The following is a 57,025-nucleotide window of genomic DNA, read 5'->3' on the forward strand; positions in this document are numbered from 1 at the left end:
CCGGCACCGCCGCCTTCGACGCCTCGGAGGGCACCGGTGTACCGCTCGAGATGGCGCCCGGTGTGACCGTCTCCACACAGCAGGACCGGATGATCCTCGATCAGAACGTCGTCACCTTCCGCGCAGGCTGACAACGGTTTTCGGCGTCGACACCGACGCTCTCGGGTCGATCCCGACTGGACAACGAATTCAACGTCCGTACGGTCGGGGTCATGACCATTCAGAACCTGGCCTTCGAATGGACCGAGACGAATCGCGAATGGATCATCGAGAATCCGATCCGCATCGCGGCCTACATCCTGGCCGCACTCGTCGTGCGTTTCGCCATTCACCGCACCATCGACCGGGCGACCCGTCCACGCTCGCGGGACGGTGAGAAGCCGCGTGGAGCGACCCTCATGCGCGGTCTGCGGCCCAAGACGGTGACGACCGAACGCAGCGCCCAGATCGCCGCCCGGCGCGCGCAGCGGGCCGCCACCATCGGTTCGGTGTTGAAGTCGACGGTGTCGATCGTGTTGCTCGTCTGGGTGGTGCTGTCGGTGCTGAGTGTCCTCGGCGTGAACATCGCGCCGTTCATCGCCTCGGCCGGAATCGTCGGTCTGGCGATCGGCTTCGGTGCCCAGAATCTGGTCCGCGACTTCGTCACCGGGGTGTTCATGCTCCTCGAGGACCAGTACGGGGTCGGCGACATCGTCGACCTCGGCGAGGCCATCGGCGAGGTGGAGACCGTGGGTCTGCGCGTCACCACGCTCCGCGACATCGACGGCACCCTCTGGTATGTCCGCAACGGCGAGATCGCCCGCGTCGGCAACATGAGCCAGGAGTTCGCGGTCGCACGCGTCGACACCCCGGTTGCGCCGGGCGCCGACATCGACAAGGCGCAGCGGGTCGCCGCCGAGGCGGCACGTCTGGCTGTCGAGGAGGACGACACCGACATCCTCGGAGCCATCGAGATGCTCGGTGTGCAGGAGGTGTCCCCGGATCAGGTCGTCCTGCGCCTGACGGTCAAGACCAAGCCGAACGGGCAGTGGGCCGTGCAGCGCCGGCTGCGACGCGCCATCCTGCAGGCCTTCGTGGAGAACTCCATCGCCCTGCCGTACTCGCGCGCCTGGGGTTCGTTGCTGGAGACCGCCGGCACCTGACCTCCGATCAGGGTGAACCAACGAGAAAACCCCCGGCCGGAGCCGGGGGTTTTCTCGTTGTTCTGCGGTGTCCGAGGGGGGACTTGAACCCCCACGTCCGTTAATAGGACACTAGCACCTCAAGCTAGCGCGTCTGCCATTCCGCCACTCGGACTTGCTTTGCTGCGTTGCTCCGGTGGGGATTTCTCCCCGCCATCTCGCGGCAGCGGGATAACACTAACCGAGGTTGCCCGTGTATCCCAAATCCCGTAGGAGTGAGGGGTGTCTTCACAGTCTGCGACCACTGAAGTAGTCGATCTCGTCAGCCGGTTGATCCGGTTCGACACCTCCAACACGGGGGAGCCGGAAACCACGAAAGGCGAGGAAGAGTGCGCCAAATGGGTGGCGCAGCAACTCGAGGAAGTGGGATACACCACACAGTACGTCGAATCGGGTCGTCCGGGCCGAGGGAACGTCTTCGCACGGCTCGCGGGACCTCCCGATTCCGACCGTGGTGCGCTCCTGATCCACGCCCATCTCGACGTGGTGCCGGCCGAACCGGCGGACTGGAGCGTCCACCCGTTCTCCGGAGCGGTCAAGGACGGCTACATCTGGGGACGCGGTGCGGTCGACATGAAGGACATGGCCGGCATGGCGCTCGCGCTGGCCCGCCAGTTCAAGCGCGACGGTACGGTCCCGCCGCGGGAGATCGTCTTCGCCTTCCTCGCCGACGAGGAGGCCGGCGGCGCCTGGGGCGCCCACTGGCTCGTCGAGAACCGCCCCGACCTGTTCGAGGGGATCACCGAGGCGGTCGGCGAGGTGGGTGGCTTTTCCCTGACCGTCGACCGACCGGACGGCACCCAGAAGCGCCTGTACCTCGTCGAGACGGCGGAGAAGGGCCTGGGCTGGATGCGACTCACCGCAGAGGCCCGTGCAGGTCACGGCTCATTCCTGCACGCCGACAACGCGGTGACCGAGGTGGCCGAGGCCGTGGCACGGATCGGTCGGCACACCTTCCCGCTCGTGATGACGGAGTCGGTGAGTCAGTTCCTCGCCGAGGTGAGCGTCGAGACCGGACTGGACTTCAGCCCCGACGCACCCGATCTGGAGACGTCGCTGTTCAAGCTCGGCAATCTCGCCCGCATCATCGGCGCGACGCTGCGCGACACCGCCAACCCGACCATGCTCAAGGCCGGATACAAGGCCAACGTCATCCCGCAGAAAGCCGAAGCCGTCATCGACTGCCGCGTGCTGCCCGGACGGCAGAAGGCCTTCGAGAAGGAGATCGACGAGCTCATCGGGCCCAATGTGACCCGTGAGTGGATCACCCACCTCGATTCGTATGAAACGACGTTCGACGGCGACCTCGTCGACGCCATGAACAACGCCATCCTCGCCCACGACGAGCTGGGAAAGACGGTGCCCTACATGCTCTCCGGCGGCACCGACGCCAAGGCGTTCGCCAAGCTGGGGATCCGGTGCTTCGGCTTCGCGCCGCTGCAACTGCCGCCCGACCTCGACTTCGCGGCGCTCTTCCACGGAGTCGACGAGCGGGTGCCGGTCGACGCGGTTCTGTTCGGCACCAAGGTGTTCGAACACTTCCTGCTCCACAGCTGAACGCTCACATAGAGTGTTGGACAGATCGTTCCGATGCGCGAAACGTCAGAAAGGTGAACACATGTCGTCCTTCGACCCGTACTCCCCGCTACCGAGTCTGCCCGGTTTCACGCTGACCTCGGAAAGCCTCACCGACGGCTCGCCGCTGGCCAACGGTCAGGTGAGCGGAATCATGGGCGCGGGTGGAGATGACCTGTCACCGCAGCTGAGCTGGTCCGGATTCCCCGCGGAGACCAAGTCTTTCGCGGTCACCGTCTACGACCCCGACGCACCCACCGCGTCCGGATTCTGGCACTGGGCCGTCGCCGACATCCCTGTGTCGGTCACCAGCCTGCGCGAGGGCGCCGGTGATGAGGACGGCTCGGGCCTGCCCGACGGTGCCGTGACGCTCACCAACGACGCCTCGCTGCGCCGCTACATCGGTGCCGCACCGCCTCCCGGTCACGGCCCGCACCGCTACTTCGTCGTCGTGCACGCCGTCGACACCGAGTCGCTGAACCTGCCCGAGGCGGCCACCCCGGCCTACCTCGGTTTCAACCTGTTCTCCCACGCGATCGCCCGTGCGACCCTGGTCGGCACCTACGAACAGCCCGGCGAGAACGTCTGAGAAGCAGAACAACGACAATGGCGTCCCGACCACTGGAGGTCGGGACGCCTTTGTTGTCAGAGCAATTCGCTAGGGCTGCTGGGCGGCGGCGCAACCCACCGCGTCGGAGATCGACGCGAACCCGCCTGCTCGGACCCGCTCGGCGAGACCGGAGTGCAACTCGTACAGCCACAGCGGTCCGCCGTAGATGAACCCGGTGTAGACCTGGAGCAGATCGGCGCCGGCGCAGATACGTTCCCAGGCCTGGTCGACGGTCTCGATGCCGCCGACACTGACAATCGCGATCTTCCCGCCCACGCGGTTGTAGAGCCGCTTGAGGACGGCGAGCGACCGGTCGGCCAACGGGGCACCGGACAGTCCGCCCGCACCGATTTCGCGCACCTCGGCGTCCGGAGTCCGCAGACCTTCGCGGCCGATGGTGGTGTTGGTCGCGACGATGCCGGCCAGTCCGAGCTCGACGGCGAGGTCGGCGACCGCGTCGATGTCGTCGTCGACGAGATCGGGTGCGATCTTCACCAGGACCGGGACGTGGACCTCCGCCTGCACCGCGGCGAGGATCGGCCGCAGCGAGTCGACAGCCTGCAGGTCACGCAGGCCGGGGGTGTTGGGTGAGCTCACGTTGACCACGACGAAGTCGGCGAGCGGCCCGAGGAGGCCCGCGGAGAGCCGGTAGTCGTCGATGGCCTCGTCGAGCGGAACCACCTTGGTCTTGCCGATGTTGGCGCCGATCGGGGCGGACACCGGACCGTGCCGGACCACTTTGAGATGTTCGGCGGCGACGTACGCACCGGGGTTGTTGAAGCCCATCCGGTTGATGAGGGCACGGTCGGCGGGGAGCCGGAACAGGCGCGGCCGGGGATTGCCGGGCTGTCCCTGGCCGGTGATGGTGCCGATCTCGGCGAAGCCGAAACCGATTTGCCCCCAGGCGTTCACGGCGTCGGCGGTCTTGTCGAAACCGGCCGCCAGGCCGATGGGCACCGGGAAATCCACACCGAACACACGGCTACGCAGGACCGGATCGTGGTGGGCCAGCAGCTTGGCCACCGGGAAGGAGAGGACGGAGAACCGGCTCACCGCGCGCAGCAGCACGAAGACGATGTGGTGGATGCGTTCCGGCGGCAGCAGGAACATCAGCTTGAGCAGCAGGGGATAGCACCGCCGGTTGAGTGCGATCAGCACCCTGGTGGCGGTTCGTGCGGTCAGCATGCCTGGGCGCTCCGGGGATCGTGGTCGCTGGAACGGTTCTCGTCGAGCGCGCGGGCCCCGCGCGGCGGACGTTTGCGCTTGAGCAGGATCTTGCGTGTGCCGTCGGAGTAGAGGCGGACCCGCGACAGCTCCCAGCCGCCGAACTCGGCCTCGAGCGCGAGACGCATCGACGCGGTCACCCGGGTGACGTCCGGCGGCAGCTTCAGCAGGATGTACTCGACGTCCTCCGAGGTGACCTCCCAGCCGGCGGGGTACTGCGCGCCGACGCGGGCGAAGGTCCGTGAATGCCGCGTGTGGGGCCGTCGGTCAGAAGTCATCGATCACCGACCGGGCTCGACCGCTGTGACACCGAGTGGTGTGCCGGGCGGCGGCACGACCTGGAGTTTGCCGTCGCGTGCCGAGAGGACATAGACGGTGCCCGCATCGTCGACGGTGATGGTGTCCGGCTGGACAACAGACGCGAACCGCTGCTTCTCGGTCGGCTCGCCGTCGGCCAGGTCATACGCAACCACCTCGTTGTTCCCGGTTGTCGACACCCAGAGCAGGTTTCGGGTGTCGTCGTAGTCTACGGCGTACGGGCCGTCGGCCACCGGGTAGCGGAATCGCATGACCAGCGGTGACCCGTAGAATCCGAGGATCTCGCCGTCGCGGGTGTTCGCGACCAGGATGCGGCCGAAACGGTCGACCGTCGAGTTGGTGGCGCCGTTGCCGGCACGCAGCGCGGGCCCGGGTTCGCCGGACCCCGGGTCGATCGGGGTCACCGACGACTGTGCACGGTCGAGGACGACGACCTGGCCGTCGAGGCCCTCGGCCGATGCCGGGGCCGCGGTGAGCGAGTCCACACGGACGAACTCGCGTAGGTCGTGCTTCTTCTGGAACTCACCGTTCTCGGACCCGGCGTCGTAGATCAGGACCCGGCCGTCGGCGGTTCCCACGACGATCTCGCCGGACGCGGCGCGCACGACCGCGGTCGGTTCGTCGGTGTCGATTCCGGTGGTACGGGCCCGGCCCTCGGCATCGACGACGACCAGCGAACCCGGTCCGACACCGAGGTAGCCGCCGTCGGTGTCCGCGGCGAGCGCGGTCAGGCCCGGCACCTGGATCGGGGTGGGTGGCGCGGTCATCGTGGCGGCGTCGAAGCGGAGCAGTCGGCTGCCGTCCGGCGAGACTACGGCGACCGTGCGACCCGAGGAGGCGAGTGCCCGGGAGCCGGCGGGTGCGGGGACCGTCAGGCCGGCCGGCTCGGAGGTCGCGGGCGCCTCGACCGCGGTCGCCGGAGCGACGGTCGGGACGTCGGGGGTGCCGGATTCGTCGGACCCGCATGCCGTGATCATCGCCACACCCACGGCGAGGGTCGCCGCCGCGGCGACCGGGCGCCGCAACCGTGCGAGACCTCTCGGGGGCTGGTGACGGGGGCGCGGTCGTCGAGACGAGTGCATGGACCCATCTTGCGTGACCGGTCGCGCGCGATGCTCAGGCGGGTCGACGCGTGTCGCCGAGCCGGGTCGGCGGGCGGGTCGCCGCGTAGCATCGGGCGCCGTGACCGACACCATGACCTGGACCCAGTCGATCGTCCTCGGGGCGCTGCAGGGTCTCACCGAGTTCCTGCCGATCTCGTCGTCCGGGCATCTCCGTATCGCCTCGGAACTGATGTTCGGCGAGGACGCCGGGGCGTCGTTCACCGCGGTCACCCAGCTCGGCACCGAGGCGGCCGTACTGTTGTTCTTCGCCAAGGACATCGTCCGCATCATCGCGGCCTGGTTCCGTGGCCTGTTCCACGCGGAGGAGCGCAGCCTCGACTACCGCATCGGCTGGTATGTGATCCTCGCGACCATCCCGATCGGCATCATCGGCTTCGTCCTCAAGGACCAGATACGCACCACCGGCCGCAACCTGTGGCTGGTGGCGATCATGCTGATCGTCTTCGCCGGTGTCTTCTGGCTGGCCGAACGCTACGGCAAGAAGCAGCGCCCGCTCGAGAAGCTGACGCTGCGCGACGGTCTGGTGATGGGCGGCGCACAGTGCATGGCCTTGATCCCCGGGGTCTCCCGATCGGGTGCGACCGCCAGCGCGGGTCTGTTCCTCGGCCTCGAACGCGAGGCCGCGTTCCGGTTCTCGTTCCTGCTGGCCATCCCCGCGGTGACGGCCTCCGGCCTGTTCAGCCTCCCGGACGCGTTCAATCCGAGCGGCGAGGGCATGGAGGCCACCGGGCCCCAGTTGCTGGTCGCGACGATCGTCGCGTTCATCGTCGGATATGCCGCCATCGCCTGGTTGCTGAAGTTCGTCAGCAATCACTCGATGAACTGGTTCGGCGCTTACCGCGTGGTCCTCGGTGTCTTCCTGATCATCCTGCTGTCCACCGGCGCCATCTCCGCGACCTGACGTTCGCGGCGGTCCTCGTCGTGTGCGGGTCGCCTGCGCACATGCCTATGGTTGTGGCATGACCGTGATCCTTCTCCGGCACGGCCGTTCGACGGCGAACACCTCGGGTGTGCTCGCCGGTCGTAGCCCCGGAGTCCACCTCGACGACCGGGGCCGTGAACAGGCCGACGACCTCGTGAGCCGCCTCGGCGACCACCTCGCCGAGATCAGGGCGATCGTGCGTTCGCCGCTCGACCGCTGTGCGGAGACCGTCGCACCGCTACTCGCCGCACTCGGCACCAACGGCGACCGCCCGCCGGAGGTCGTCGTCGACGACCTCGCCGAGGTCGACTACGGCGGCTGGACCGGACGTTCGATCTCCGAGCTGCTCTCCGAGCCGCTCTGGAAGGTCGTGCAGCAGCAGCCGTCGGCCGCGGTCTTCCCCGACGGCGAGGGTCTCGCCGACGTCCAGGCGCGGGCGGTGCGCGCCATCCGCGAACTCGACCGCGTCTACGGCGGGCCGGACGGTTCCGGGGTGTGGGTCGCGTGTTCGCACGGCGACGTCATCAAGTCGATCGTCGCCGACGCCATGGGCAGCCATCTCGACGCCTTCCAGCGCATCGTCGTCGAACCGGCGTCGATCAGCGTGATCCGCTACGCCTCGTCGCGTCCGTACGTGCACACCGTCAACAACACCCAGAAGCTCTCGATACCGACCCCGCGTCCGCCCACCGGCGACGACCAGCAGTCCTCCGACGACGCCGTCGTGGGCGGGGACACCGGTGCCACTGCGACGATCCCGGCGACATCGGGATAATGAACTCAACAATCAAGGAGGTGTGATGTCCCGAGCGATCCACGTGTTCCGCAGCCCGGACCGGTTCGTCGCCGGCACGATCGGGCAACCCGGTGACCGCACGTTCTACCTCCAGGCCGTCCACGAGACCCGCATCATCAGCGTGATGCTCGAGAAGCAGCAGGTCCAGATCCTCGCGGACCGGATCGGTGCGCTGCTCGACGAGATCCATCGCCGGTTCGGGACGCCGATCCCGCCGGTGACCGATCGGGTCGGCGACCTGAGCCCGCTCGTCATGCCCGTCGACGCCGAGTTCCGGGTCGGCACCATGGGATTGGGCTGGGACGCCGAGTCCGAGGCCGTCGTCGTGGAACTCCTCGCCATCACCGAAGGGGAGTTCGACGAGAGCGTCGTACTCGACGACACCGACGAGGGACCCGACGCGGTGCGTGTGTTCCTGACCACCACGGCCGCACGGGAATTCGCCGCCCGGTCGTCGAAGGTGATCTCGGCCGGCCGCCAGCCGTGCCCGCTGTGCAGCGAACCGCTCGACCCCGAAGGCCACCTGTGCGTTCGCACCAACGGCTACAAGCGTGATGCGCAGCTGAGCAAGTCGATCGACTTCATCGACCCCGAGGTGTTCAACAGCCTTGCGGCGCAAACCGATCCGAGCTTCCTCGTCGACGAGGACGACGACGACCCGGAGGATCCTGACGACGAGGATCCGGGCACGTCCGGACCCTCGCAGGCGTGAGACAGGGGCACGGTCGTTGACGACGGAGGCCGCGAGTCCGCAACCCGAGCCCTCGGACCCGGTGCCGACTGAGGTGTCATCGCTCGACATCCTCCGCGACGGTGAGCTGGCCATCCTCGGCCGGATTCCGTCGGCGAGCAACGCCACCCTGGTGTGCGACGCCGTGCTCGACGAACAGTCGGTCCGCTGCGTGTACAAGCCGATCCGCGGCGAGGTCCCGCTCTGGGACTTCCCGGACGGCACGTTGGCCGGCCGCGAGGTCGCGTCGTACCTGATCTCGGAGGCCCTCGGCTGGGGTGCCATCCCGACGACCATCCACCGGGACGGGCCGGTCGGTCCGGGGATGGTCCAGCGCTGGGTCCAGACGCCGGACAACACCGAACACCCGCCCGTCGAGAACCAGCCGCGGATCGACCTGGTGGACCTGTGCCCGGTCGACACGGTGCCGACCGGCTTCTTCGCCGTCCTGCAGGCCTACGACCCGTACGGCGAACCCGTCGTGCTCGTCCACGCCGACGACCCGAGACTCCAGCGCCTGGCGGTGCTAGACGTCGTCCTGAACAACGCCGACCGGAAGGGCGGCCACGTCCTCGAGGGTCTCGACGGCGGTGTCTACGGCATCGACCACGGCATCTGCCTGCACTCCGAAGACAAGCTCCGGACCGTCCTGTGGGGTTGGGCGGGGGAGAAGGTGCCCGGACACCTGGTCGCCGACGTTGCCGAACTTGCGGAGAAGCTGGAGACCGACGGGTGCACGCTGCGCGACGAGCTGCAGCGTCACATCACCGCCGACGAGGTCGACGCACTCACGGTCCGGGCGGTCGTCATCGCCGAGAGCGAGACCATGCCACTCCCGCCGGGGCACCGGACGATCCCGTGGCCACCGTTCTGACGTCATACTGTGATCCGCGTCGCCGGCCCACGCAGGCTGGGACCGGGCCGTGAACACCTCGCGGTCCGTGGGCAATACAGTGGACGGCATGCAGTCGTGGCCCGATGTGGAACTTCCGGAGGTACCCGGCGAGGGGCCTGCCCTTCGTCTCTATGACACCGCCGACCGTGCGGTGCGTCCGGTGACCCCCGGACGGACCGCCACCATGTACGTCTGCGGGATCACCCCGTACGACGCCACCCACCTCGGCCATGCCGCCACGTATCTGACCTTCGATCAGGTGAACCGCGTCCTGCGGGACCAGGGACACGACGTGCACTACGTGCAGAACGTCACCGACGTCGACGACCCGCTGTTCGAGCGCGCCGACCGCGACGGAGTCGACTGGCGCGACCTCGGCGCGCGGGAGACCCAGCTCTTCCGCGATGACATGACCGCCCTACGCGTGCTGCCGCCGCGCGACTACATCGGTGCCGTCGAGTCGATCGGCGAGGTCATCGAGGTCGTCGAGAAGCTGCTCGCCTCGGGTGCCGCCTACACCGTCGACGATGCGGAGTACCCCGACGTCTACTTCCGGACCGACGCCACCGAGCAGTTCGGCTACGAGTCCGGCTACGACCGGGAGACCATGGCGCGGTTCTTCGCCGAGCGCGGCGGCGACCCCGACCGTGCCGGCAAGCGTGACCCGCTCGACGCCCTTCTGTGGCGTGCGAAGCGGGAGGGCGAGCCTTCGTGGGACTCGCCGTTCGGTCCGGGACGTCCGGGCTGGCACATCGAATGCTCGGCGATCGCACTGAACCGGCTCGGTATCGAGTTCGACATCCAGGGCGGCGGCAACGACCTGATCTTCCCGCACCACGAGTTCTCGGCCGCCCACGGTGAGGCGCTCACCGATTCGCGACGCTTCGCCCGCCACTACGTGCACACCGGCATGGTCGGCCTCGACGGCGAGAAGATGTCGAAGAGCCGCGGCAACCTGGTGTTCGTGTCGGTTCTGCGACGCGAGGGCGTCGACCCGGCCGCGATCCGTCTGGCGCTGCTCGCCGACCACTACCGCGGCGACCGCATGTGGACCCAGTCGGTGCTCGACACCGCCGTCGAACGTCTCGACCGGTGGCGTACCGCGTTCGCCGCACCCACCGGACCCGACGCGGCAGATGTGATCGCGCGTGTCCGCCAGCATCTCGCCGACGATCTCGACACCCCGAAAGCGCTTGCCGCAGTGGACGCCTGGTGCGCCGATGTGCGCAGCGGCATCGGCTCGTCGGCGGCGGCGCCCGCGACACTCGCGGCCGCGGTCGACGCGCTGCTCGGCATCCCGGCGACCCGTCAGGACTGATCCGGTCGCCGGCGTTCTCCGGATGCCGGCAAACGTCGGGCGGGTTGTACGGGGCGAACAGTGAGTGGCCGCTCTGGGTACAGTGCTCTCGTGGCGCGCGTGCAAGAGATCAGACCAGACACCGACTCCGGGGTGTTCACCGTGGTCACCCGGACATCCACCTACCTGCTCGACTTCGGGGAGATGACGCTGTTGCGTGCTCCCGGTGTCGGCGGCACGGACAGCGAGGACTGGACCGTCAGTCGGCTGCGCCGTGATTCGGAGGACATCCCGCTGCTCGGGGTGAAGTCCTGCCGGCTCGGCGAATCGGCTCAGTTCTGGGTGCGGGCCGCTGACGATCCCGACGTCCGGACGTGGCGGATCACCACGCCGGTCGTCTCCATCGAGAAGATCGGCTGACCCGGGCCGTCGCTCACCTGATCCGTCCGCTCAGGGCGTTGATCGAGTCGACGAACAGCGCCGGACGCTGCCGATGGATGTCGTGCCCGGCCGGGATCCGGTCGACGAGTAGGCAGTCCGGCATCAGGACGTGGGCACGACGTGCGTCGTCGTGTGTCATCGCCCCGAGCAGAACGCCGTCCTGCTCGTGCACGGTCGCGTGCAGCAGCGTCGCGGGTGCGCGGACCCTCGTGAGGGTCTCGGTCTGGTCGAAGCCGTCGAACCACGTGTTGTCGTAGAACGTCTCGCCGTAGCGGAGGTCGTAGTCGCCGGTGCCGTCCTGCAGGCAGGCGGTCAGGGCGAGGGCCCGGTTCATCGTCGGCGGCAGCCACCAGAGACGCGGGATGCGGTGCGGATCGCGGTCGAGCCGGCGCTCCACCGGGTCGCGGACCAGACGCGTCCAGCCCTTGTCGCCGAACAGCGTTCGTAGGTGACTGTGGCGCACCCAGTGGCGCGTCCAGGTCATCGACGCGTCGTGGCGGGTGGCCAGGAACTCGTGCATGGGCCGGAAGCCGTCGAGCCATGCGAAGGTGCCCGGTGCGCGGTCGGGTTCGGTGGCGAAGAACGGTGCGTCCTCGATGAGGACGGCGCGGACCAGGTCGGGGGAGTCGGCTGCCAGGCGTGCGGCGAGGAGCCCGCCCGACGAGTGCCCGGCCACCACCGCGGGCGATCCGACGACCGACTCGATGAACCAGGTGAGTGCCGTGGTCTGCCGTAGAGCCGGATAGTGCGCCGGATCCTTGGTGGACCCACCGTGCCCGAAGCAGTCCACCGCGAAGACGTGCCAGTTGTCCGACAGCGCGCCGAGCACGGACGCGTAGTCGGTCCAGGAGACCTGCTGTCCGGGGATGAGGAGGAGCGGCGCGCCGCCCGGTGGGCCCTCGCCGTAGCCGATCACCGCGCCGTCGGGCATGGTGACCGACCGTGAGGTCACCCCGCTCGAGGCGAGGAGGGACGACTCCCGGCGATCATAGGTGAGGTTGCGGGTCACAAACGTGGCGGCGCAGGCCGACACGACGGACATGCTCACCGCACCCACGGCAGCGGCGCGGCTCGCCGCTGCCTTTCGGGGAGCGGTCACGCGCTGAACGGCCCCTGGCCGCGACGCTTCAGATATCGCTCGAACTCGGCGGCCAGGGCGTCGCCGTCGATCTTCGCCATCACCTCGTCCGGATCCATCTCGGCGTCGCCGCGTTCCTCGAGCCCGCGGACGTAGTCGGCGATCTCCTCGTCGTCCTCGGTCATCTCGGTGACCGCGCGTTCCCACTCCTCGGCCTGCTCGGGCAGGGTGCCGAGCGGGACCTCGATGTCGAGGACCTCCTCGACGCGTGTCAGCAGCGCGACGGTGGCCTTCGGGTTGGGCGGGGTCGACACGTAGTGCGGCACCGCGGCCCAGAAGGACACGGCGGGCAGGCCTGCCTGCACGAAGAGGTCCTGCAGCACGCCGGTGATGCCCGTAGGGCCCTCGTAGCGGCTCTCCGCGAGGTTGTACCGGGCCGCCGACTCACTGCTGTAGGCCGTCCCGGTGACCGGCACCGGGCGGGTGTGCGGGGTGTCGGCGAGCAGTGCGCCCAGCATGACGGTGGTCTCGACCTCGAGCTCCTGGGCCAGATCGACGATCTCGGCGCAGAACGCGCGCCACCGCATGTTCGGTTCGATGCCGCGGACCAGCACGATGTCGCGGTCGGCGCCGCGCGGACTGCAGTACGAGATCGACGTCGTCGGCCATTCGATACGCCTGGTCACGCCGTCCACCTGCTTGACCGTGGGACGGTTGACCTGGAAGTCGTAGTATTCATCAGAGTCGATGTCGGCGAGCGGACGAGCGTCCCACTCGAGGGCGAGGTGCTCGACGGCGCTGCTGGCGGCGTCCCCGGCGTCGTTCCATCCCTCGAAGGCCGCGAGCAGAATGGGTCTGCGCAGCTGGGGGAGGTTCGACATCTGCTCAGCGTTCACCGAACCAGCCTACGACCGAACACGCAGAGAGGGCGAACTACGCTGTCAACCATGTCCTTCGAAAACTCCGGCCATCGACCGAGCGACTTCGACACGACGTTCCTGTCGTCGATGTCGCGGCGCGTGCTGATCGGAGACGGGGCGATGGGCACGATGCTCCAGGCCGCGGACCTCACCCTCGACGATTTCCACAACCTCGAGGGCTGCAACGAGATCCTCAACGACACCCGGCCCGACGTCCTCGAAGGCATCCATCGCGCCTACTTCGAGGCCGGGGCCGACGCCGTGGAGACCAACACGTTCGGCTGCAACCTGTCGAACCTCGGCGACTACGACATCGCCGACCGCATCCGCGAGCTGGCCTACAAGGGCACGGCGATCGCACGCGGCGTCGCCGACGAGATGGGTCCGTCCGCCGACGGCACCGGCCGTTACGTCCTCGGCTCGATGGGTCCCGGCACCAAATTGCCGAGCCTCGGCCACACGACGTTCGCCACGATCCGCGACGCCTACCAGGAATGCGTCATCGGCATGCTCGAGGGTGGCGCCGACGCGGTGCTCATCGAGACCTCGCAGGACCTGCTGCAGGTGAAGGCCGCGGTGATCGCGGCGCAGCGCGCCATGGATCGGGTGGGTCGCCGGATCCCGATCATCAGCCACGTCACGGTCGAGACGACCGGCACGATGCTGCTGGGTTCGGAGATCGGTGCCGCGCTGGCGGCGATCGAGCCGCTGGGCGTCGACCTCATCGGTTTGAACTGCGCCACCGGTCCGGCGGAGATGAGCGAGCACCTGCGCTACCTGTCGAAGCATGCGCGCATCCCGGTGTCGGTCATGCCGAACGCCGGCCTGCCCGTCCTCGGGGCGAACGGTGCCGAGTACCCGCTGACGCCGGAGGAACTGGCCGAGTCGATGGCCCAGTTCGTCGGCGAGTTCGGACTGTCCTTCGTCGGCGGCTGCTGCGGCACCACACCGGAGCACATCCGCCAGGTCGCCGAGGCGGTCGCGCAGGTCACCCCCGCGACGCGTACGCCCGAGCACGAGTCGGAGACGTCGTCGCTCTACACCGCGGTTCCCTTCGATCAGGACGCGAGCTTCCTGGTCATCGGTGAGCGCACGAACACCAACGGCTCCAAGGCATTTCGTGAGGCCATGATCGCCGAGGACTACCAGAGGTGCCTCGACATCGCCAAGGACCAGACGCGCGACGGCGCGCACATGCTCGACCTCAACGTCGACTACGTCGGTCGTGACGGCGCGGCGGACATGACCGCTCTCGCGAGCCGCTTCGCGACGTCGTCGACGCTGCCGATCATGCTCGACTCGACCGAGCCGGAGGTGATCCGCGCGGGTCTCGAGGCGCTCGGCGGTCGTTGCGCGGTCAACTCGGTGAACTACGAGGACGGTGACGGTCCGGATTCGCGGTTCAACAAGATCATGCAACTCGTGGTGGAACACGGTGCGGCTGTCGTCGCCCTGACCATCGACGAGGAGGGGCAGGCGCGGACCGCGGACTGGAAGGTCAGCGTCGCCGAGCGCCTCATCGCCGACATCACCGGCAACTGGGGTCTCGCCGAGGAAGACATCATCATCGACGCCCTCACCTTCCCGATCTCCACGGGTCAGGAGGAGGTCCGGCGCGACGGCATCGAGACGATCGAGGCCATCCGCCGGCTGCACGAGACGCATCCCGACGTGCACTTCACGCTGGGCATCTCCAATATCTCGTTCGGCCTGAACCCGGCTGCTCGGCAGGTGCTGAACTCGGTGTTCCTGCACGAGTGCGTGCAGGCCGGCCTCGACACCGCGATCGTGCACGCGTCGAAGATCCTGCCGATGGCGCGCATCCCGGAGGAGCACCGTCAGGTCGCGCTGGATCTGGTCTACGACCGCCGGCGCGAGGGTTACGACCCGCTGCAGAAGCTGATGGAGCTGTTCGAGGGTGTCTCGGCGGCGTCGGCTCGCGAGTCGCGCGCCCAGGAACTGGCCAAGCTGCCACTGTTCGAGCGGCTGGAACGACGCATCGTCGACGGTGAGCGCAACGGCCTGACCGACGATCTCGACGAGGCGATGACCCAGGTCCCGCCGCTGTCGATCATCAACGACACCCTGCTGTCGGGGATGAAGACCGTCGGCGAACTCTTCGGCTCGGGTCAGATGCAGCTGCCGTTCGTGCTGCAGTCCGCCGAGGTCATGAAAGCGGCTGTGGCGCACCTCGAACCGCACATGGAGGCGACCGGTGAGGACGGCAAGGGCCGTATCGTGCTGGCGACCGTCAAGGGCGACGTGCACGACATCGGCAAGAACCTCGTCGACATCATCCTGTCCAACAACGGGTATGAGGTCGTCAACATCGGCATCAAGCAGCCGATCGCGACCATCCTCGACGTCGCCGCCGACAAGAGGGTCGACGTCATCGGCATGTCGGGTCTGCTGGTGAAGTCGACCGTCGTCATGAAGGAGAACCTCGAAGAGATCAACACGCGGGGCCTCGCCGACGAGTACCCGGTCCTGCTCGGTGGTGCGGCGCTGACGCGCTCCTATGTCGAGAACGATCTGTCGGACGTCTACGAGGGCGACGTGCACTATGCGCGTGACGCTTTCGAGGGCCTGCGACTGATGGACGACATCATGGCGCGCAAGCGCGGTGGCGGCCCCGACCCCGACAGCGACGAGGCCAAGGCCGAGGCGGCCAAGACCGCCGAGCGCAAGGCACGCCATGAGCGGTCCAAGCGCATCGCCGCGAAGCGCAAGGCCGCCGAGGAACCCGTCGAGGTGCCGTCGCGTTCGGACGTGGCCGCCGACAACGAGATCCCGACCCCGCCCTTCTGGGGTTCGCGCATCGTCAAGGGCGTGCCGATCGCCGACTATCTGCAGCTGCTCGACGAGCGTGCGCTGTTCCTCGGCCAGTGGGGTCTGCGTGGCGCCCGCGGTGGTGACGGCCCCTCGTACGAGGAGCTCGTCGAGTCCGAGGGCCGGCCGCGTCTGCGCTACTGGATCGATCGGCTCGCGACCGAGAACATCCTGCAGCACGCCGCGGTCGTCTACGGCTACTACCCGGCGGTCAGCGAGGGTGACACCGTTCACGTGCTGACCGAGCCGGATCCCGATGCGCCGGTGCGGTTCAGCTTCTCGTTCCCGCGCCAGCAGCGGTCGAGGTTCCTGTGCATCGCCGACTTCATCCAGTCACGCGAGGCCGCGAAGGCCGCCGGCCGGGTCGATGTCATGCCGTTCCAGCTCGTCACGATGGGGCAGCCGATCGCCGACTTCGCGAACAAGCTGTTCGCCGAGGACGCGTACCGCGACTACCTCGAGGTGCACGGCATCGGTGTGCAGTTGACCGAGGCGCTCGCCGAGTACTGGCATCAGCGCGTGCGCAGCGAGCTGAAGTTCGGTGACCGGTCGATGGACAGCGAGGATCCCGAGCACGCACAGGGCTTCTTCGACCTCGAATATCGTGGTGCGCGTTTCTCGTTCGGTTACGGCGCCTGCCCGGATCTCGAGGACCGCGCGAAGATGATCGAGCTCCTCGAGCCGGAGCGGATCGGTGTCCAGTTGTCGGAGGAACTGCAGCTTCATCCGGAGCAGTCCACGGATGCGTTCGTGCTGCACCATCCGGAAGCCAAGTACTTCAACACCTGAGTCTTCACCACGATCGGAGGGGCGATGGGCGGGTCGGGAGTGATCGAACGGCCGCAGGGACCGGTCCGGATCATCGGGATCGACCGTCCCGACCGCCGCAACGCCGTGGATCGGGCGACCGCCGATGCCCTGGCCGACGCGTTTCGTCGGTTCGACGCCGACGAAACCGCCTCGGTGGCCGTGCTCTACGGCGAGGGCGGGACGTTCTGCGCCGGAGCCGATCTCAAGGCCATCGCCGACGGAACCCCCAACCGGGTGGAGTTCGACGGTGACGGCCCGATGGGCCCGACCCGGATGCGGTTGTCCAAACCGGTGATCGCGGCGATCTCCGGTCACGCGGTCGCCGGTGGCCTCGAACTCGCGCTGTGGGCCGACATGCGCGTCGTCGAGGAGGATGCTGTCTTCGGCGTCTTCTGCCGGCGCTGGGGCGTTCCGCTGATCGACGGTGGGACGGTGCGGCTTCCTCGGTTGATCGGGGAGAGCCGCGCGATCGACCTGATCCTCACCGGGCGCGCGGTGGCCGCGGACGAGGCGCTGCAGATCGGACTCGCGAATCGGGTCGTACCGTGCGGGACATCCCTCGACGCCGCCGTCGAGCTCGCGACCCAGATCGCACAGTTCCCGCAGACGTGCCTTCGCCAGGATCGTCTGTCTGTCCTCGAGCAGCCGGGCATGGACACCGACGCCGCCATGGTCAACGAGCTGCGCCATGGGATGGTGTCACTTGCCTCCGACACCGTCGCAGGAGCCGCGCGATTCGCCGACGGCGCGGGCCGTCATGGTCAGGGCATCACCTCTGCTCCCTGATCCGAAAGAACGCGACATAGCCCTCGCTGCCTGAGGTGCGAGGAGCGCAAGCGACGAGCCACGAAGGCTCACAGACCATTCGGCGTCACCCGCGCGGGTACGCCGCGGCGAGGAGTATCGAGGCGAGGGTGGCTTCGGCGTCGGAGGCGTTGCGGAGGTCGATGATCTGGCGCATCTCGAAGCGCGGTTGATCGCCGGACTCGGGTTTGGGTCCGTGGATTTCGGTGCGCACCTGTTTCAGTTGTTCAGCGAATCGGCGGGGTATGTCGGGTCGCCGGTTGATGCGTTCGGGGTTGGGTGGTGCGCCGGGTTCGGCGTTGAGCCGCCAGGCGCAGCGGCCTTCGTCGGGTCCGTCCCGAACCATGCGGGTGGTGTACTGGCCGGGCTGGTCGCCGACCATGCGGTTGTGTTTGGGACAGGCGGGGGCGAGGTCGGTGATGTCGGTGAGTCCGCCAAGGCCCCAATCCAGTTGGGCGTGGTGTATTTCCACGTGTGCGGCGGCTATGCCGCAGTCGGGGGTGGAGCAGCTTTCGCCGTCGGGTCTGGCGAAGGACACCAGGCGTTGTTCGCGGGTGGCCAACCTTTTGCCGCGGCCGAAGTAGAGCGGGACGGCGGTGGCGTCTTTGAATACCGCCAGCCAGGGTTGGGTGTCAGCGGCGAGTTTGATGAGGTCGGTGATGGGGATGAGGGTGCCGGTGGCGGTGGTGGCGAAACCGGCTTCGCGGACCAGGTCGTCGAGGTCGGCCTTGATGATCAATTGCGTGGGTAGTCCGCGGTGGCTCTTGCCCAGCAGGCCGTCGTCGAGGACAGCTTTGAGGAGGGCGTTGAAGGCGTCGTGATTGAGTTGGGCGGGGGTGCGGGTATCGCGTTCGGCAGCCGCCTCGACTGCTTCCGGATCGGCATCCTCGACTGAGCCACAGGGTGATTCGGGGTCATCCGGATTGTTCATGCCGGGTTTGGCCCACACGGCAAGCAACATGGTGACGCGCGCAAGCAGTTCGGGTGTGAGGTTGGCGGTCATTTTCGCGGTGCCGTCGGCGCGCTGGCGGTTCACGTACAGCTGGCGGCGGCGTTTGCGGTCGGTGTCGTCGGCGAGTGTGCCGTCGGGGTCCACGAGTGCCAGCAAGCGCGCCCCGAGGGCGGCGATGTCGGCGGGGGTGTGGTCGACGGCGATCTCGGCCATCTGTCGTTCGGCGGCGACTTTCACGTCGTGGTCGACGGCGTGGGGGATCTGGTCGAGGACGTCGAGCACGGCGTGCACGTGGGCAGATCCGACACGTCCGTCGGCGAAGGCTTCGGCCAGGGTGGGGTGCTGGGGTGGGAGTGGTTCGCCGGTGAGGCTGGGAAAGGTTGCGGTCGCTGACATCTGGTCGCGGCGCCGCATGGGGTGGGCGACGCGTAGGCGGTGGGTCATGAACTGGATGACGCTGCGGTGGCCGGTTTTGCGGGGCAGGTCGCGTTCGGTGGCTTCGACGATCTGTCGGTCACCGGCGAAACCCAGTCGAGCGATGGCTCGTTCGGTCTCGGCCGCGACATCGACGAGTGCGGCATCTGAGCACTGCGTGAGATCGACGGCCTGCAGTTCGGTCGTGATCCGGTGGAGTTCACCCACCAGTTCCTCGGCACGCGAGATGGGCTCGTCGGCGACGTCCACCTGCGAGGTATCCCTCATGGCGGTCACCCCCGACACCTGGTGCGAAATGTATGTTCGACAATACCCGCGATTGTGTTGTCGTGCAACGAATATCGTCGGTTCTTCCGGTCGCCAAGACTGTCGGTGCGGTGTGGTAACGCGGCTACCGTCCGACCTGTCAATCGGGCGAACTCAGCTCGTCAGCTCCTCGGTCAACTGCGGCACGATCTGCTTCTTCCGCGAGACGATGCCCTTGCCGAAGGCGTGTCCGTCGGCAACCGTGATCCCGAGCGCACGCTCGACGGCGTCGACGGGTTCGCCGACCACCAAAAGATCGGAGTCGCAATCGATCACATCGGTGATCAATAGGAGGAACAGATCGTGACCCGCGGTCTCCTTCTCGGCGGACATCGCCTCGAAGAACTCGTCTCGGCGGGCGAGGACGGCGTCGGCGTCGACGGTGGTCAGCTGGGCCACGCGCACGCTGGCCGATCCCATCGAGAAGGTCTTGGCGTCGAGTCCGATGATCGACGACGCCGGTTGGTCACCGAGGTCCGTTCCGGCGCGGAGTAATCGGTTCCCGTAGTCCACGAGGTCGACGCCGGCGATCGTCGCGAGCTCCTCGGCGGCGATGCGATCGGAGTCGGTGGTCGTGGGGGAGTTCAGCAGGAGGGTGTCGGAGATGATCGCCGACAACATGATCCCGGCGGTGTCGGCGGGGATCTCGACCTCGCTCTCCGCGTACATGCGGGTGAGGATCGAACACGTACATCCGACCGGCTCGACTCGCATGTACAGCGGCGCGGCGGTCTCGAAGTTGGCGATGCGGTGATGGTCGATCACCTTGCGGACGGTGACGTCGGCGATGTCGGCGACGCTCTGCTGGCGTTCGTTGTGGTCGACGAGCATCACGTCGTGGGGGCTCGCGTGCTCGATGACGCGCGGCGCCGCGAGGCCGAAGTGGTCGAGCGCAAAGGCCGTCTCCGGGCCGGGTGAGCCGAGGGCGACGGCTTCCGCGTCAACTCCGAGTGCCTGTTCGAGCCGTGCCAGGCCGATCGCGGACCCGATCGCGTCCGTGTCGGGATTGCGGTGTCCGATGACGAGGATCTTCGACATGCGACTCAGCTTTCGCTCGACGTTGCTGCATCCCAGCGTACGGCGGAGCTCCGACGTTGCATGATTGCCGCAGAGATAGTTGTAAAACTACAATCGTTTTATGTCGACAACGGACGACCACGTACGCTCGCAGACCACCACCGAGGTGTGGTTCGCGATGAACAGCCTCGTGCGGGATCAAGAGAAGCAGTCGCGTGCCCGCATCAGCGAGGTCATCGACATCCCGTTCAGCCGGTTCCGCGCGCTCCGCCGTGTCGCCGTGCGGCCGATGACGCAGCGAGACCTCGCGGAGCGAATGGGTGTGGATGCATCGGCCATGAGCGGCATCGTCAATGATCTCGTCGCCCGCGGGCTCGTGACCCGGGAGGCCGACGCCGACGACGGCCGGTGTAAGCGCGTCACGATCACCGACGCCGGCCGCCGGGTGATGGACGAGGTGACCGCGAACCCCGCGACTGCGCCCGAGATGTTCGCCGCGCTCGACGAGGCGCAGCTCCAGCAGCTCGCGGAATTGCTCGATCTCCTCCGCGCGGCGGCCGAGTCGTGAACGCCGCACGCGCTGCGCTGCGCGCTCGATCGGCCGACGGCACCCTGACGCGGCGGGACCGGCTCGTCATCCTCGCCACCTGCTGCCTGAGCCTGTTCATCGTCGGCCTCGACGTGTCGGCGGTGAATGTCGCGTTGCCGTCGATCAGTTCGGACCTCGGCGCGACGCCGGCGCAGCTGCAGTGGGTCCTCGACGCGTATGCGCTGGTGATCGCGAGCCTGCTGATCTTCGGCGGATCGCTCGGAGATCGCCTGGGCCGCAAGCGGATCTTCCAGGTCGGCCTGGTGACCTTCGGCGTCGCGTCGGTGTTGTGTTCGCTGGCACCGACACCGGAGGTCCTCATCGGGGCACGCATGTTGCAGGCCGTCGGCGGCGCGATGCTCAACCCGGTCGCGCTGTCGATCGTCACCAACGTCTTCGTCGATCCTCGCGAGCGTGCGCAGGCGATCGGACTGTGGGGCACCGCGTTCGGCATGAGCCTGGCATTCGGGCCGGTCGTCGGTGGGGCCCTCGTCTCCGGGATCGGGTGGGAGGCGATCTTCTGGCTCAACGTTCCGGTCTGCCTGCTCGCCCTCGGACTGACGATGCGATTCGTCCCGGAGTCGAGGGCCGAGCACGCTCGCCGCGCGGACCCGGTCGGACAGGTGTTGATCCTGACCCTCCTCGCCACCCTCACCTTCGCCATCATCGAGGGACGCCCCCAGGGGTGGACGTCACCGGGAGTGCTCACGTGTTTCGCCGTGTCGGCCGGCGCGTTCGTCGCGATGATCGCGTACGAGAGTCGCCGCGAGGAGCCGCTTCTCGACCCGCGATTCTTCCGGAGCGCGCCGTTCTCGAGCTCGGTCGCATGCGCGGTCATCGCCTTCGCCGCCACCGGGGGCTTCCTGTTCCTCAACACCTTGTACCTGCAGGAGGTTCGTGAGATGTCGCCGCTGCACGCGGGACTCATGACCTTGCCGATGGCGGCGGCGTCGGTGGTCTGCGCGCCCATCGCCGGTCGGCTCGTGGGCGATCGGGGAGCCCGGACACCGATGGTGATCGGAGGAGTCGGGATGGTGGCGGGCGCCCTGATGCTCACCGGCCTCGGCAACGACACCTCCCTCGTCTACGTCGGCGGCGCATATCTGGTCTTCGGGCTCGGCTTCGGGTTCCTCAACGCACCGATCACCAACGGGGCGGTCTCGGGGATGCCCCGAACGCAGGCGGGTCTGGCGTCGGCGATGGCCTCGACCGGCCGCCAGGTCGGCACCGCGCTCGGTGTCGCGGTGTTCGGCGCGGTGGCGTTCGCCGGAATCGATGGGTCGGTCGCCGACGGGCTCGCCGCCGCCGCCCGCCCGGTGTGGCTGATCATGGCGCTGTGTGGCGCTACGGTCCTCGTTCTCGCCTTCGTCTCGACGGGGGCGTGGGCCCGTGGAACGGCTGCCCGCACACGCGAGCGGATCGAGTCCACGTCGGGGACCTGGGTGCCCTGACCTACCCCGGTCGGCGCTGAGCGTCGGCTTCGGTGGCTGCCCGTGCACCGGTTGCCTGCGAGGCCCACCACTCCGCGATCCGTTGCGCGACGACGTCGGGCGTACGGACCCAGCCGATGTGCGTCGTGTTGCCGCCCGCCGGGCATCGTGCGTCGTCGTAGCGCCAGTGGGTGATCGACTCCGGCGAGAACGCGGCGTCGAACGCTGATGCCGCACCGTCGGTGACGATCTCGTCGTCATCGAGCCGGATGGCCAGGGTCGGTGTCTCGATCGAGCCGTCGAGGGCGAACGGCGCCCTACCGGTGAGGACCATACGTGCCCACTGCCGCATCAGCGTTCGGGCCGTGGGGCCGCCGAAACCCTGCCGGGGCCAATGGCCGACGGCACCCGATACGGGCCCGACGGCCACGGCGATCGCGCCCAGGGCCAGACCGCGGAGCCCGTAGTGGCGTACCGCCGGCACCGACGCGCCCACTGCGACGATCCCGTCGGGCGTGTGATCCGACGACTGGGCGACCATCGCGGCGAGTTGCGCACCGAGGCTGTGCCCGACCACGACGACCCGCGTGCCCGGGACGTCGGCCCTGGTGCCGGCGATCGCATCGGCGAGGTCGGCGGCCTCGTCCACGTAGGACCAGTCGGCGGTGTGGGAGGGCGGGGTTGCACCTTCCTCGACACCGCGGCGCGCGACGACGCGGACATCGAGCCCGTATCCCGTCAGTGCCTCCGTCAGCCGTCGGTAGACCCGCGCCGGCACGGCCATCGCCGGGGAGATCAGGATGGCGGTCGGCCGATCTGTGCTGGTCTGGGTCATGGCCCAAGAGTGACGCATCGCCGACGCCGGCACCACTACCTACCAGGTAGTGGTTTGATCTCGGCCCTATCCGGATATCGCCGGGGTGCTGTGATCGAAGATTCCGACCGAAAGGCGAGCCACCGATGTCCGACGTGACCGATTTCTCCGAGACGTGCGCGCAACTGGCCGACGCGATCGTGGAGCAGGGTGTGCACGTCGCGGTCGCGGAGTCGCTGACCGGCGGCAACCTCGCGAGCGAGCTGAGCAAGGCCCCGCAGGCGGGGGACTGGTTCCGCGGCAGCGTCATCGCCTACCACGAGGACGTGAAGTTCGGCCTGCTCGAGGTGCCCGAAGGGCCCGTCGTCAGCGAGACGGCCGCACGCGCCATGGTGGCCACCACCGCGCGACTGTTCGACGCCGAGATCGTCGTCGCGGTGACCGGCGAGGCGGGGCCGGAACCCGACGAGGCCGCACCGGGAACCGTATGGTTCGGACTCGACCATCGCGGCCGGGTCTCCGCGACCCGCAAGGAGTTCGACGGCGAGCCCGAAGACGTTCTCGCCCAGACCATCGCGTACTCACTCGAACTGATCGAGAGCTGTCTACGATGACCCCATGACCGTCGAGGTGGGAACTCTGCTGCAGCAGTGGCGGTCTCGCCGGTCCATCAGTCAGCTCGACCTCGCCTACGAGGTCGGGGTCTCGCCGAAGCACCTCAGCTTCGTCGAGACGGGTAAGTCCCGCCCGAGTCCGGGGCTGCTTCACGCGCTGGCCGAACGTCTCGACATCCCTCTGCGCGAACGTAATTCGCTCCTCCTCGCGGCCGGTCACGCACCGCGCTACAGCGAGGAGCCCCTCGACTCGGAGACGATGACCCGCGTGCGCGGCGAGGTCAAGAGACTGCTCGACGCGCACAACCCCAACATCGGGATGGCCCTCGACCGCGCGTGGAACGTCGTGTTGGCCAACGACACCGCGATGCGGCTCCTGTCCCTGCTCCCGGACGAGCTCCAAGCCAGGCCGGTCAACCTGTTCCGGGTGTCGCTGCACCCCGACGGCTTCGCGCGGATGACGCACAACCTCGACGAGTGGGCCTCCTACCTGCTCGACCTCCTTCGTCGGATGGTGCGCATCACCGGCGACGAACGACTCGCCGAGCTCGAACGCGAGGTGTCGTCGTATCCGACCGTGTCCGGTCTGAACGGCGGGCAGGTGTCGGGCAGGTCGCGAGAGGTGGGTTCGCTGCTGGTGCCGTTCGAGCTGGAACTCGGCGACGAGGTCTTGTCCTTCTTCAGCACCCTGACCACCTTCGGTTCACCCCGCGATGTCACGCTCGAAGAGCTGACGATCGAGCTTTTCTACCCGGCCGACGAGCCGACGGAACGATGGGTTGCGATGATGCAGAGGTGACCGACTCCGCTGATCCCGCATTCCGACTCCCCGCCGCCGTCCTCTGGGACATGGACGGCACGCTGCTCGACTCCGAGCCGATCTGGGAGATAGCGATGTCCGAGCTGGCGGCGCTCCATGGCATCGCGATGACCCCGCACCTGCGCGAATCGACGCTCGGCAACTCCCTGCCCGACGCGCTGGCGAAGGTCCACGACGCCGCGGGTCTGTCGCCCGAGGTCCGGGATCCCGCCGCGGATGGACGGTGGACGCTGGACCGGGTGACCGAACTCTTCCAGGAGGGTCTCCCGTGGCGACCCGGCGCACTCGAGGCGCTGGAACTGATCGCCTGCGCCGGTATCCCGATGGCGCTGGTCACCAATACGGTGCGTGAGGCAGCCGATGTGGCCCTGGAGACGATCGGCCGTCATCGCTTCGCGACCACGGTCTGCGGCGACGAGGTCGCCGTCGGCAAACCCGCTCCCGACCCGTACATGCGCGCCGCCGAACTGCTCGGATTGCCGACCGCGGAATGCCTGGCGGTGGAGGATTCCCCGACCGGCGCTCAGGCCGCGACGGCGGCCGGATGTCTCACCCTCGTCGTCGAATCCGCGGCACCGGTGGAACCCGGACCGTTGCGGGTGTTTCGACGCTCTCTGGTCGGATTGGGACTCGACGACGTCACCGAGGCATGGACCGGCGGTCTCACGCGTACCGCGACATGCCAAAATGAGGAATCGTGAAGACATTCGAGGAGCTGTTCGCCGAACTCAGCGACAAGGCCGAGAACCGCCCCGCGGGGTCGGGCACGGTCGCCGCGCTCGACTCGGGTGTGCACACCCTGGGCAAGAAGATCATCGAAGAAGCCGGCGAGGTGTGGCTCGCCGCCGAGCACGAGTCCGACGACTCGCTCGGCGAGGAGATCTCCCAGCTCATCTACTGGCTGCAGGTGATGATGATCAAACGGGGCCTCAAGCCGGAGGACGTGTACCGACATCTGTGACCGGAAGCCCCGGTCGCCGACACACAACCTCCCGCTCAGCTGAGCACAACCCCACGAAAAGGACATCGAGATGCTGCGAGTGGCTGTACCCAACAAGGGTGCGCTCTCCGAATCCGCGTCGGCCATTCTCTCCGAGGCCGGCTACCGCAAACGATCCGACTCCAAGGATCTGACGGTTCTCGACAACAACAACGACGTCGAGTTCTTCTTCCTCCGTCCCAAGGACATCGCCATCTACGTCGGGTCGGGACGCCTCGACCTCGGCATCACCGGCCGAGACCTCGCCGGCGACTCGGGAGCCCAGGTCCACGAGCAGCTCGCGATGGGCTTCGGCACGTCGACCTTCCGCTACGCGGCCCCGGCCGACCAGGAGTGGACCGTCGCCGACCTCGCCGGCAAGCGCGTCGCGACGTCGTACCCGAACCTGGTGCGCGACGACCTCGCCGGGCGCGGCATCACCGCCGACATCATCCGGCTCGACGGCGCGGTCGAGATCTCCATCCAGCTCGGGGTGGCCGACGCGATCGCCGACGTCGTCGGTTCCGGACGCACGCTGCGCCAGCACGGGCTGGCTGCCTTCGGCGAGTCGCTGTGCGACTCCGAGGCCGTGCTGATCTCCCGGCGCGACGCCGATCTCACCAAAGCCGAGAAGCAGTTCATCGCGCGCGTTCAGGGCGTCGTCTTCGGACAGCAGTACGTGATGATCGACTACGACTGCCCCAAGTCGCTCCTCGACAAAGCAACGGCGATCACCCCGGGCCTCGAGTCCCCGACGGTCGCCCCGATGGCAGATCCCGATTGGGTCGCCGTCCGCGCGATGGTTCCGCGCAAGGACCACCAGAACCTGATGGACGAGCTCTCCGAGCTCGGCGCGAAGGCGATCCTCGCCACCGACATCCGGTCCTGCCGGTTCTGACCCTTCGAGACGGCCGTCGCAGGCTCCGGCCTCCTCAGGGAGCAGAAGAGGGGCACCCTCATCCAAGATGGGAGTGCCCCTTTTTCTGCCTGATCCGAAAGAACGCAACGCACCCAGGTCCGCTGCCTGAGGTGCGAGGAGCGTAAGCGACGAGCCACGAAGGCCTGGTGGGGACCTCGCGAGACCATCGTGCGTTTGCCGCTAGCCGACGGCGTTGAGCAAGACCGTCTGCGCCGACCGGCCGATGTAGCCGGAGGTGTCGTACAGGTCGCCGAGGGTCGCGCCGAAACCGTCGGGTCCGGCGACCATGTTGGCGTCGATGCCGACCCACGGCCCGCTCGGTACCCGCGTCAGATGCACGGTGGTGTCGGTGTTCATCCAGGACCAGCGGTCCGGGCGCAGTCTCGTACCCACACCGTTGGCGACGTCGATCACGATGAACATGGCCTCGAGGTCCGAGGTCTTCTCGCCCTCGACCAGCGGGAGGGCCGCGCGCAGCCACACCGCCGGGGTCTCGCCGTAGCGGCCCTCGGTGCGTGCCGATTCGACGGTTCCGATGAACCCGAGCGTTCCCCAGCTCACTGCTTCGCCGCTGTCGTCGGGGAACCCGATCTGGCTCGGCAGCTCGTCGGGCAGCGGGGTCAGGGGAGCGGGACCGTTGGCGATCTCGCTGGTGTCCGCGCCGCGGATGCGCCAGCCCACCGACTTCGCGGCCGTGCGGAACGAGCCGTCGGCCCGCTGCACCTCGAGCTCGGTCTCGACGAGACAGATCTGCCTACCCGGGCGGATCACTCGAGCGTGAATCCGGTTGACGCCCAGCCCGATCGGGCCGAGGATCTCGGTCGTCACGCGGGTGAAGTGCTGTGAGGGATCCGGGTCGCAGCGCAGCAACGACCGCATCAGCAGCGCCGACGGCGGGCCGCCGTGCTGCATGGTCGGCGACCAGACGCTCAGGGTGGCGTCGGTCGGCTGGAAGTACTCATATCGCGCCGACGGGTCGCCGGCCGGGCTGGTGCCGTCGGACGCCGGGGCGTCGACGGGAACGTAGTACGAACTCTCCACGTGTCCAGCCTATGTGCATCTACATAATCGGGCGTCTCGGGGTGTGCCTCAGGCGACGAACCCGGGCGGCGGACCGGGGTAGGGCGGGATCTCGCCGCCGAACTCCGGGCACCGCGACTGGTGTTCGCAGAACCGGCACATCCGGGACTTCCGCGGCCGGAAGTCCCCGGAGGCGACGCCGGTGCGGATGGCCTGCCAGATCGCGCGCAGCGTCCGCTCGAAGCGGAGCAGCTCGTCGTGATCGGGGTGGTAGATCAGCTGCTGGCCGTCGGACAGGTACATCAGTTGCAGCCGGGCCGGCACGACGCCGCGCGTCCGCAGGATCGCCAGCGCATAGAACTTCATCTGGAACAGCGCCTTGGCCTCGTAGGCCTCGCCGGGGGAGCGTCCGGTCTTGTAGTCGACGACGCGGATCTCGCCGGTCGGTGCGACGTCGATACGGTCGATGAAGCCGCGCATCAGCATGTCGTCGGCCTCGATCTCGACGTGTTCCTCCACCGAGTCGGCATCGAAGGCGGTGGGGTTCTCCATCGTGTAGTACGTCGCGATGAGCTTGTGTGCACCGGCGATGAACGCCGCCTGACTGCCCTCGTCGATCACCCGCGCGAGCTGCGGGTCCTCCTCGCACAGCGCCGCCCAGGCCCCCTCGACGAGCAGCTCTGCCGAATCCTGGGTGCGGAGCTCGGCAGGCATGTCGAAGAGGTTCTCGAGTGCCGCATGGACGACGGTGCCGCGGGTCTGTGCGGCGGTCGGCGTCTCCGGGAAACGGTCGATGGCGCGGAACCGGTACAGGAGCGGGCATTGCTTGAAGTCCGCCGCCCGCGACGGAGACAGGGCCAGGGGGCGTCCGACGATCCCGCGCGCCCCCTCCGACGGGGGCGGCTCCGGCGCGGGGGTCGCGCTGGCGGAGGGGTTGTCGGTGCCGGTCATCGTGCTCACATCTCGCAGACTAGGCCGCAGCCCCGACACTCTGCCGGTCCGACACCCACCTGCGGTCGGGTATCGTCCTCACGGCCCACCGGACTCCCGACCACCACCTTCTCCGCCAGCGCGGAGGCGTCGGCTCCGTCCCGTTCACGAGAGGAAGCACCCAGTGCCCACCACCGGACCGTTCGCCGTCGGCGACCGGGTTCAACTGACCGATGCCAAGGGCCGAAAGTTCACGGTGCTCCTCGAAGAGGGCAAGCAGTTCCACACCCACCGCGGCGCCATCTCGCACGACGATCTCATCGGCTCGCCCGAGGGCAGCGTCGTCTCGGCCACCAGCGGCACCCAGTACCTCGCGTTGCGGCCGCTGCTCGTCGACTACGTGCTCTCGATGCCGCGCGGTGCCCAGGTCATCTACCCCAAGGACGCCGCGCAGATCGTCCTCGAGGGCGACATCTTCCCGGGCGCCCGCGTTTTGGAGGCCGGCGCCGGATCCGGCGCGCTGACGTGTTCACTGCTCCGCGCCGTCGGCACCGAGGGCGAGGTGAACTCCTGCGAGATCCGCGAGGATCACGCCGAGCATGCGATCCGCAACGTCGAGACCTTCTTCGGTGGCCGCCCGGACAACTGGAACATCGTCGTCGACGATCTCGCGAACGTCGACCAGGACGAACGCTTCGACCGCGTCGTCCTCGACATGCTCGCGCCGTGGGAGCCCCTCGACGTGGTGCGCACCGTGTTGAGACCAGGCGGGGTCCTGACCATTTATGTGGCGACCGTCACCCAGCTCTCGCGCGTGATCGAGGCGCTGCGCGAGCAGGAGTGCTGGACCGAGCCGCGCGCCTGGGAGACCCTGCTGCGCGAGTGGTCGGCCGTCGGCCTGGCTGTTCGTCCCGAGCACAAAATGCAAGGCCACACTGCGTTTCTCATCACCGCCCGCCGGCTCGCCGACGGCACCACCACGTTGCGTCCGCAGCGTCGGCCGACGAAGGGCTGAGTTCGGCTGGTCCGCATTGGCCGCAAGATCGTGATTCCGTTGCGAACGCGCACATTTAACACACCGTCAACACCGCCATCTGGTGGGTGAAGGGCGATTCTGCGTCCGTGCCGGTAGCGTAGGGATACGGCGCGAGCATTCCGATCGTGGGATCGGGTGATCGCCGGGGAGAGGAGTCAGCAATGACCGAATCTGACCGCCATGACGCCACCGGGGACCGTGCGGTCCCCGAGAGCGCGAGTGCACCCGACGAGGGCTTCACCCCTGCCTACACCCCGCCTCTCGCGCGGAGTGGTTCCGAACGCCCGTCGTTCGGACGCCAGGCAGACACCGATAGCCTCCAGGAACGCGTCGACAGCCTCACGGCGCGCAACGCGAAGCTGCTCGACACGCTCAAAGAAGCGCGCCAGCAACTCGTCGCCTTGCGCGAGGAGGTCGACCGTCTCGGTCAGCCGCCGAGCGGCTACGGGGTCCTGCTCGAGGTGTACCCCGACGCGACCGTCGACGTGTTCACCTCCGGTCGCAAGATGCGGCTCACCTGCTCGCCGAACATCGACACCGAGACCTTGACCAAGGGCCAGACGCTGCGTCTGAACGAGGCCCTGACCATCGTCGAGGCCTTGGCGTTCGACACGGTCGGCGAGATCAGCACTCTGCGCGAGGTTCTCGGGGACGGCAAGCGGGCGCTGGTCGTCGGTCATGCCGACGAGGAGCGCGTCGTGTGGTTGGCCGAGCCGTTGCTGGGCGAGGTCGACGCGGAGGACGGCAAGCGCCGCAAGCTGCGTCCGGGCGACTCGCTGCTCATCGACACCAAGGCCGGGTTCGCCTTCGAGCGGGTGCCCAAGGCCGAGGTCGAGGACCTCGTCCTCGAAGAGGTGCCGGACGTCGGGTACGAGGACATCGGTGGTCTCGGCCGGCAGATCGAACAGATCCGCGACGCCGTCGAACTGCCGTTCCTGCACAAGGACCTGTTCCGCGACTACCAGTTGCGGCCGCCGAAGGGCGTGCTGCTCTACGGTCCGCCCGGTTGTGGTAAGACGCTCATCGCCAAGGCCGTCGCGAACTCCCTTGCCAAGAAGATCGCGATGTCCCGCGGAGACGACGCCAAGGAGGCGAAGTCCTACTTCCTCAACATCAAGGGCCCCGAGCTGCTGAACAAGTTCGTCGGTGAGACCGAGCGTCACATCCGGCTGATCTTCCAGCGCGCCCGGGAGAAGGCGTCCGAGGGCACCCCGGTCATCGTGTTCTTCGACGAGATGGACTCGATCTTCCGCACCCGCGGCTCCGGTGTCTCCTCCGACGTCGAGACCACGGTCGTGCCGCAGCTGCTCAGCGAGATCGACGGTGTGGAGGGCCTCGAGAACGTCATCGTGATCGGTGCGTCGAACCGCGAGGACATGATCGACCCCGCGATCCTGCGTCCCGGCCGCCTCGACGTGAAGATCAAGATCGAGCGTCCCGACGCCGAGTCGGCGATCGACATCTTCTCGAAGTACCTCACCGAGGAACTGCCGATCCACGCCGACGACATCGGCGAGTTCGGCGGAGATCGCACGGCCTGCATCAAGGCGATGATCGAGAAGGTCGTCGAGCGGATGTACGCAGAGAGCGAGGACAACCGGTTCCTCGAGGTCACCTACGCCAACGGCGACAAGGAGATCATGTACTTCAAGGACTTCAACTCGGGCGCGATGATCCAGAACGTCGTCGACCGTGCGAAGAAGTACGCGATCAAGTCGCAGCTCGACACCGGTGCCCCGGGTCTGCGTGTGCAGCACCTCTTCGATTCGATCCTCGACGAGTTCGCGGAGAACGAAGATCTGCCCAACACCACCAACCCGGACGACTGGGCTCGCATCTCGGGCAAGAAGGGCGAGCGGATCGTTTACATCCGCACGCTGGTCACCGGCAAGTCCTCCGGGGCGAGCCGCGCCATCGACACCGAGACGAACACCGGGCAATACCTGTAGCACGCGCCTCATCCAGCAGACGACCGACTCCCCAGGGGGTCGGTCGTCTGCTGTACAGAACGGCATGAAAACCGTCGTCAAGCACTAAAGTTGGCGGCGATGAACAGTACATCGATGGCTCGCGGTCGGGTGATCGTCGACGGTGGGGCGCCTCATCCGCTGGGCGAATCCCCGCGCATCACCCTGGGCAGGGAACCCGACAACGACATCGTGATCAATCATCCGATGGTGTCGCGTCGGCATCTCGCCATCGAGTGGCGCGGGGCTGCGTGGTATCTCGTCGACATCGGTAGCACCAACGGCTTTTTCGCCGGCGGACGACGCCTGGCCGAGCTCATGGTCGCCGGCCCGACGCAGGTCCGGCTCGGCGACGTGAGTACCGGTCCGATAGTCGACCTGGTGATCGATCCGACCGCCTACCCGCCACCGCCGAGCGGTCAGATGCCGTCCGCACCCGCCCGTCCGGGTCCGTTCCCGCCGGGGCCACGGTCAGCGGGTTTCGCCGCCCCCGGCCACCCGGGACCGAACATGCCGCAGTCGGGCCGCATCCCGTCACGATCCTCGGGCGGACCCTCGCGCGCCGGTGCGCCGGAACCGATGCCCGCCGAGCTGCGCGACGCCCCGCATCTGCAGGCGCTGAAACAGAACGTCTCGGCGGTCTACCGGCTTCCGGGAGCACCGACTCCGCCCGAGCGCGAGTCGATCTCGCTGCGCGGTGTGCAGCGCATCGGCCGCACACCGGACAACGACATCGTCGTCAGCGACGTCCTCGCCTCCCGCCACCACGCGCAGGTGTCGAGCCGCGGCGGCGTCCTGGTCATCGACGACCTCGGCAGCGTCAACGGCACCTTCGTCAACGGCCGCCGGGTCAACAACGCGCCGCTGTCCGACGGTGACGTGGTCACGATCGGCAACAGCGACTTCGTGGTGTCCGGCGGCACGCTCATGCGCGGCCAGGAGAGCGCGGCGGTCGCCGACGGTCTCCACGTGCACGGGGTCAGCCTCATCGTCGACGGTGGTAAGCGGCTTCTCGCCGACGTCGACTTCAGCGCGAGTCCCGGCACGCTCACCGCGGTGATCGGCCCGTCCGGCGCCGGCAAGTCGACCGTGTCGAAGATCGCCGCGGGCCTGAACTCGCCGACGAGCGGCCTGGTCACCTTCGAGAGTCGCAACGTCCACGCCGAATACGACGCCCTCCGCACCCGAATCGGGATGGTCCCGCAGAAGGATGTGCTCCACCACAAGCTCACGCTCCGGCAGGCCCTGCGCTACGCGGCCGAGCTGCGACTGCCGCCGGACCTGTCGAAAGAAGACCGCGACCGGGTCATCGACGGCGTCCTCGGCGAACTCCAACTGACCGAGCACGTCGACACCCGCGTCGAGAAGCTCTCCGGCGGACAGCAGAAGCGTGCATCGGTCGCGATGGAGCTGCTCACCGGTCCATCGCTGCTGATCCTCGACGAGCCGACTTCGGGTCTCGACCCGGCCCTCGACCGCCAGGTGATGGCGACCCTGCGGCGCCTCGCCGACGCCGGCCGCGTCGTCCTCGTGGTCACCCACTCGCTGACGTACCTGTCGATGTGCGACCAGGTGCTGCTGCTCGCCCCGGGCGGCAAGACCTCGTTCTGCGGTGCGCCGGCGCAGGTCGAACAGGAGATGGGGACCTCCGACTGGGCGGAGATCTTCGCCTATGTCGCCGACCAGCCCGACGCCGCGTACACGCGCTACCTCGAACGGCATCGGCGTGCTCCGAATCCACCGCCGCCGCAACGTCCTCCGGGCCCGCCGATACCGGTGCCGCACACCAGCTTCACCAGACAGGCGTCGACCATCGCCCGACGCCAGGTACGGCTCGTCTTCGCCGACATCGGCTATCTGGTGTTCCTGGTGTTGCTGCCGGTGGTCCTCGGACTGCTGACGCTGGTCATCCCGGGGTCGAGTGGTTTCGCCCGACTCGAGGTGATCCCGAACGCGCCGCCACCCAAAGACGGCGCGGAGGCGATCCAGATCCTGGTGGTCCTCGTCGTGGGTGCCGCGTTCATGGGAGCGGCTCTGACGGTGCGCGACCTCGTCGGTGAGCGCGACATCTTCGAGCGGGAGAGAGCCGTCGGATTGCGTCCCGGCGCTTACCTGTTCGCGAAGATCGTGGTCTTCTTCATCGCCGCGATCCTGCAGACGATCATCATGGTCGGCATCACCTTCGCCGGTCGCGGGCTACCCGACTTCGGCGGCCCGATCCTGCCCCCGCCGCTGGCCCTGCTGTTCGCCGTCGCCGTGCTCGCCTGTGTGAGCACCCTTGTCGGACTCGCGATCTCGTCGGCGGTGAAATCCAACGAACAGGTGATGCCGCCGCTGGTCATCGTGGTGATGGTGCAGCTCGTCTTCTGCGGCGGCCTGTTCAAGCTGGACGGTGTCGGCCTGCAGCAACTGTCGTGGATCTTCCCCTCGTTCTGGGGTTACGTCACCGCCGCCGGCAGTGTCGACCTGTACAACATCAACGTCGCCGCACCCCAGCGGATCACGTTGTGGGAGACCTCGATCGCCCACAGCGCCATCGCCTACTCGGTGCTCGCCTTCATCAGCATCCTGCTGCTGGCCTTCACCTACTCACGGTTGCGGCTGAAGAAGCGCTGAGCCAGCCGCACCCGACCGGTAGACGTCAACTCGACCGGCAGACGTCGATCGAGGTCTGGCGGTCGGGGCTGAGGTTCGGCAGTCGGGCCGAGCTCGTACGGCCTTCGCCTATCCCGCCGCATCGCCCGACGCCACCGGATACCGGACGAGTCCGAGTTCCGCGTCGTGCGAGAGCTGTTCGTGGCGGGGGAGTACGCGCACCGTGTAGCCGAGGTGGCCCGACGCCGGCGGGGTGGCCAGCACCGAGAAGATCACGCGACCCGACGCATCTCGTTCGGCGGCCGGGCTCATGTCGGTGATCGCGGGGTCGACGATGTCGCCGTCGTCGGTCACGCGGCCCAGCACGAGTTGGACACGGAGACTGTCGGGGTCGAGTTCGCCGACCGCCACGTGGGCGGACACGCGGAGACCGTCGTTCTCGCTCTCCTCGTCCACACCCGCGACGACGACCGAGCCCCAACCGGTCTCGATCTCCCGACGATAGACGGCGAGGTCACGGGCGCCGGCATGATCGTCGGCGCACGCGGCGACGTAGGCCGCCGCGGCGGGGCAGTACAGCTCGGTGGTGTAGTCGCGAACCATGCGCGAGGCGAGGACTTGGGGGCCCAGACGGGTGAGCGTGTGGCGCATCATCTCCACCCACCGCGTCGGCAGCCCGTTCTCGTCCCGCTGATAGAACAGCGGGATCACCGTGTCCTCGAGGAGTGCGTAGAGAGCTTCGGCCTCGAGGTCGTCGCGCCGGTTCTCGTCCTCGACTCCCTCGGCCGACGGGATGGCCCAACCGTTGTCGTCGTCGGCCATCTCGTCCCACCAGCCGTCCAGGATGGACAGGTTGAGGCCGCCGTTGAGCGCCGACTTCATCCCCGACGTCCCGCACGCCTCCATCGGCCGCACCGGGTTGTTCAGCCACACGTCGCAGCCGGCGTAGATGTGGCGGGCCATCGAGATGTCGTAGTCGGGCAGGAACACGATGCGGTCGCGCAACTGCGGGTCCTCGGCGAAACGCACCACCTGCTGGATGAGCGCCTTGCCACCGTCGTCCGCCGGATGCGCCTTGCCCGCGATGACGAGCTGCACCGGCCGGTCCGGGTCGGTGAGGATGCGGCGCATGCGGTCCGGGTCGCGCAGCATGAGCGTGAGCCGCTTGTACGTTGCTGCGCGACGGGCGAATCCGATCGTCAGCACGCCCGGGTCGAAGAGGTCGGCGGTCCAACCGAGTTCGGCGTCGGTGAAGCCACGCTCGCGTCCGCTCGCATGCGCCCGGCGCCGGACCTCGGCGACGAGCTCGGCCCGCAGCGATTCGTGGGTCGACCAGATCGTCTCGGCGGGCAGCCCGGCGTAGACCTCGGGCGCGGAATCCTCGTCACTCGAGGCGAAGTCACGCCACACCTTCGCCACCCAGGTTGGGCCGTGCACGCCGTTGGTCACCGCGCCGATCGGCACGTCCGCGGCGTCGAAGCCGGGCCACAGGTCGGCGAACATCTCCCGGCTCACCTCGCCGTGCAGCTGCGAGACGCCGTTGCTGCGCTGGCCGAGCCGAAAGCCCATGTGCGCCATGTTGAACACGCCCGGATCGGCCTCGTCGCCGAGCTCGGCGATGGTCGACGCGGGCAGGCCGGGCAGCAGTCGCGAGGTCCCGGAGGCGTCGGCGTCGAGGTACCGGTTCACCAGATCGGTGGGGAAGCGGTCGATCCCCGCCGGCACCGGGGTGTGCGTGGTGAAGATGTTCGACGCCCGGACCACGGCCTCGGCGGTGTCGAAGTCGAGCCCGGCGGCCACGTACTCCCGGATGCGTTCGGTGCCCAGGAATCCGGCGTGGCCCTCGTTCATGTGGAACACCGTCGGCTCGTCCCGGCCGGTCGCCCGCACATAGGCGCGTAGCGCGCGCACCCCGCCGATGCCGAGGAGGATCTCCTGCAGGATGCGATGCTCCTGGTCGCCGCCGTAGAGCCGGTCGGTGACGCCGCGCAACTGGTCGTCGGTGTTGGCTGCGATGTCGGAGTCGAGGAGCAGCAACGGGATCCGGCCGACGCTGGCAACCCACACCTGTGCAGACAGGGTCCGGCCGTCGGGCATGGAGATCTCGACGACGACGGGCGCGTCCCGGTCGGTGAGGAGGGTCAGCGGCAGATCCCGCGGGTCGTTGACCGGATATCGCTCCACCTGCCGGCCGTCGTGGTCGAGGCCCTGGCGGAAGTAGCCGGACCGGTAGAACAGTCCGACGCCGATCAGCGGGAGCCCGAGGTCCGAGGCGGCCTTCAGGTGATCGCCGGCGAGGATGCCGAGCCCGCCGGAGTAGATGGGCAGCACCTCGGAGACGCCGAACTCCATGGAGAAGTACGCGATCCCGGGCGGGACCGGATGGGTCTGCGCGTACCCGCCGAACCACTGCGGCGCATCGAGGTACTCCTCGAGACTCGCGTGCGCCGCCGAGACCCGCGCGCGGAAGTCCCCGTCGGCCGCCAGCTCGGTCAGCCGGGCCGGGTCGACGTCGGCGAGCACCCGCAACGGATCACCCGTCGCCTCCCACCGCTCGGCGTCGATCGTGGCGAACAACTCCTGGGTCGGCGGGTTCCACACCCAGCGCAGGTTGTGCGACAGGGGACCGAGGGCGGCGAGTTCGGGAGGCAGCGGCACCCGAACGGTGAACCGGCGGAAAGCTTTCACGGCGACGACGGTACTGGTGCCGGGCCCGCCCTGCGAGCGGGACGCTGCGAGCCTCTCCGCATCACCCTCTACCCTCGAAGCATGCAGCGAATCATCGGTACCGAGGTCGAGTACGGAATCTCCGCGCCCGGCGACCCGACCGCGAATCCGATCATGACCTCCACGCAGGCCGTTCTCGCCTATGCGGCGGCCGCCGGCGTGCCCCGCGCCAAGCGCACGCGCTGGGATTACGAGGTCGAGTCCCCGCTCCGCGACGCCCGCGGATTCGACCTCGGCCGCGGTTCCGGACCGGCTCCGATCATCGACGCCGACGAGATCGGCGCGGCCAACATGATCCTCACCAACGGCGCCCGCCTGTACGTCGACCACGCCCATCCGGAGTACTCCGCACCCGAGGTGACCGACCCGATGGACGCGGTCATCTGGGACAAGGCGGGCGAACGCGTCATGGAGGCCGCCGCACGCCACGTGGCGAGCGTTCCGGGTGCGCCCAAGCTGCAGCTCTACAAGAACAACATCGACGGCAAGGGCGCCTCGTACGGCACCCACGAGAACTACCTGATGGCCCGCGAGACCCCGTTCACCGCGGTCATCGCGGGTCTGACCACGTTCTTCGCCTCGCGTCAGGTCATCACCGGCTCGGGTCGCGTGGGCATCGGCCAGTCGGGCGACGAGGCGGGCTTCCAGCTCTCGCAGCGCTCGGACTACATCGAGGTCGAGGTCGGTCTCGAGACCACCCTCAAGCGCGGCATCATCAACACCCGCGATGAGCCCCACGCCGACCCTGAGCGCTACCGCCGGCTGCATGTCATCATCGGCGACGCCAACCTGGCCGAGACCGCGACCTACCTCAAGGTCGGGACCACCGCGCTGGTCCTCGACCTCATCGAGGCGGGCGTCGACTTCTCCGACATCGAGCTCGCCCGCCCGGTCCAGGCCGTGCACACCATCAGTCACGACCCGACCCTGACCGCTACCGTCGCACTCACCGACGGCCGCGAGCTCACCGGCCTGGCCCTGCAGCGCGAGTACCTCGAACGCTGCATGAAGTTCCACGAGCAGGAGCACGCCGACGACGAGCGGGCCAAGCACGTCCTCGAGACGTGGGCGGATGTGCTCGACCGCCTCGAGCGCGATCCGATGGAATGCTCCGACATCCTCGACTGGCCGGCCAAGTTGCGAATCCTGGAGGGCTTCCGCCAGCGTGAGGGCCTGTCCTGGTCGGCCCCGCGCCTGCAGCTCATCGACCTGCAGTACTCCGACGTCCGCCTCGACAAGGGTCTCTACAACCGCCTCGTCGCGCGCGGCTCGATGAAGCGTCTGGTCGACGAGAACGACGTGCTCGCCGCGATCCACGAGCCGCCGCGCAACACCCGCGCCTATTTCCGCGGCGAATGTCTCCGTCGTTTCGGGGCAGATGTCGCCGCGGCCAGCTGGGATTCGGTCATCTTCGACCTCGGCGGGGACTCCCTCGTCCGCATCCCGACGCTCGAGCCGCTGCGCGGGACGCAGGCCCACGTGGGCAAGCTTCTCGATTCGGTCAACTCCGCCGCCGAACTGGTCGACCAGCTGACGACCTGACACGCGCGGGGCATGTGCTTTGTTCCGCCCCAGTTGTCGCCGCCACAGGTAGTGTGGGACCACACGATTCCGAGGCCGATTCACCAGGGATCAGCGCCCGGCGGAAGCCGGTGAGATCCCAGGGGTCGCAAGACCCGATGGTGGTCGGTCGCGGGTAGCCCGCCAAGGGGCGATCGGTTTCAAGGAGGCAGCAGATGGCGCAGGAACAGACCAAGCGTGGTGGCGGCGGCGACGATGAGGGCGTCGGCCCCGATTCCGGTGCCGGACAGGAACGTCGCGAGAAGCTGGCCGAGGACACCGACGACCTGCTCGACGAGATCGATGACGTGCTCGAGGAGAACGCCGAGGACTTCGTGCGTGCTTACGTGCAGAAGGGCGGCCAGTGAGCGACAGGTTCGGATCACTGCCCCCTTTTTCACAATTTCGTACGGGTTCTGCTCTCGGCGCGGACATCTCGTCGTTCACCGAGTTCCTGCGGTTGCACGCGCCGGAGCAGCTTCCGCAGGCTCAGGTTGATCGCGTGGGTTCGTTCGCCGGGGGCGCAGACGGCGCCGGAGACATCCCGCACGGCACGACGATAGTCGCCGTGTCGTATCCGGGTGGGGTCGTGCTCGCCGGTGACCGGCGGGCCACGATGGGCAACCTGATCGCCACGCGCGACGTCAAGAAGGTCTACATCACCGACGAGTACTCGGCGGCCGGCATCGCCGGCACCGCGGGTATCGCGATCGAGATGGTCCGGCTCTTCGCCGTCGAACTCGAGCACTACGAGAAGATCGAGGGTGTCCCGCTCACCCTCGACGGCAAGGTCAGCCGGCTCGCGAACATGGTGCGCGGCAACCTCGGCGCGGCCCTGCAGGGTCTCGCCGCGATCCCTCTTCTCGTGGGCTACGACATCGACCACGACGACCCGACCGAACGCGGCCGGATCTTCAGCTTCGACGTGGCGGGTGACCGTCACGAGGAGTTCGGCGGCTACACGGCCATCGGTTCCGGATCGGTGTTCGCGAAGTCGTCGCTGAAGAAGCTCTACCGCTCGGACCTGACCGCCGACGAGGCGATCGCCATCGCGGTCGAGTCGCTCTACGACGCCGCCGACGACGATTCGGCGACCGGCGGACCGGACCTGGTCCGCAAGATCTTCCCGATGGCCGCGGTCGTCGACGCACAAGGTGCACGGGAGGTGGACGCGGCCGAGATCGAGAGTGCGGCGCGGGCCGTCGTCGAACGCCGTGCCGCCGAGCACGAGGGAGGTGCCCGATGACCTTCCCGTATTACGCCAGTGCCGAGCAGATCATGCGCGATCGCTCGGAGCTCGCGCGCAAGGGCATCGCACGCGGGCGGTCCGTGGTGATCCTGACCTATGCCGACGGGGTGCTGTTCGTCGCGGAGAACCCGTCGAACACCCTGCGGAAGACGAGCGAGATCTACGACCGCATCGGCTTCGCCGCGGTGGGCAAGTACAACGAGTTCGAGAGCCTGCGCAAGGCGGGAATCCAGCTCGCCGACATGCGGGGCTACAGCTACGACCGCGCCGACGTGTCCGGTCTGTCCCTGGCCAACACCTACGCCAATGCCCTGGGCAGCGTCTTCACCGAGCAGGCCAAGCCGTTCGAGGTGGAGCTGTGCGTGGCCGAGGTCGCCCGGGCGGGCAAGCCGAAACCGTCTCAGCTGTACCGCATCTCCTACGACGGGTCGATCACCGACGAGACCCGGTTCCTGGTGATGGGCGGCGCGACCGAACCGATCGCGGCGGCTCTCAAGGAGAGCTATGCCCCCGACATGGCGCTCGCCGAGGCGATCGGGGTCGCGGTCAAGGCGCTCGCCACCCCGGCCGACTCCGGCAACGGCGCCCCGGCGTCGCCGCGCGAGCTGACCGCCGGCGACCTCGAGGTCGCGATTCTCGACCGCAACCGGCCGCGACGGGCGTTCAAGCGCCTGACCTCGGCCGCGGTCGAGGAGCTCCTGCCGACCGCCGGGACCCCGGCCGCCGACGCGTCGGCGCCGGATGCCCCGGCGGACGACACCACCTCCGGCGGGGACACTTCCGGCGGATCGGACTAGAACGCGACGACTCGCGGTCGGCCTGGCGCTTCTGCCCGGTCGGCCGCGGGTCCCGCGAGTAGGGTTGGTCAAGTGCAGCGACGAATCATGGGCATCGAGACCGAGTTCGGTGTCACATGCACCTTCCACGGTCATCGGCGGCTGAGTCCTGACGAGGTCGCCCGGTACCTCTTCCGTCGCGTCGTGTCATGGGGTCGTTCCTCGAACGTCTTCCTGCAGAACGGCGCACGCCTGTACCTCGACGTCGGATCGCACCCCGAATACGCGACCGCCGAGTGTGACAGCCTGATCCAGCTGATCAACCACGACCGCGCCGGCGAACTGGTCCTCGAGGACCTGCTCGTCGACGCCGAGCAGCGTCTTGCCGACGAGGGGATCGGCGGCGACATCTACCTGTTCAAGAACAACACCGACTCCGCGGGCAACTCCTACGGCTGCCACGAGAACTACCTCGTCGTGCGGGCGGGGGAGTTCTCCCGGATCTCCGACGTCCTCCTGCCGTTCCTGGTGACCCGGCAGCTGATCTGCGGCGCAGGCAAGGTGCTGCAGACCCCGAAGGCCGCCACCTTCTGCCTCTCGCAGCGCGCCGAGCACATCTGGGAGGGCGTCTCCTCGGCCACCACCCGCTCGCGCCCGATCATCAACACCCGCGACGAGCCGCACGCCGACGCCGAGAAGTACCGGCGCCTGCACGTCATCGTCGGCGACTCGAACATGTCCGAGATGACGACCCTGCTGAAGGTCGGCTCGGCGGCGCTGGTGCTCGAGATGATCGAGGCCGGCGTGGCGTTCCGGGATTTCGCCCTGGACAATCCGATCCGCGCCATCCGCGAGGTCAGCCACGATCCCACCGGCCGGCGTCCCGTGCGTCTCGCCGGCGGACGGCAGGCCAGTGCCCTCGACATCCAGCGCGAGTACCACGCCCGCGCGGTCGAGCACCTCACCAACCGCCGTCCCGACCCCGAGATGGACATGGTCGTCGACCTGTGGGGCCGCATGCTCGACGCGGTCGAGGCCGACGACTTCGCGAAGGTCGACACCGAGATCGACTGGGTCATCAAACGAAAGCTGTTTCAGCGCTACCAGGACAAGTATTCGATGGAGCTGTCGGACCCGAAGATCGCGCAGCTCGACCTCGCCTTCCACGACATCAAGCGCGGCCGCGGTGTGTTCGACGTCCTGATGCGCAAGGGGCTCGTGGCCCGTGCGACCACCGACGAGGCCATCAAGACCGCCGTCAACGAGCCGCCGCAGACCACCCGTGCCAAGCTCCGTGGTGACTTCATCTCGGCGGCGCAGAAGGCGGGACGCGACTTCACGGTCGACTGGGTGCACCTCAAGCTGAACGACCAGGCCCAGCGCACCGTGCTGTGCAAGGACCCGTTCCGCAGCGTCGACGAGCGGGTCGACCGGCTGATCGCATCCATGTGAGCGAGCCTCCGCACCGCCTGATCGGCAAGGATCTAACCTGACGCAGTGGCCACTCCCAAAGTCGAGCGACTGCTCAATCTGGTGATCTGTCTGCTGTGGACGAAGCAGTACGTCACCGCCGACTACATCCGACGCAACGTCGCCGGTTACCAGGACGGCGACAAGTCCGACGAGGCATTCAACCGGATGTTCGAGCGGGACAAGAACGAACTGCGCGACCTCGGCATCCCGCTGGTCACCGGACGTTCGCCGATGGCGGCGGGCGCCGAGGGATACCGCATCGACCGTGACACCTACGAGCTGCCCGAGATCTCCCTGGACTCCGACGAGGCCGCCGCGATCGCCATGGCCGCCGCGCTCTGGGACACCCCGGAGGTCTCCACGCTGTCGCAGACCGCGATCCTCAAGCTGCGCGCCGCGGGCCTCGACGTCCGCTCGGAGGACGACCTCGGCTTCACCGCCGGCGGGTCGACGCGGTCGATGGGTTCGGAGCAGGTCATCGCCGGACTCCTCGGCGCGATCCAGGTCAAGCGCGCCGTCGAGTTCACCCACCGGTCGTCGGCGACCGCGACCCCGGCCGTCCGTCGGGTCGAGCCCTGGGGTGTGGTGTCCCACCACGGCCGCTGGTACGTCGTCGGACACGACCTCGACCGGGCCGCCACCCGCACGTTCCGCCTGTCGCGGATCTCGACGGTGACGCCGGTCGGACCCGCCGATGCCGTCGACGTGCCCGTCGGCACGGACCTCCAGCAGATCGTCTCCGCGGCGGTCGATTCCGCGGCGGGCACCGACGGTCGCACCGCGCGCATCTGGGTGGCCGCGGGCCGGGCCGCCGGACTCCGCCGGGCCGCGACCACCTCCGAACCCGCTGACCTCGACGGTGAGGCGGGCGACGTGCTGACCCTCGACATCCATTCGCTGTCGGCGGTGGCGCGCATGGCGCTGGGCGTGGGCCGGGACGCGGTCGTCCTCGATCCGCCAGAGCTGCGCGACCTCGTGATCGCCGGTCTGGACCGGCTGGCGGGGGTGAGCGCCTGATGGCCGGTGCACAACCGTCGCGCCTCAACCGGCTGCTGGCGATGGTCCCGTATTTCCAGGCTCGGCGCGGCATCTCGATCGAGCAGGCCGCGCGCGAACTCGGCGTCACCCAGACGCAGCTCACCAAGGACCTCGAGTTGCTGTTCGTGTGCGGGCTCCCGGGTTACTACCCCGACGACCTGATCGAGCTCGAGTTCAGCGAGGGCTTCGTCAGCGTCGGGTTCACCGCGGGCATGGACCGTCCGTTGCGGCTCACGACCGTGGAGGCCAGCACCCTGCTCGTGGCACTGCGTGCCCTTGTGGAGACGCCCGGTGTGGTCGACGTGACCGCCGCGCGGCGTGCCATCGCCAAGATCGAGGAGGCGGTCGGGGCGACCGTCGTGCCGGGTCTGTCCTCCGGCGCGGAGTCCGAGGCATCGCCGGGGGAGAACCCGACCTTCACCACCGTCCGCGAAGCCGTGCGTCGAGGACGTGCGCTCCAGCTGAGCTACTACTCGGCGAGCCGGGACAGCGTCACCGACCGTGTCGTCGACCCGATCCGGCTGCAGGTGATGGACCAGCACACCTACCTCGAAGCCTGGTGTCGCATGGCCGAGGGCGTGCGGTTGTTCCGCTTCGACCGCATCGACACCGCCGTCGAACTGGACGAACCGAGCAACCCGCCGGCCGAGGCCGAGTCGTCGTCGCAGTCGGTACTCGTCCCGGAGAACCCCGATCTGCCGGCGGTCGAACTCGAGATCGATCCCGACCACCTGTGGATTCTCGACTACTACCCGGTGGAGCCGACCACCTCGATCGACGACCGCCATCCGGATGAACCGGTCCGCGCCCGCATGGTCTACGGCTCACCCGAGTGGCTGACCCGTTTCCTGCTCGGCTTCGGCGGCTCGGTCCGCGTCGTCGACGATCAGAAGGTCGCGGCGGCGGTCGTCGAATCGGCGGCGAGTGCGCGCGAGCGCTACCGCTGAACCGGGCGGTCCACCGGCCTCAGACAACTCGGGTAGCATTGGACACGGTCTGGATTCGATCTGAAGGGTGATCTCATGGGCTTCACTTCGTGGTGGCACTGGGCGATTGTCGCCGTCGTGCTGCTGATCCTGTTCGGCTCGAAGAAGCTGCCGGACGCCGCCCGAGGTCTCGGACAGTCGCTGCGCATCTTCAAGAGCGAGGTCAAGGAGATGCAGAAGGACGACAAGCCTGCCGACACGGCACCGGCATCTCCCGACGCCCCGCAGCGGGAACTCCCGTCGGCTGACAACACCCAGCCGGGCACGTCGTCGAACGCCGACACCAAGAAATCGGCTTAGGGGCGCGTCGGAGAATCCGAGTGCGCATCCCCTTCGACCCCCGACACCGCAAGCGCAAACTCAATCCCGACGGCACGATGTCGTTGGTCGAGCATCTCTATGAGTTGCGCACACGCATGGTCATCTCGCTGTTGGCGATCGTGGCCACCACGATTCTCGGGTTCATCTGGTACAGCCACGGCTTCCTGGGCATCCCGTCGCTCGGCGACATGCTGCGCGGACCGTACTGCGACCTGCCGCCCTCCGCCCGTGCGACGCTGACCGCCGACGATTCCTGCCGTCTCCTCGCGACCGGCCCGTTCGACCAGTTCATGCTGCGACTCAAGGTCGCGCTCACCGCCGGTGTGGTCCTGGCATGCCCGGTGTGGATCTATCAGACCTGGCAGTTCATCACCCCCGGCCTGCATCAGAACGAACGCCGCTACGGCATCGCCTTCGTCACCGTCGCGACCACGCTCTTCGTCGCCGGCGCGGTTCTGGCCTATCTGGTGGTGGCGAAGGCCTTCGACTTCCTGTTGACCGTCGGCAATGAGGTCCAGGTCACCGCCCTCGCCGGTGACCAGTACTTCGGGTTCATGATCAACGTCCTGGTCATCTTCGGTGTCAGCTTCGAATTGCCCCTGCTGATCATCGCGCTCAATCTCGTCGGTGTCCTGACCTACGACCGGCTCAAGAAGTGGCGCCGCGGCCTGATCTTCGCGGTCTTCGTGTTCGCCGCCATCGTCACCCCGGGCCAGGACCCGTTCACCATGCTGGCCCTGGCCTGCGCGCTGACCGTGCTGCTGGAGTTCTCCATCCAGTTCGCGCGCATCGCCGACAAACGACGCGGCAGGCGGGCACCGAGCTGGGCCGGACTCTCCGATGACGAGGCCAGCCCGCTGCCTCCGACCCGCCCGGTCTCGTCGCCGTCGCCGGTCGCGACCTCGGCCGCGGGCACCTCGAACGCCACCCGGACCTCGACACGGGCACACGAGACATTCGACGACGTCCTGTGAGTCAACTCGACGCGTTCACGTCGCGGCTGGACTTCGGACTCGATCCGTTCCAGCGCCGTGCCTGCGAGGCCCTCGAAGCCGGTCACGGCGTGCTGGTCTGCGCACCGACCGGCGCGGGCAAGACCATCGTCGGCGAATTCGCGGTCCACCTCGCTCTCGCCGGCGGGACCAAGTGCTTCTACACGACCCCGATCAAGGCGCTGAGCAACCAGAAATATGCCGACCTCGCCGCCGTTCACGGCCATGAGTCGGTCGGACTGCTCACCGGCGACAGCTCCATCAACCCGGATGCGCCGATCGTCGTGATGACGACCGAGGTCGTGCGCAACATGATCTACGCCGAATCCCGCGCGCTCGACGGGCTGTCGCATGTGGTGATGGACGAGGTGCACTTCCTCGCCGATCGCTTCCGCGGAGCGGTCTGGGAAGAGGTGATCCTGCACCTCGAGCCGTCCGTGCGTGTGGTGAGCCTGTCCGCGACCGTCAGCAACGCCGAGGAGTTCGGCGACTGGATCCAGACCGTCCGTGGCGACACCTCCGTCATCGTCGACGAGCACCGGCCGGTCCCGCTGTCTCAGCACATGCTGGTCGGCCAACGGATGTTCGACCTCTTCGGCCCGGCCGATCGCGATCCCGCGGACCGGAAGGGGTCGCGTCCGCGGGTCAATCCCGAACTCAAGCGGCACATCCGTCACCGCATCCTGCTCGCCGAGGACGAGCGTGATTCGTCCCGGGGCCGAGGCCGGGGAGGTGGCGGGGGACAGCCGCGCCGACGCGACGGCCGCGGTCCACTGCTCTCGCGCCCGAATCTCGTCGGTCGCCTCGACCGTGAGGGTCTGTTGCCCGCGATCGGGTTCATCTTCTCCCGTGCCGGTTGCGACGCCGCCCTGGCTCAGTGTCTGCGGTCGGGTATCGCGCTGCTGACACCCGAGGAGGCCGCCGAGGTCGACGCCGTCGTCGACCGGCGCCTCACCGAACTCTCGCCCAGCGACGCCGACGTGCTGGGCGTGCAGGAGTGGCGCGAAGGTCTCCGCCGAGGCCTGGCGTCGCATCACGCCGGGATGCTCCCGACCTTCCGCCACGCCGTCGAGGAGCTTTTCGTCCGTGGGCTCGTCCGCATGGTGTTCGCCACGGAGACACTGGCTCTCGGGATCAACATGCCGGCCCGGTCGGTGGTCCTCGAACGTCTGGTGAAGTACAACGGCGAGTCGCACGTCGACCTCACCCCCGGCGAGTTCACCCAGCTGACCGGCCGCGCCGGACGCCGCGGGATCGACGTCGAGGGCCATGCCGTCGTGGTGTGGACACCCGAGGTCGTCCCCGAGGAGGTCGCCGGACTCGCGGGTGCCCGCACCTTCCCGCTTCGCAGCTCCTTCTCGCCGGAATACAACATGGCGGTCAACCTGCTCGGCCGGCTCGGTCTCGACGGGGCCCGTGAACTCCTGCACCGATCGTTCGCCCAGTTCCAGGCCGACCGCTCGGTGGTCGGGCTGGCCCGCAAGCTCCACGAATCGCAGCGGGCGCTGCGCAAGCTCGACGGCGAGCTGGCCCGCGCCGCCGAGGCCCGGGGTCTGGAACCCGGGGGAGTCGACGCCACCGGGGCACCGGCAGCGGGCGAGACCGAGGCGTACGCCGGGTTCCTCGGCTACGTCACGCTCCGCGAGGAGATCCGCCGTCGAGAACGAGACCTGAAGTACCGCAAGCGGATCAACACCGAGGATGCAATCGTCGCCGACCTGGCCGCGCTCAAACGGGGTCACGTCATCGGGGTGCCCGTCGGACGCCACCGGGGTCTCGCGGTGATCGTCGAACCGGCCACCCAGGCAGCAGATCCCAAGCCGCTGGTGGTCACCGAGGACGCCTGGTGCGGACGTATCGGGCTGCGTGACTTCGTCAATCCGCCCGAGGTCCTCGGCAACATGCGGTTGCCGAAGAACGCCGACCGCCGGACCGGACGCGGCCGCCGCGACCTCGCGTCTGCACTGCGGTCGACCGGGATAGAGATGCCCCGGGGGCGCTCCAAGAAGCGCGCCGACGCCGCCGATGACCCAGAGCTGGCCCAGATGCGTCGCACGCTGCGTGCCCATCCCGCGCATCAGATCCCGAACGGCGACGAGCTGTTCCGTCTCGCCGAGAAGCGCAACCGTCTGCTGCGCGACATCGTCACCGCCGAACGCAGCATCGGTGAGCGAACCTCGACGCTCGGTGTCACCTTCGACCACATCGTCGGTGTCCTCAGCGAGCTCGGGTACGTCGAACGCGTCCGCGAGGCCTCCGAATCGACCGGCCACAACATGCGGGTGACCGAGTCGGGCAAGCTGCTGGCCCGCATCTACAGCGAGAGCGATCTCGTGGTGACCGAGTGCATTCGCGCGGGCGTGTGGGACGACCTCTCGCCGGCCGACCTGGCCGCCGTCGTCGCCGCACTCGTCTACGAGAGCCGTCGCGACAGCTACGGCGGGGTCGATGCGCTGCCCGGCAGCACCTCGCTGCGTACTGCGATGGCCGCGACCGTGGACATCTGGTCGAAGGTGACGGCGGTCGAGTCGCGCCACCGGGTCAGTCCCACCCGGGAGCCGGACACCGGTTTCTCGCTCGCGGTGGCGACCTGGGCGTCGGGCCGATCGCTCAGCGAGGCACTGCTCCTCGCGGGCGAACGCGGTCAGCTGCTCTCACCTGGCGACTTCGTCCGGTGGAATCGTCAGGTCATCGACCTCCTGGAACAGATCCGGCTCTGCGTCGGCACCGACACCCGCCTGGGCGGCACCGCACGATCCGCGGTCAAGGCGATCCGCCGGGGAGTGGTGGCCGCCGAACTCGGTTGAGCCCGTCGGTTCACCAGACGACGCTGCGGGCCACCCTGCTCGCGGTTGCCTGATTGTCGTGTGTGCCTGAGGTAACGTTCATCCCGCATTCGGTGTCAGGGAGGGATGTCCCGGCACTGTCGCGTGACGTCACAGTTCGCCGACACCTCGTCGAGGTGGGAGCCGAGTGGGAGGGGACTCATGACCGACCCGAACAACCCGAATCCGTCCCAGCCCCAGCAGGGCCAGCCCGGCTCCGGCGACAAGACCGAGATCGTGAACACGGGCGGTTCCCAGGAGGGCGGCTCGCAGGCCGACCCCACGACGATGGCGCCCAACCCCGGTTACGGACAGCCCCAGCAGGATCCGTACCAGGCGAATCCCTACCAGCAGAACCCCTACCAGCAGGCTCCCGGATACGCGCCCGGAGCGCAGGCACCGGGCCAGCCGGCCCAGAACCAGCCGACACAGGTCGGGTACCCCGGGGCGCAGCCCGGCCAGTACGGGCAACCCGGTGGTCAGCCCGCCTACGGTGCCCCGAACCAGGGTGCGCCCAACTACGGCGGACCCGCGCAGCCCTACGGTCAGCAGCCCGACCCCGCACAGTACGGTGCCGGACAGTACGGTGCCGGACAGTACGGTGCCGGTCAGTACGGTGCGCCCGGCCAGTACGGTCAGCAGCCCTACGGTCAGCCGCAGCAGACCCCGGGCGCCTACGGCCAGAACCAGTTCGGCGGACCCGACCAGTTCAGCGGCATGGCGACGCCCAAGTCGAACAAGACGCTTCGGACGCTGCTGTTCGCCGGTGGCGGTGCGCTGATCGTGATCGCCGCGATCATCCTCATCACCGCCTTCGTCGCCCCCGGCTGGGCCCCGAAGAACCTCGACCAGCAGGCAGCCCAGGACGGCGTGCAGCAGATCCTCACCGAGGACTATCAGGCCAGCGATGTCAGCAATGTGAAGTGCCCGTCCGGCCAGCGCGTCAAGGAGGGGTCGTCGTTCACCTGCTCGGTGACCGTCGGCGGACAGGACCAGCAGGTCACCGTCACCTTCATCGACGACGAGGGTCGCTACGAGGTCTCGCGTCCCAGCTGACACGAGACCGCGCTGATCAGGCCTTGGGCCAGCCCAGCGCCTTCGACAACCGGCCCACCGACGCCCCTATGCCCAGCTCCTCGACGAGCGCGGCCAGGGCCTCGGGGTCGGCCGGTTCCGACGGCAGCAGATCCGGGCCGCTGTCGATGGTCTCCGCGTCGGTGCGCACCGAGACGACGGTGCGGGCCGCCTCCAGGTAGTCCTCGGCGGCGAGCAGCGCCTTGCGTGCCCGCGTCGGGACCTTCGACGACGAGTCCCGGGCGGCCGCTTCGAGCGCGTCCAGGCTGCCGTACTCGCTGATCAGTTTCGCCGCGGTCTTCTCGCCGATGCCCGGTACACCGGGGAGGCCGTCCGACGGGTCGCCGCGCAGCATCGACATCTCCGCGTAGCCGATCCCGGCGCGATCGGCGGGTACGCCGTACTTCTCGCCGACCTCGACCGGCCCCATCATCTCCGCCTTCGCCAGTCCGCGCCCGACGTAGAGCACCCGCACCGGGACCGGATCATCGGAGACCACCTGCAGCAGGTCGCGGTCACCGCTGACGACGATCACCGGATGCTCCGCCTCCTCCCAGGCGAGTGTTCCGATGACATCGTCGGCCTCGCAGCCGATCGCCCCCGAGGTCGCGATCCCCGCAGCGGCAAGGACATTCATGATCATGTCGACCTGCGGCGTCAGTGCGTCGGGCACTTCTTCGACGTCGATGGTCTCCGTGCCCGTGGCGTCGGTCGCACCGTCCTCGACCGCGACGCGGTGCGCCTTGTAGGTCGGGATGAGGGCGGTACGGAACTCGGGACGCCAGTCGAGGTCGAGGCACACGACGAGCCGCGTCGGGTGTTCGCGTGTCACGAGATTCGCGATCGTGTCGATGAATCCCCGGACCGCGTTGACCGGTCGCCCGTCGGGGCTGGTCATCTTCTCGGGCAGGGCGTAGAACGACCGGAACCACAGGCTCGCACCGTCGAGCAGCATCAACGAATCCGTCACCTCCACACTCTCGCATTGACGGTGTCGCCGCGTCACCACGACCCGCACACCCGGCGGTAGTCTTCGACCATGGCTGCCACATCGACCACCGCCGGCCCGGCGGCACCGCTGTTCGATCCCGAGGTGTACCGCGAACGCATGCGACGCGCCGCGGAACTCACCCGCGACGCCGGCCTCGACGCGCTGGTGGTGGCGCCCGGTCCCGACCTGCGATATCTCGTGGGCTCGCGCGCCGACACCTTCGAACGCCTCACCGCACTCGTCATCCCCGCAGCGGGGGACCCGAAACTCGTCATCGCGCGCCTCGAGGTGCCGTCGTTGTCCGCCTCGGCGGTCGGCGACCTCGGCATCGAGGTGGCCGACTGGGTCGACGGCGACGACGCGCACGGTCTCGCCCTCTCCGGTCTGCCGTCGAATCCGACCATCGCGGTGTCGGATTCGATGCCCGCCCTGCACGTGATCCCGCTGGCCCGGCACACCGGCGCCACCCCGCAACTCGCCACCGCCGTGCTGCGTGAACTCCGAATGCTCAAGGACGACGCGGAGATCGAGGCCCTGCGTCGTGCCGGCGCGGCCATCGACCGCGTCCATGCCCGGATGGGTGAATGGCTCAAGCCCGGACGCACCGAGCGGGAGGTCTCCGACGACATCGCGGCGGCGATCCTCGAGGAGGGCCACACCGAGGCCGCGTTCATCATCGTCGGTTCCGGACCCAACGGCGCCGACCCGCATCACGAGTTCTCCGACCGGGTCATCGAACGGTCCGACATCGTCGTCATCGACATCGGCGGACCGGTCGAACCCGGTTACAACTCCGACTCGACCCGCACCTACTGTTTCGAACCGCCCGCCGCCGACGTCGCCGACGCGTACGCCGCCCTGCACGAGGCGCAGCGGACTGCAATCGCCGCCGTACGTCCCGGAGTCACCGCCGCCTCCATCGACGCAGCCGCCCGCGACCTGCTCCGCGAACGCGGCCTCGCCGAGGCGTTCATCCACCGCACCGGACACGGCATCGGCCTCTCGGTCCACGAGGAGCCCTACATCGTGAACGGCAACGACATCACCCTGCGCCCCGGCATGGCCTTCAGCGTGGAGCCCGGGGTGTACTTCTCCGGCCGCTGGGGTGCCCGCATCGAGGACATCGTCGTGGTCACCGAGGACGGCTGCGAGTCCTTCAACAACCGCCCGCACCAGCTGGTGCAGCTGTAGCTACCCCAGCAACGACGCCGACCCGAGCACCCGGGACACGCTGATCTCGATGACCACACGTCGAGGGTTGGGCTTCGGCTGCCGGTACCGCTGTGCGTAGCGCTGCTCCGCCTCGTGCACGCGTTCCGGTTCGCGGCTGACCCGCGCCGGACCCTCGAGGGTGAGCCAGCGGGGACCGTCGACGTTCGTCACCGCCGCGTAGCCGCCGCGCTCGACGTTGCGCACCTTCTGGCTGCCGTCGAAGGTGATCACCCGCGCCAGCCCGGCTTCGGGGTCCCAGGTGAAGCCCACGGCCACCGAATGCGGTGTCCCATCGGCCCGCAGCGTCGTGAGGGTGCCGAGATGGCGTTCGGTCAGGAACTCGAGTGCGGCGGGGCCGATGTCGGCAGCGGTACGTGACATGTCTGCCACGCTAGCGCCGGTGGGGTGACTTCGACGTGTCGGGGCTGGTGCGATACTGCTGTGCATGGCGTCTGAGACATCTGCGGGTTCGCTGGTCCTGTTCGGCGGCCGCAGTGAGATCGGTGTGGCCACCGCTCAGCGTTTGGCCGACGGGCGGACGGTGGTCCTCGCGGCCCGTCGGCCCGACGATCTCGCCGATCAGACCGCACTGCTTCTCGAGGCGGGCGCGACCGCCGTACACACCGTCGGCTTCGATGCCGACGACACCGACACCCACCCCGGGCTGATCGCGTCCCTGCTCGACGACTTCGGCCCGATCGGTATCGCGATCGTCGCGTTCGGGATCCTCGGTGACCAGACGCGCGCGGAAGCCGATGTCGCGCATGCCCTGCAGATCGCGCACACGGACTACTACGCCCAGGTCAGTGTGCTGATACCGCTTGCCGCCGCCCTGCGCGCACAGGGGTCCGGCACGATGATCGTCTTCTCCTCGGTCGCAGGGATCCGCGTGCGCCGGGCCAACTTCGTCTACGGCTCCACCAAGGCCGGGCTCGACGGCTTCGCCAGCGGTATGGCGGATTCGCTGCACGGCACCGGCGTCCGGCTGCTCCTCGCCCGACCCGGTTTCGTGATCGGCGCGATGACCAAGGAACTGATGGAGTCCGGGGTGAAACCCGCACCGTTCTCGAAGACTCCGGACCAGGTCGCCGATGCCGTCGCCCGCGCGTATCGCAAGGGGCATGGTGAGGTTTGGATCCCGTCGGTGTTGCGCCCGATGTTCTTCGGCATGCGTCTGCTCCCTCGCGCGGTGTGGCGGAGACTGCCCCGATGAGTTCCACACCGTCGAATTCGGGTGTTCCGCCGCGCTTCGTGGTCGTCGGCATCGGCGCCGATGGTTGGCGCGGTCTCGGCGACGCCGCACGCGACGAACTGCGTGGTGCCCACGTGATCTACGGGGCGAGAAGGCAACTCGCACTCCTCGACGACGCCGGGCACGAGCTCACCGGCACGCGTGAGGTGTGGCGCTCGCCGATGTCGTCGCATCTCGCCGAAGTCCTCGAGAACGCCACCGGCCGTGTACACATCCTCGCCAGCGGCGATCCGATGTTCCACGGCGTCGGCGCCAGCATCGTCGCGCGGGTCGGGCCCGATCAAGTGCGGGTCGTCCCCACGGTGTCCAGCGCGAGTCTGGCGTGCGCGCGTCTCGGCTGGGACCTTGCGACGACCAGGATCGTCAGTGCCGTCACCGCCGACCCCGAGGTGGTCCTCACCGAGGTCACCGGCGGCGGACGTCTCCTCGTTCTCAGTCGGAACGAGATGACACCCGCTTCCGTGGCAGGACTGCTCTCGCAGAACGGATTCGGCGATTCGTCGATGACTGTCCTCGAACAGCTCGGTGGACCGGACGAGCGCATCCGTTCCTCGACCGCGGAATCCTGGGCACCTTCACCCGTGGACCCGCTCAACATCGTGGCCGTCGACTGCGTCGGACCACGTCGCAGCCGGATGCCCGGCCGCGACGACGACACCTACGACCACGACGGCCAGATCACCAAGTCCACGATCCGCGCGATCACTGTCGCCGCTCTCGAACCGGCCGGGGCGCAGCTCCTCTGGGACATCGGCTCAGGATCCGGAAGTGTGGCCATCGAATGGTTGCGCGCCGACGACCGGGGACGGGCGGTCGCCTTCGAGCAGAACGCGGACCGGGCGGAGCGGCTCACCGCCAACGCTCGCCGGCACGGCGTCGGTCATCGCCTGACGCTGCGCGGCGCCGCACCCGAAGCCCTTTCCGACGCACCGCCTCCCGACGCGGTGTTCATCGGCGGCGGCCTCGACGAGAAGGTCCTCACCTCCGCGTGGAACGCACTGCGACCGTCCGGACGGATCGTCGTCAACGCCGTCACCGTGGAGAACCAGGAGATCCTGGTCCGCTGGCATGCGGAACGCGGCGGCACCCTTCGGCGCCTGTCCGTGGAAACAGTCGCACCCCTGGGGACGATGAGCACCTGGCGGCCCGCGCTGCCGATCGTCCAGTGGGCCGCAACCAGAGACGACACAGCAGACAAGGCGGGATCGACGACATGACCGTCTATTTCATCGGCGCCGGGCCCGGCGCTCCCGACCTGATCACGCTGCGTGGCGCTCGGCTGCTGGGGGAGTGCCGCACCTGCCTGTATGCCGGGTCACTGGTACCCGGCGACATGCTCGAGTTGTGCCCCGACGACGCCGTCCTCGTCGACACGGCGCGAATGCCGTTGCCCGACATCGTCGATCACATCGTCGCCGCCCACGAACGCGGACACGACGTCGCCCGTCTCCACTCCGGTGACCTCTCGATCTACTCGGCATTGGCAGAGCAGCAACGCGAACTGCGTGCACGGGGCATTCCGTACGAGATCGTGCCCGGGGTACCCGCGTTCGCCGCCGCGGCCGCTGCTCTCGACACCGAACTCACCGTCCCCGGAGTGGGGCAGAGCCTGCTCATCACCCGGGTGTCGACGCTGTCGACCGACATGCCCCACGGCGAGGACCTGGCGAACCTCGCCGCAACCGGTGTGACACTCGCCCTCCATCTCGCCGCACACCGTGCCGGACAGATCGTCGAGGCGCTCGCACCGCACTACGGATCGGAATGTCCCACGGCGACCGTCGCTTTCGCGAGCCGACCGAACCAGCAGGTGGTGCGCTGTGCACTGAGCCGTCTACCGGAGACCCTGGACGCCGCCGACATCCGCAAGACCGCGATCATCTTCGTCGGTCGCGTGCTCGACGCCATGACGCATCCCGAGGTCACCGACAGTTACCTGTACTCCCACGCGCGAATGACGAAACTCCGCGAGACACCGCACCCATGACCGATGAACAGATCCTCATCCTCGGCGGCACCGGGGAGGCACGAGCACTGGCGGCGTCCCTGACCGAGACCGGGAGGTCGGTCATCAGTTCACTCGCGGGCCGCGTGGACAATCCGCGCCTCCCGGTGGGCCCGGTCCGCATCGGCGGCTTCGGAGGAGTCGACGGCCTGCGGGAGTGGCTGCTCAGCAACCGGATTCAGGCCGTCATCGACGCCACGCATCCGTTTGCGGCGACCATCACCCGGAACGCGGCGCAGGCCGCGTCGGAAGCGGGGGTGCCGCTGCTCCGGCTGCGTCGTGAATTCTGGGTCCCGTCCGACGCCGACCGCTGGATCCGCGTACCGGATCTCGCCACCGCTGCCGACGAGGTACGGCACCGCGGCAACCGGGTGTTGCTGACCACGGGTCGCCAGGACGTCGGCGAGTTCGCCGGCATCGACGACGTCTGGTTCCTGATCCGGGTCGTCGATCCGCCGACCGCGGAACTCCCTGCGCACCACGAGATCCTGCGGTCCCGCGGACCGTACGACTACGACTCGGAGCTCGCCCTGCTGCGTGACCACCGGATCGACCTGCTGGTCACCAAGAACAGCGGGGGATCGCTGACGAAGGCGAAACTCGACGCCGCCGCGACGATGGGGATCGACGTGATCGTCGTCGACCGTCCGATCGAGCCCGACGTCCCGGCGGTGTCAGAGGTCGCTGCCGCCCAGGCTTGGCTCGAGCGGCTGCTCGGCTGAGAGCTGTTCCGGTTCCTCGGTGGGAGTGTGCCGGCGCGGGGTGAACACCAGCGGGCCCCCGGCGCGGGACACCGCTCGGGTCGCCGACGAACCGATGATGAGCAACGTGCGCATGTCGACCACTTCGGGGTCGAGGCCGGCCACGGTCGTCGTGGTCAGTGACTGCTCCGGACCGCCCACATCGCGACCGAGGACGACGACCCGGTCGGATGAAACCGTCTGCAGCAGTGTGTGTTTGAGGGCCCCGACCTGCCACGACCGGCTGGCCGAACCCGGGTTGTAGATCGCGATGACCAGGTCGGCGGCCAAGGCGGCACGGATGCGGCGCTCGATCACCGACCACGGCTTGAGCCGGTCGGACAGCGAGATCACCGCGAAGTCGTGACCGAGCGGCGCACCGACGGCCGCCGCGACGGCGGTCGCCGCCGTGATCCCCGGAACCACGCGCACCCGAACGTCATGCCACTGCGGTTCGGCGGCCACCTCGGTCACCGCGGCCGCCATCGCGAATACGCCCGGATCGCCCGATGACACGACCGCCACGCGAGCACCGCGTCGGGCGAGATCGAGAGCGAACTCGGCACGCTCGGACTCGACCCGGTTGTCGCTCGCATGGACGCGCTGGCCCGGTCTCGGGGTCACCCGCTTGAGGTAGGTTGTGTACCCGACCAGGTCGGTGGCCGTGGCGAGTTCGGTGCGCACCTCGGGCGTCGTCCAGCTGTCGTGTCCCGGGCCGAGGCCGACGACTACGAGCTCGCCGGGTACCGGCTCCGGCTCGAAACGCGGGTTGTTGCGTCGCCCCGGCACCACGAGAATCGAGAAGTACGGCACCTCGGCGGGATTCACGTCCGAGGCCGGAAGCACTCGTTCGACGGTGGTCGAGGCACGTTCGACATAAAAGGCCTCATCGAGGCGGCCGGCCTCCCGCAATGCTTCCCGCACCCGTTCGAAGGTGCGGCCCAGCTTCATCACCACGACGGCGTCGGCCGAACGGAAACGGAACAGCAGCTCTTCCGTCGATGCCGTACCCGGGACGACCGTCAAGGTCTCGTCGCCCTCCACCAGCGGAACACCGGTGGCCGCCGACGCCGCGCTCACCGACGTCACACCCGGCACGATCTCCGCATCGAAGTGCGGGGACAGCCGCTTGTGCATGTGCATGTAGGAGCTGTAGAAGAGCGGATCCCCCTCGGCGAGAAGGACGACGTCCCGGCCCGCGCGCAGGTGGACGGCGAGCCGTTCCGCGCTCTCGGCGTAGAAGTCGTCGAGTGCACCCTGATACCCGCCGGGATGGTCGGTGGTCTCGGTGGTGACCGGGTACATGAGACGCTCTTCGGTCTGGTCTTCGCGCAGATAGGGTTCGGCGACCGACCGCGCGATGCTGTTGCCGTGGCGCGCACAGTGATACGCGACCACGTCGGCGGTGCTGATCACCCGCGCGGCCTTGACCGTCATCAGTTCGCTGTCGCCGGGCCCGAGGCCGATTCCCCAGAGCTTGCCGGGCCGCTGATCATCGTTGACTGCAGGCACATTCACTCCTGAGGGGTGGCGAGCGCGTTGACGGCGGCGGCGGTGATCGCCGACCCACCACGACGACCGGTGACGGTGATGAACTCGAGATCGGTGCGGGCAGCGAGGGCCTCGCACGACTCCGCGGCGCCGACGAAACCGACGGGCGCGCCGACGATCGCGGCCGGGCGGGGTGCGCCCTCGTCGATCATGTCGAGCAGGGCGAACAACGCGGTCGGGGCATTGCCGATCGCGACGACCGCGCCCTCGAGGCGTGGCAACCAGAACTGCAGGGCAGCAGCGGTTCTCGTGGTGCCCATCTCCTCGGCCAGAGCG

At 68.3% G+C, this 57,025-nt stretch carries 53 protein-coding genes and 1 tRNA gene (2 of these 54 running past the window's edge); 38 read left to right on the plus strand and 16 right to left on the minus strand.

What is annotated here, in order from left to right:
• Window positions 1-131 carry the 3' portion of a M23 family metallopeptidase gene (locus tag C5O27_RS14870; protein WP_127963018.1) on the plus strand. Its footprint begins 1,114 nt before the window's first position, so 131 of the gene's 1,245 nt are visible here — the last part of the coding sequence; its start codon lies off the left edge, out of view; the stop codon is at window positions 129-131.
• 81 nt (window positions 132-212) lie between these two features.
• Window positions 213-1,142: a mechanosensitive ion channel family protein gene (locus C5O27_RS14875; RefSeq protein ID WP_127963019.1), complete on the plus strand. Its 930-nt coding sequence runs from the start codon at window positions 213-215 to the stop codon at window positions 1,140-1,142.
• A 68-nt stretch (window positions 1,143-1,210) separates the two neighbouring features.
• On the opposite strand, the gene C5O27_RS14880 is transcribed toward C5O27_RS14875, so the two are convergent.
• Window positions 1,211-1,296: transfer RNA gene (locus C5O27_RS14880), tRNA-Leu, on the minus strand.
• A 107-nt stretch (window positions 1,297-1,403) separates the two neighbouring features.
• On the opposite strand from C5O27_RS14880, the gene C5O27_RS14885 reads away from it, so the two are divergent.
• Window positions 1,404-2,738, plus strand: a complete 1,335-nt coding sequence (locus C5O27_RS14885) for a M20/M25/M40 family metallo-hydrolase (RefSeq protein ID WP_127963020.1) — start codon at window positions 1,404-1,406, stop codon at window positions 2,736-2,738.
• Window positions 2,739-2,799: 61 nt separating this feature from the next.
• A complete protein-coding gene (locus C5O27_RS14890; protein WP_127963021.1) occupies window positions 2,800-3,345 on the plus strand; it encodes a YbhB/YbcL family Raf kinase inhibitor-like protein in 546 nt (181 codons plus the stop codon).
• 69 nt (window positions 3,346-3,414) lie between these two features.
• Here the strand turns inward: C5O27_RS14890 and C5O27_RS14895 are convergent, their stop codons facing one another.
• From C5O27_RS14895 to C5O27_RS14905, 3 genes are read right to left on the minus strand one after another with little or no spacing between them, the layout of a single operon-like run.
• Complete coding sequence (locus C5O27_RS14895) at window positions 3,415-4,551, minus strand: quinone-dependent dihydroorotate dehydrogenase (RefSeq protein ID WP_127963022.1); 1,137 nt, start codon at window positions 4,549-4,551, stop codon at window positions 3,415-3,417.
• Complete coding sequence (locus tag C5O27_RS14900; protein ID WP_127963023.1) at window positions 4,545-4,868, minus strand: DUF5703 family protein; 324 nt, start codon at window positions 4,866-4,868, stop codon at window positions 4,545-4,547. The genes C5O27_RS14895 and C5O27_RS14900 overlap by 7 nt, the downstream gene beginning before the upstream one ends.
• A 3-nt stretch (window positions 4,869-4,871) precedes the next feature.
• Window positions 4,872-5,933: a hypothetical protein gene (locus C5O27_RS14905; RefSeq protein WP_127963024.1), complete on the minus strand. Its 1,062-nt coding sequence runs from the start codon at window positions 5,931-5,933 to the stop codon at window positions 4,872-4,874.
• Window positions 5,934-6,090: 157 nt separating this feature from the next.
• Between C5O27_RS14905 and C5O27_RS14910 the strand changes: the two genes are divergently transcribed.
• The 6 genes from C5O27_RS14910 (at window position 6,091) to C5O27_RS14935 (ending at window position 11,092) form a co-directional block, all read left to right on the plus strand.
• On the plus strand, window positions 6,091-6,933 hold the full coding sequence (locus tag C5O27_RS14910; protein ID WP_006360424.1) for an undecaprenyl-diphosphate phosphatase: 843 nt from the start codon (window positions 6,091-6,093) through the stop codon (window positions 6,931-6,933).
• 58 nt (window positions 6,934-6,991) lie between these two features.
• Window positions 6,992-7,729 carry an MSMEG_4193 family putative phosphomutase gene (locus C5O27_RS14915; protein ID WP_035751563.1) on the plus strand — a complete coding sequence of 246 codons (738 nt, stop codon included), beginning with the start codon at window positions 6,992-6,994 and terminating at the stop codon, window positions 7,727-7,729.
• 25 nt (window positions 7,730-7,754) lie between these two features.
• Entirely contained in the window at window positions 7,755-8,462 is a 708-nt protein-coding gene (locus C5O27_RS14920) for a DUF3090 domain-containing protein (RefSeq protein ID WP_075863269.1), read from the plus strand.
• Window positions 8,463-8,535: 73 nt separating this feature from the next.
• Window positions 8,536-9,354, plus strand: a complete 819-nt coding sequence (locus C5O27_RS14925) for an SCO1664 family protein (RefSeq protein ID WP_244216514.1) — start codon at window positions 8,536-8,538, stop codon at window positions 9,352-9,354.
• A gap of 88 nt (window positions 9,355-9,442) precedes the next feature.
• Window positions 9,443-10,693, plus strand: coding sequence for a cysteine--1-D-myo-inosityl 2-amino-2-deoxy-alpha-D-glucopyranoside ligase (gene mshC, locus C5O27_RS14930; RefSeq protein ID WP_035751706.1), 1,251 nt, complete (start codon window positions 9,443-9,445; stop codon window positions 10,691-10,693).
• A gap of 90 nt (window positions 10,694-10,783) precedes the next feature.
• Window positions 10,784-11,092 carry a hypothetical protein gene (locus tag C5O27_RS14935; protein ID WP_006360419.1) on the plus strand — a complete coding sequence of 103 codons (309 nt, stop codon included), beginning with the start codon at window positions 10,784-10,786 and terminating at the stop codon, window positions 11,090-11,092.
• 13 nt (window positions 11,093-11,105) lie between these two features.
• On the opposite strand, the gene C5O27_RS14940 is transcribed toward C5O27_RS14935, so the two are convergent.
• Window positions 11,106-12,212 (minus strand): alpha/beta hydrolase, encoded by a 1,107-nt coding sequence (locus C5O27_RS14940; RefSeq protein ID WP_244216515.1) that lies wholly within the window; start codon window positions 12,210-12,212, stop codon window positions 11,106-11,108.
• Window positions 12,209-13,087, minus strand: a complete 879-nt coding sequence (locus C5O27_RS14945) for a PAC2 family protein (protein WP_035751570.1) — start codon at window positions 13,085-13,087, stop codon at window positions 12,209-12,211. The genes C5O27_RS14940 and C5O27_RS14945 overlap by 4 nt, the downstream gene beginning before the upstream one ends.
• A gap of 51 nt (window positions 13,088-13,138) precedes the next feature.
• On the opposite strand from C5O27_RS14945, the gene metH reads away from it, so the two are divergent.
• A complete protein-coding gene (metH, locus tag C5O27_RS14950; protein ID WP_006360416.1) occupies window positions 13,139-16,729 on the plus strand; it encodes a methionine synthase in 3,591 nt (1,196 codons plus the stop codon).
• Between the two features lie 24 nt (window positions 16,730-16,753).
• Window positions 16,754-17,536 (plus strand): crotonase/enoyl-CoA hydratase family protein, encoded by a 783-nt coding sequence (locus C5O27_RS14955; protein ID WP_006360415.1) that lies wholly within the window; start codon window positions 16,754-16,756, stop codon window positions 17,534-17,536.
• An 85-nt stretch (window positions 17,537-17,621) separates the two neighbouring features.
• Here the strand turns inward: C5O27_RS14955 and C5O27_RS14960 are convergent, their stop codons facing one another.
• Together C5O27_RS14960 and C5O27_RS14965 are read right to left on the minus strand one after the other, a co-directional pair.
• The gene (locus C5O27_RS14960) at window positions 17,622-19,208 is read right to left on the minus strand and encodes a DUF222 domain-containing protein (RefSeq protein ID WP_127963026.1); all 1,587 of its coding nucleotides are present in this window, start codon (window positions 19,206-19,208) and stop codon (window positions 17,622-17,624) included.
• Window positions 19,209-19,361: 153 nt separating this feature from the next.
• Window positions 19,362-20,285, minus strand: a complete 924-nt coding sequence (locus C5O27_RS14965; protein ID WP_127963027.1) for a manganese-dependent inorganic pyrophosphatase — start codon at window positions 20,283-20,285, stop codon at window positions 19,362-19,364.
• Window positions 20,286-20,385: 100 nt separating this feature from the next.
• On the opposite strand from C5O27_RS14965, the gene C5O27_RS14970 reads away from it, so the two are divergent.
• Window positions 20,386-20,832: a MarR family winged helix-turn-helix transcriptional regulator gene (locus tag C5O27_RS14970; RefSeq protein WP_006360412.1), complete on the plus strand. Its 447-nt coding sequence runs from the start codon at window positions 20,386-20,388 to the stop codon at window positions 20,830-20,832.
• Complete coding sequence (locus tag C5O27_RS14975; RefSeq protein ID WP_127963028.1) at window positions 20,829-22,304, plus strand: MFS transporter; 1,476 nt, start codon at window positions 20,829-20,831, stop codon at window positions 22,302-22,304. Before C5O27_RS14970 ends, C5O27_RS14975 begins: the two co-directional genes overlap by 4 nt.
• A gap of 1 nt (window position 22,305) precedes the next feature.
• Here C5O27_RS14975 and C5O27_RS14980 read toward each other — a convergent pair whose 3' ends face one another.
• The gene (locus C5O27_RS14980) at window positions 22,306-23,118 is read right to left on the minus strand and encodes an alpha/beta fold hydrolase (protein WP_127963029.1); all 813 of its coding nucleotides are present in this window, start codon (window positions 23,116-23,118) and stop codon (window positions 22,306-22,308) included.
• A gap of 125 nt (window positions 23,119-23,243) precedes the next feature.
• Here C5O27_RS14980 and C5O27_RS14985 point away from each other — a divergent pair, with 125 nt between their 5' ends.
• The 5 genes from C5O27_RS14985 (at window position 23,244) to hisG (ending at window position 26,408) form a co-directional block, all read left to right on the plus strand.
• Entirely contained in the window at window positions 23,244-23,711 is a 468-nt protein-coding gene (locus C5O27_RS14985) for a CinA family protein (protein ID WP_127963030.1), read from the plus strand.
• Window positions 23,712-23,715: 4 nt separating this feature from the next.
• A complete protein-coding gene (locus C5O27_RS14990) occupies window positions 23,716-24,510 on the plus strand; it encodes a helix-turn-helix transcriptional regulator (RefSeq protein ID WP_006360408.1) in 795 nt (264 codons plus the stop codon).
• Entirely contained in the window at window positions 24,486-25,232 is a 747-nt protein-coding gene (locus C5O27_RS14995; RefSeq protein ID WP_425269567.1) for an HAD family hydrolase, read from the plus strand. The genes C5O27_RS14990 and C5O27_RS14995 overlap by 25 nt, the downstream gene beginning before the upstream one ends.
• Entirely contained in the window at window positions 25,229-25,492 is a 264-nt protein-coding gene (locus C5O27_RS15000) for a phosphoribosyl-ATP diphosphatase (protein ID WP_006360406.1), read from the plus strand. The genes C5O27_RS14995 and C5O27_RS15000 overlap by 4 nt, the downstream gene beginning before the upstream one ends.
• Before the next feature lie 70 nt (window positions 25,493-25,562).
• Window positions 25,563-26,408: an ATP phosphoribosyltransferase gene (gene hisG, locus C5O27_RS15005; protein WP_006360405.1), complete on the plus strand. Its 846-nt coding sequence runs from the start codon at window positions 25,563-25,565 to the stop codon at window positions 26,406-26,408.
• 201 nt (window positions 26,409-26,609) lie between these two features.
• Here hisG and C5O27_RS15010 read toward each other — a convergent pair whose 3' ends face one another.
• Window positions 26,610-27,470, minus strand: a complete 861-nt coding sequence (locus C5O27_RS15010) for a thioesterase family protein (RefSeq protein WP_127963032.1) — start codon at window positions 27,468-27,470, stop codon at window positions 26,610-26,612.
• A gap of 48 nt (window positions 27,471-27,518) precedes the next feature.
• On the minus strand, window positions 27,519-28,400 hold the full coding sequence (locus C5O27_RS15015) for a RecB family exonuclease (RefSeq protein WP_127963854.1): 882 nt from the start codon (window positions 28,398-28,400) through the stop codon (window positions 27,519-27,521).
• A gap of 163 nt (window positions 28,401-28,563) precedes the next feature.
• On the opposite strand from C5O27_RS15015, the gene C5O27_RS15020 reads away from it, so the two are divergent.
• From C5O27_RS15020 to C5O27_RS15030, 3 genes are all read left to right on the plus strand, one after another.
• Window positions 28,564-29,394: a tRNA (adenine-N1)-methyltransferase gene (locus tag C5O27_RS15020; RefSeq protein WP_127963033.1), complete on the plus strand. Its 831-nt coding sequence runs from the start codon at window positions 28,564-28,566 to the stop codon at window positions 29,392-29,394.
• Window positions 29,395-29,576: 182 nt separating this feature from the next.
• Window positions 29,577-31,364 carry a proteasome ATPase gene (gene arc / locus C5O27_RS15025; protein ID WP_127963034.1) on the plus strand — a complete coding sequence of 596 codons (1,788 nt, stop codon included), beginning with the start codon at window positions 29,577-29,579 and terminating at the stop codon, window positions 31,362-31,364.
• A gap of 114 nt (window positions 31,365-31,478) precedes the next feature.
• Entirely contained in the window at window positions 31,479-33,998 is a 2,520-nt protein-coding gene (locus tag C5O27_RS15030; RefSeq protein WP_006360400.1) for an FHA domain-containing protein, read from the plus strand.
• Window positions 33,999-34,106: 108 nt separating this feature from the next.
• On the opposite strand, the gene glgP is transcribed toward C5O27_RS15030, so the two are convergent.
• Window positions 34,107-36,665, minus strand: coding sequence for an alpha-glucan family phosphorylase (glgP, locus tag C5O27_RS15035; RefSeq protein ID WP_127963035.1), 2,559 nt, complete (start codon window positions 36,663-36,665; stop codon window positions 34,107-34,109).
• 81 nt (window positions 36,666-36,746) lie between these two features.
• Here glgP and dop point away from each other — a divergent pair, with 81 nt between their 5' ends.
• The 11 genes from dop to C5O27_RS15090 all read left to right on the plus strand — a co-directional run bounded on the left by dop (window position 36,747) and on the right by C5O27_RS15090 (window position 48,980).
• Window positions 36,747-38,246, plus strand: a complete 1,500-nt coding sequence (gene dop / locus C5O27_RS15040) for a depupylase/deamidase Dop (protein WP_127963036.1) — start codon at window positions 36,747-36,749, stop codon at window positions 38,244-38,246.
• A gap of 194 nt (window positions 38,247-38,440) precedes the next feature.
• Window positions 38,441-38,632, plus strand: coding sequence for a ubiquitin-like protein Pup (locus C5O27_RS15045; protein WP_004019064.1), 192 nt, complete (start codon window positions 38,441-38,443; stop codon window positions 38,630-38,632).
• The gene (gene prcB / locus C5O27_RS15050) at window positions 38,629-39,510 is read left to right on the plus strand and encodes a proteasome subunit beta (RefSeq protein WP_127963037.1); all 882 of its coding nucleotides are present in this window, start codon (window positions 38,629-38,631) and stop codon (window positions 39,508-39,510) included. Before C5O27_RS15045 ends, prcB begins: the two co-directional genes overlap by 4 nt.
• On the plus strand, window positions 39,507-40,310 hold the full coding sequence (prcA, locus tag C5O27_RS15055; protein ID WP_127963038.1) for a proteasome subunit alpha: 804 nt from the start codon (window positions 39,507-39,509) through the stop codon (window positions 40,308-40,310). The genes prcB and prcA overlap by 4 nt, the downstream gene beginning before the upstream one ends.
• Window positions 40,311-40,382: 72 nt before the next feature.
• Entirely contained in the window at window positions 40,383-41,741 is a 1,359-nt protein-coding gene (gene pafA, locus C5O27_RS15060; RefSeq protein WP_005200010.1) for a Pup--protein ligase, read from the plus strand.
• A 45-nt stretch (window positions 41,742-41,786) separates the two neighbouring features.
• Complete coding sequence (locus tag C5O27_RS15065) at window positions 41,787-42,779, plus strand: helix-turn-helix transcriptional regulator (protein ID WP_006360394.1); 993 nt, start codon at window positions 41,787-41,789, stop codon at window positions 42,777-42,779.
• Window positions 42,779-43,747, plus strand: coding sequence for a helix-turn-helix transcriptional regulator (locus tag C5O27_RS15070; protein WP_075863262.1), 969 nt, complete (start codon window positions 42,779-42,781; stop codon window positions 43,745-43,747). The genes C5O27_RS15065 and C5O27_RS15070 overlap by 1 nt, the downstream gene beginning before the upstream one ends.
• 75 nt (window positions 43,748-43,822) lie before the next feature.
• Complete coding sequence (tatA, locus tag C5O27_RS15075; RefSeq protein WP_006360392.1) at window positions 43,823-44,086, plus strand: Sec-independent protein translocase subunit TatA; 264 nt, start codon at window positions 43,823-43,825, stop codon at window positions 44,084-44,086.
• A gap of 20 nt (window positions 44,087-44,106) precedes the next feature.
• Window positions 44,107-45,081: a twin-arginine translocase subunit TatC gene (gene tatC / locus C5O27_RS15080; RefSeq protein WP_006360391.1), complete on the plus strand. Its 975-nt coding sequence runs from the start codon at window positions 44,107-44,109 to the stop codon at window positions 45,079-45,081.
• Window positions 45,078-47,906 carry a DEAD/DEAH box helicase gene (locus C5O27_RS15085; RefSeq protein WP_075863260.1) on the plus strand — a complete coding sequence of 943 codons (2,829 nt, stop codon included), beginning with the start codon at window positions 45,078-45,080 and terminating at the stop codon, window positions 47,904-47,906. Before tatC ends, C5O27_RS15085 begins: the two co-directional genes overlap by 4 nt.
• Window positions 47,907-48,086: 180 nt before the next feature.
• The gene (locus tag C5O27_RS15090; protein ID WP_075863259.1) at window positions 48,087-48,980 is read left to right on the plus strand and encodes a DUF4333 domain-containing protein; all 894 of its coding nucleotides are present in this window, start codon (window positions 48,087-48,089) and stop codon (window positions 48,978-48,980) included.
• Window positions 48,981-48,996: 16 nt separating this feature from the next.
• On the opposite strand, the gene C5O27_RS15095 is transcribed toward C5O27_RS15090, so the two are convergent.
• A complete protein-coding gene (locus C5O27_RS15095) occupies window positions 48,997-49,953 on the minus strand; it encodes a 5'-3' exonuclease (RefSeq protein WP_075863332.1) in 957 nt (318 codons plus the stop codon).
• An 84-nt stretch (window positions 49,954-50,037) separates the two neighbouring features.
• Here C5O27_RS15095 and C5O27_RS15100 point away from each other — a divergent pair, with 84 nt between their 5' ends.
• A complete protein-coding gene (locus C5O27_RS15100; RefSeq protein WP_127963039.1) occupies window positions 50,038-51,180 on the plus strand; it encodes a M24 family metallopeptidase in 1,143 nt (380 codons plus the stop codon).
• Here C5O27_RS15100 and C5O27_RS15105 read toward each other — a convergent pair whose 3' ends face one another.
• Window positions 51,181-51,582, minus strand: coding sequence for a PPOX class F420-dependent oxidoreductase (locus C5O27_RS15105; protein ID WP_035751598.1), 402 nt, complete (start codon window positions 51,580-51,582; stop codon window positions 51,181-51,183). It abuts the gene before it with no gap.
• Between the two features lie 64 nt (window positions 51,583-51,646).
• On the opposite strand from C5O27_RS15105, the gene dprE2 reads away from it, so the two are divergent.
• Genes dprE2 through C5O27_RS15125 form a run of 4 tightly spaced genes read left to right on the plus strand, consistent with a single transcriptional unit; the run spans window position 51,647 to window position 55,180 of the window.
• Entirely contained in the window at window positions 51,647-52,414 is a 768-nt protein-coding gene (dprE2, locus tag C5O27_RS15110) for a decaprenylphospho-beta-D-erythro-pentofuranosid-2-ulose 2-reductase (RefSeq protein WP_127963040.1), read from the plus strand.
• Entirely contained in the window at window positions 52,411-53,670 is a 1,260-nt protein-coding gene (cbiE, locus tag C5O27_RS15115; protein WP_127963041.1) for a precorrin-6y C5,15-methyltransferase (decarboxylating) subunit CbiE, read from the plus strand. Before dprE2 ends, cbiE begins: the two co-directional genes overlap by 4 nt.
• Window positions 53,667-54,440 (plus strand): precorrin-4 C(11)-methyltransferase, encoded by a 774-nt coding sequence (gene cobM, locus C5O27_RS15120; protein ID WP_075863257.1) that lies wholly within the window; start codon window positions 53,667-53,669, stop codon window positions 54,438-54,440. Before cbiE ends, cobM begins: the two co-directional genes overlap by 4 nt.
• Complete coding sequence (locus C5O27_RS15125; protein WP_127963042.1) at window positions 54,437-55,180, plus strand: cobalt-precorrin-6A reductase; 744 nt, start codon at window positions 54,437-54,439, stop codon at window positions 55,178-55,180. Before cobM ends, C5O27_RS15125 begins: the two co-directional genes overlap by 4 nt.
• Here the strand turns inward: C5O27_RS15125 and C5O27_RS15130 are convergent.
• Both C5O27_RS15130 and C5O27_RS15135 read right to left on the minus strand, forming a co-directional pair.
• On the minus strand, window positions 55,133-56,710 hold the full coding sequence (locus C5O27_RS15130) for a precorrin-2 C(20)-methyltransferase (protein WP_127963043.1): 1,578 nt from the start codon (window positions 56,708-56,710) through the stop codon (window positions 55,133-55,135). The genes C5O27_RS15125 and C5O27_RS15130 overlap by 48 nt on opposite strands.
• A gap of 2 nt (window positions 56,711-56,712) precedes the next feature.
• Window positions 56,713-57,025: the 3' portion of a precorrin-8X methylmutase gene (locus tag C5O27_RS15135; protein ID WP_035751714.1), read on the minus strand. Its footprint extends 311 nt past the window's final position; 313 of the gene's 624 nt are visible here — the last part of the coding sequence; its start codon lies off the right edge, out of view — the gene reads right to left on this strand; it ends in the stop codon at window positions 56,713-56,715.

Source organism: Gordonia alkanivorans (assembly GCF_004011905.1).
GTDB lineage: Bacteria > Actinomycetota > Actinomycetes > Mycobacteriales > Mycobacteriaceae > Gordonia > Gordonia alkanivorans.

What these genes read in the sequence shown, in the direction of transcription:
- C5O27_RS14875 (WP_127963019.1), top strand. Translation starts at nt 213, where the DNA reads ATGACCATTCAGAACCTGGCCTTCGAATGGACCGAGACGAATCGCGAA.
- C5O27_RS14920 (WP_075863269.1), top strand. Translation starts at nt 7,755, where the DNA reads ATGTCCCGAGCGATCCACGTGTTCCGCAGCCCGGACCGGTTCGTCGCC.
- metH (WP_006360416.1), top strand. Translation starts at nt 13,139, where the DNA reads ATGTCCTTCGAAAACTCCGGCCATCGACCGAGCGACTTCGACACGACG.
- mshC (WP_035751706.1), top strand. Translation starts at nt 9,443, where the DNA reads ATGCAGTCGTGGCCCGATGTGGAACTTCCGGAGGTACCCGGCGAGGGG.
- C5O27_RS14995 (WP_425269567.1), top strand. Translation starts at nt 24,486, where the DNA reads ATGGGTTGCGATGATGCAGAGGTGACCGACTCCGCTGATCCCGCATTC.
- C5O27_RS14960 (WP_127963026.1), bottom strand. Translation starts at nt 19,208, where the DNA reads ATGAGGGATACCTCGCAGGTGGACGTCGCCGACGAGCCCATCTCGCGT.
- C5O27_RS15045 (WP_004019064.1), top strand. Translation starts at nt 38,441, where the DNA reads ATGGCGCAGGAACAGACCAAGCGTGGTGGCGGCGGCGACGATGAGGGC.
- C5O27_RS14965 (WP_127963027.1), bottom strand. Translation starts at nt 20,285, where the DNA reads ATGTCGAAGATCCTCGTCATCGGACACCGCAATCCCGACACGGACGCG.
- C5O27_RS14990 (WP_006360408.1), top strand. Translation starts at nt 23,716, where the DNA reads ATGACCGTCGAGGTGGGAACTCTGCTGCAGCAGTGGCGGTCTCGCCGG.
- C5O27_RS14890 (WP_127963021.1), top strand. Translation starts at nt 2,800, where the DNA reads ATGTCGTCCTTCGACCCGTACTCCCCGCTACCGAGTCTGCCCGGTTTC.
- C5O27_RS14915 (WP_035751563.1), top strand. Translation starts at nt 6,992, where the DNA reads ATGACCGTGATCCTTCTCCGGCACGGCCGTTCGACGGCGAACACCTCG.
- C5O27_RS15070 (WP_075863262.1), top strand. Translation starts at nt 42,779, where the DNA reads ATGGCCGGTGCACAACCGTCGCGCCTCAACCGGCTGCTGGCGATGGTC.
- C5O27_RS15100 (WP_127963039.1), top strand. Translation starts at nt 50,038, where the DNA reads ATGGCTGCCACATCGACCACCGCCGGCCCGGCGGCACCGCTGTTCGAT.
- tatA (WP_006360392.1), top strand. Translation starts at nt 43,823, where the DNA reads ATGGGCTTCACTTCGTGGTGGCACTGGGCGATTGTCGCCGTCGTGCTG.
- C5O27_RS14895 (WP_127963022.1), bottom strand. Translation starts at nt 4,551, where the DNA reads ATGCTGACCGCACGAACCGCCACCAGGGTGCTGATCGCACTCAACCGG.
- C5O27_RS15015 (WP_127963854.1), bottom strand. Translation starts at nt 28,400, where the DNA reads ATGACCGGCACCGACAACCCCTCCGCCAGCGCGACCCCCGCGCCGGAG.
- C5O27_RS15030 (WP_006360400.1), top strand. Translation starts at nt 31,479, where the DNA reads ATGGCTCGCGGTCGGGTGATCGTCGACGGTGGGGCGCCTCATCCGCTG.
- C5O27_RS15125 (WP_127963042.1), top strand. Translation starts at nt 54,437, where the DNA reads ATGACCGATGAACAGATCCTCATCCTCGGCGGCACCGGGGAGGCACGA.
- C5O27_RS14980 (WP_127963029.1), bottom strand. Translation starts at nt 23,118, where the DNA reads ATGACCCAGACCAGCACAGATCGGCCGACCGCCATCCTGATCTCCCCG.
- prcA (WP_127963038.1), top strand. Translation starts at nt 39,507, where the DNA reads ATGACCTTCCCGTATTACGCCAGTGCCGAGCAGATCATGCGCGATCGC.
- C5O27_RS14955 (WP_006360415.1), top strand. Translation starts at nt 16,754, where the DNA reads ATGGGCGGGTCGGGAGTGATCGAACGGCCGCAGGGACCGGTCCGGATC.
- hisG (WP_006360405.1), top strand. Translation starts at nt 25,563, where the DNA reads ATGCTGCGAGTGGCTGTACCCAACAAGGGTGCGCTCTCCGAATCCGCG.
- C5O27_RS14970 (WP_006360412.1), top strand. Translation starts at nt 20,386, where the DNA reads ATGTCGACAACGGACGACCACGTACGCTCGCAGACCACCACCGAGGTG.
- C5O27_RS14985 (WP_127963030.1), top strand. Translation starts at nt 23,244, where the DNA reads ATGTCCGACGTGACCGATTTCTCCGAGACGTGCGCGCAACTGGCCGAC.
- C5O27_RS15090 (WP_075863259.1), top strand. Translation starts at nt 48,087, where the DNA reads ATGACCGACCCGAACAACCCGAATCCGTCCCAGCCCCAGCAGGGCCAG.
- arc (WP_127963034.1), top strand. Translation starts at nt 29,577, where the DNA reads ATGACCGAATCTGACCGCCATGACGCCACCGGGGACCGTGCGGTCCCC.
- dop (WP_127963036.1), top strand. Translation starts at nt 36,747, where the DNA reads ATGCAGCGAATCATCGGTACCGAGGTCGAGTACGGAATCTCCGCGCCC.
- cbiE (WP_127963041.1), top strand. Translation starts at nt 52,411, where the DNA reads ATGAGTTCCACACCGTCGAATTCGGGTGTTCCGCCGCGCTTCGTGGTC.
- dprE2 (WP_127963040.1), top strand. Translation starts at nt 51,647, where the DNA reads ATGGCGTCTGAGACATCTGCGGGTTCGCTGGTCCTGTTCGGCGGCCGC.
- C5O27_RS15105 (WP_035751598.1), bottom strand. Translation starts at nt 51,582, where the DNA reads ATGTCACGTACCGCTGCCGACATCGGCCCCGCCGCACTCGAGTTCCTG.
- C5O27_RS15095 (WP_075863332.1), bottom strand. Translation starts at nt 49,953, where the DNA reads ATGCTGCTCGACGGTGCGAGCCTGTGGTTCCGGTCGTTCTACGCCCTG.
- C5O27_RS14900 (WP_127963023.1), bottom strand. Translation starts at nt 4,868, where the DNA reads ATGACTTCTGACCGACGGCCCCACACGCGGCATTCACGGACCTTCGCC.
- cobM (WP_075863257.1), top strand. Translation starts at nt 53,667, where the DNA reads ATGACCGTCTATTTCATCGGCGCCGGGCCCGGCGCTCCCGACCTGATC.